We start from the raw sequence: 57,671 nt of genomic DNA on the forward strand, positions 1-57,671 counted from the left end.
AAGTAGCACTTGAATTTATTAGAGTGATGAATGAAAAAAGGGATATTCTGGGAATTTACTATACTGAATTACTTTATTTTGACTGTTTACCTAGATATGGCAACCAACTCCAGTATAGATATGCAGTGAATCCAGCTTTAATGTATGGAAAACTCTCAACGATCGAGGAGTTAATATCAATAGACAACAAAAGTGCAGGTGGTTATCAATCTATGTATACCTTTCTTTTTCTTCATCCTCCATACAGTTATGGTGGTAAAAAAACCACTTTATACAACTTAATGATTGGTTGTTTCCTAACAAAAAAACGCTAACGGTGTATGAATGGAACAGCGAATGGTCAAATTACTTTTCTTTTGGAAGAGAATTATATGGTGGATTTTTATGGACGATTTATGACAAAGCGCAAAATAAATTTACTGTGATCGGAATTTCAATAGCTGATTGAATGAAATAATCGAATAAAATAATATGCCAATGAGAGTCATTTATAAACTTTCATTGGCATATGTACATAAATGAAGAGATAAACATTTTTTGGATTTTTGACTATTATATTCTTTTTTACTAATTCAAACTCATGCTTATTTATTTAAATGCAGGTTGCCCTTATTACTAAGGTTCCAAAAGTATACTGATAACTGTAAAACGGTGCCTTTTTTCATCATAAATACTCCATAAATAGGCACCGAAACAATCACGTGCACGATTATAATGATTGGAAAAGGATGTATCCCACTCGTACACTTTTAATTGGGCCCTTTCAGGAAAGAATTGTTGATTGAGAGCTAAAAATTGCTCTTTAGTCACTTTGATTGTTTGAGTTTCAGGGAAAAAAGTTTTTTCATAGATTCCTCTATTTTTAAATAGAATATCGGGATTGACTTCTTCTGCCTTCATCATTTTTTTATTGACATAAATTGGGGCTGTTTCCCAACTTAAGTAATCGGGATCTCGCTTGATATAGATGAGTGGGTTGGCTTTTATTGAGTAGAAATATTCGTTGAATTGTTCTCTGCTTATAGGATACCCAGTTTTTGCTCTGAGGTCTGATGCCCAGTAATTACATTGTACAATTCGATTTAAAAATTCTAGATATCCTAATACGGCTTGCTGGTGACTGTTAATTCCTAGGTAATTATTTTCATAAAAAAAACCATAATTAACATGATTTGGAATACTTTTTTTATCAATTCTCCAACAGGTCAGCGTTTCTTTTTCTAGTAGTTCCATCTATTTTCCTCCTTTATGTCACTCAATTTCTTAAACCTCCAGTGTTTGAGAAATCGGAAGGTTAAATTAGAAAAAGATGAATCTTTAAATCCACCTTTTTCTGATTATTTTCTAACGAACTTCTATCAACTAGGTGTCCACCCTTCAATCGTTCTTTCTAAATCAGGAAATGCAGTAACAATAAAATATTTTCTATTTTTTCGAACTGCTTGTTTGGTCTTTCGGATCATGACCTTTGCATAAGGGATGTGTTCATGCCGATCAAATTGATTAGGTATTGTGGTTTTTGATAAACCAATACCGAGAGATTGCCCTAAAGACAATATACCATAGGATCGATAAGAAATCGTATTGCTGTTTTCTGGGAAATTGCAATAACCTAAGTCGAATCCTTTATCTCCGGCTAATAAATTTTCATGTTTTGCTGTCCAAACGGCATAGTTGATTATTAATAAAGCTTGGAGAGCATTATGAAAACTTGAAGTATATTCTAAAGTGGGAGTTGCTTCCATCCTTGTAAATAGGGTGTCCCAATTTTGAATAACATGATCTGTAATCGTATGACCTTTGCCGCCATGAGCAAAGTACTCATCATAGATTAAGTCGATGGGAGTATACCAGGCATCTTCGTTATCATCATATTTACGTAGTTCAGCTACCAAAGTATTGTAACTGGCAATGGTCCAGTCCCCTAATGCTGAAGCAATTAAAGTTTCATTTGTGCCTTCATTGATTATACTTCCTGTTTCTGGATCAAATGTCCCTCGCCTACCGTCAATCGTAAGAGCATTATCATAAGGTATTGACTCTTCACTATAAGAAAACTCAATCGCTCCAACTAAATGCGCTGGAACGGCTTGTTGCGTTTGAGCATAGATGAAGTTTCCAGCACGATCCAATACGACTGCCGCACCGTATAGTGTCGCGATCATTCCAGAAGGGTCAAAGTCTAATCCATTGTTGTTTGGAGCTAAGGCGTCGCTTAAACTTTGGCTGATTTGGCTGGTTCGTTCATCATATGCGACAGCCATTTCTTGGGCAGTTTCAATAGCTAAGGCTTTAGAAGGTTCATTGACGACCCCAAATTCAAATGGTGTGGTTGCTTGGACGTAGTCGAGCAATTGTTCTTTTGTTGTGATCTCTGTTAAGAGCGTAGAGATGCTCGTATCAAGCTTGACTTGATAGTTAAAAGGTTCTGGGAAATCATAGCCGTAGTAAGAAGAACCGGTGATGTTCAAGATGGCATCATCTGCACCACGAACGGATTCGCCATACTGGATGCTTTCTAAAACGAAAAACTCATTCTGGGAGAGAGAATCGGCTAGTGACGTGTTACGTCCCACCACCGCTGCTTGTTCCCGTAGTGTCCAAGGGATGGTGTAGTTGATGTAGCGACGATAAAGTTCAACACGGTCACTGACGCTGAAAGTAAAGATTCCGTGGTCGCTCTCGCCAGTCAAGTACTCACGCATCAACGCATTGCTTGTTACATCTTGTGCGTAGCGGTTTTGTAAGGCTGCGGAGAAATTGTAGGTATTTGTTGTCGAATCGATTCCAGACATTGCAAAAGCGTTCAGTTCATTTTGAGTGGAGGCACTGCTACCGATCGATTCAAATAAGCCACTGTTTGTTTTCGCTAAATCAGCTGTTGCGACGCCTAAAGAGGCACCGAGCTGATAAAAACCGACCCCTAGACCAATTCCTAGCAGAGCGGGAGCAAGAACAGCAGAGGCGGCGGTCGACAGTAAGCCAGCGCTAAGTGTACTACCTGATAAACCAGATGCATAAGCAGACATGCTGATTCCATTAAAAACGTTTAAGGCAACTGCTGCATTTTGTGGTTCTGCGGACGAAGGAATCGCTGAGGTGGTATCGATCGGAACGATGGTTTCGTCAGGTTGGGTGATTTCGCTAGCAATCGCTTCTTGGGCGTGGACATCAAGTGGCAAAGTGGCAAAAGGTGCGAGCAACAGACCAACAAGTAATAGGCGATAAAATTTTTTCATTTTTTACTCCTTTTTATCAAATGGCTTAAGTGACTACCAACAGTTCAACTACCAAAAACCTCCTTATTTGTGTCGTAGGTTGCTTAATTATATTTTCCAAAATATAACAACAAACTTCAAGTTTATTTAAAATTATAATTATAAAAAAACTCATTTTTTTATATAGTTATTTTCTTTGTAAATACTAATTATATGTTAAGCCTTGCTGTTCTTTTATCAATGTTTATACCCTTATTTAAAAATAACAGTATGATAATAATAAAAAGATAAATGTTCTTCTTTAGGTGATTATAGTTATTTTTTTGTAACGCTTTTTTCCATTCAACAAAAACATCTTCAATTTTTTCGCTATTCTTTTTGAAAGCCATTTGGTAAACTGTTAAAGAATTCTTATTTTATCAAGAAGAGGAGGGAAAACATGAAAACAGTGATACTTGCTGAAAAGCCTTCTCAAGCAAAAGCGTATGCGGAAACGTTCAAAAAAAGGAAAAAGCAGGAAGGTTATTTTGAAGTCAGCGATCCACTATTCACAGGTGAAGTAACGATCACTTACGGGTTTGGTCATTTAGTGGAAATGGTTCCTCCTGGAGAGTATGAAGAACGCTGGGCTAAGTGGTCATTGCCCAACTTGCCGATATTTCCAGATCAGTTTAAATATACGGTCCCTCCAGAGAAGCGGGCCCAATTTGCGATCGTTAAACGACAATTACAAGCAGCTGATACGATCATTATCGCAACAGATAGTGACCGTGAAGGTGAAGCGATTGCTTGGTCGATCATTCAGCAAGCTAACGCATTTACGAAGCAAAAACAGTACTTTCGCTTATGGATCAATTCATTAGAAAAAGAAGCGATATATCAAGGGTTCAAACAACTGAAACCTGCGGAACAATTTTATCCAAAATACAAAGAAGCACAAGCACGTCAACATGCGGATTGGCTGATCGGGATGAATGGCAGTCCACTGTATAGTTTGCTGCTGCAACAAAAAGGAATCTCTGGGAGCTTCTCCTTAGGGCGTGTGCAAACACCAACGCTTTATATGATCTACCAGTTACAAGAAGAAATCAGGAAGTTTAAAAAAGAGCCTTATTTCGAAGGAGAAGCGCAGATCAAAAGTCAACATGGGCAGTTTGTCGGTAAAATCGAGCCGAAACAAACCTTTAAGACTGCGAACGAATTAGTTGCTGCGATTGAGGGAAAAGGTGCGCATTTAGGGAAACAACAAGGAACGATCTTACAAGTAACAAAAAAAGAAAAACAACAAAGTAGTCCACGTTTGTTTTCTTTGTCTAATTTGCAATCGAAAATGAATCAACTGATGAAAGTCAGTGCGAAAGCCACACTTGATGCAGTTCAAGGTTTGTACGAAAGTAAGTTTTTGAGTTATCCTCGAACAGATTCTTTTTACATTACAGAAAGCGAACACCAGTATCTTGTCCAAAATCTTGATCGCTATAAAGCGTTTTTAGGGATCACAGAGGTAGCGACACCAGAAACATTTCCTAAAAAACGATATGTGGATGCAAAAAAAGTCCAAGAGCATCATGCGATCATTCCAACCAAAACGATACCGACGAAGGAACGTTTTGCGAAGCTTTCCCGACTGGAGCAAGCGATCTATTTGCAGGTGATGCGTACGACTTTAGCAATGTTTGCAGAAAATTATCGCTATGAAGAAACCGTGATCCTTACAGGAGTGGAACGATTGCGTTTAAAAAGTGTCGGGAAACGTCCAATTGCAGAAGGCTGGCAACAAATTTTGACCGTAAAAAGCAAGAAAAAATCAGATGGTCAGCTTTTGCCTAAAGTTAGTGAACAAGAGGTAGTGACTGTTGATCTGAGAAGCCTTGAGAAAGAGACTCAACCGCCTAAGCCCTACAATGAGGGAACGCTGATCACTGCGATGAAAACCGCAGGAAAGACCTTAGACGATGAAGAAGCGCAAGAGATTCTGAAAGAAGTGGAAGGGATCGGAACGGAAGCTACCCGCGCGAGCATTATTGAAAACTTGAAACAAAGGCACTATATCGAAGTCAATAAAAATGATATTCAAGTGACTGCTAAAGGCATCACTTTGTGTAAAGCAGTAGCAGGAGAATCTTTACTGACAAGCGCTGAGATGACGGCACGGTGGGAAAGCTATTTGAAAAAAATCGGTGAACGGCAAGGAACGCCGGAAGTCTTTTTAGAAAATATCAAAAAATTTATTCTGCATTTATTAGAAGTCGTCCCAGAACAAGTAAAAACAGTCGACTTGTCTGAAGAGCAAAGCGGATTGATGCAAATCGAAGCAATGGAGAAGAAGAATGACCAAGTCGGGCGTTGTCCGAAATGTAAAAAAGGCATTGTGATGTTGTATCCAAAAATCGCGACATGTACGAACAAGGAATGTGATTTTAAATTATGGCCTACGATTGCTAAGAAGAAATTGACTAAAACGAATATCAGAGAGTTGCTATCAAAGGGAAAGACTAGTAAAGTGGTCAAAGGTTTCACGGGGAAAAAAGGAAAGTTTGATGCTGTCCTAATTTTGAAAGAAGATTTAACGATCGGCTTTTCATTTCCTTGGATGGAAAAACAAGAGTAGGTATATATATTCCGAAAAGTTAAAATACCTAAACCAAAAAATACTAAAGGAATCATTGTTAGAGGAGTACTTGTACGTGAAAAAAATCAATTCGCTTTTGAATTATGTGATGGGGTTGTTAACGGTGGTTGCGCTATATCAAGCGGTCATCGCATATCCAGAATATGGAACCAAATTATTAGCTATTACAAAACATCCGACTGGCTACTCACCGACGGTCATTTTGACAACTTTGACCGCAGCAGCCAAGAGTGGCACATACTTGTTGCATACAACGAGTAGTCTACTGAAAAGAAAGAAACAACGGAAACAGTTGCTTTTCGTATTAGCTGCGGCGGGTGTTGTTTATTTCTTACCGGTGATTACGCAGTTTATTCAACAGTTCATATAAATAGATAAAAAAAGACGACGATAAGAGAAAAATTTCCTTATTCGCCGTCTTTTTTCAATTCTTTGATATACCAAGCGTCCATCGTCGAGTGTTCAGAACCTGCTAGTGGATCAGCTATCAAGTGAAAGCCGAACTTTTCATACAGTTTACAAGCAGGCTTTAATGAACGCATCGTTTCTAAATAGCATTGACGGTAATGTTGAGTGGCATAAGACAATGCTGTTTCCATCAATTGGTTGGCAATTCCTAAACCTTTTGCTTCTGGGGCTAAGTACAATTTTTGTAGTTCACATATCTGGTTTTGCGCGTCAAAAGGGGCAATACCGATTCCACCAACTACTTTATTTTCTAGTTCCACCACCCAATAAGCAGCACAAGGGAGAGTATGGTAATAGTCTGTTAAATGGTCTAATTGTGGGTCGAAATAGGCAGTTCCTTCAATCGCTAAATCAAGTGATTCTAGGGAAGTTTGAATAATTTCTTTGATGATTGGATCATCTTGTGGTTTGATTTCTCGGATCAGCATCGGATAAGGCTCCTTTTCTATCGTGTTTATTTATCGTAATACAAATGAACGGAAGGGTCAATTTACTTTGTACTCAGAGGGACATTCTTTTATCAACTTCTCCCTTGACCCATTGCTTGAACTGTGAAATAATAACTTCATAAAAAATTTATGACTTAAGAGCGTTCGCCGGAACGATCTTGTAGGAGTCAGACAAACGAACCGTAGGCTTTAATGGTTCGTTTGCCTGGCTCCTTTTTGTTTTGGGAGGGAATAGGCAGAATGAAAATAGAAAACTTACAGACAGATAGACAAAAAGGATTAATAGAAAACTTACAGACAGATAGACAAAAAGGATTAACGGAACAAGAAGCAAACGATCGATTAGAATACTACGGTGTAAACTCGATTGACACTCAGTCAACTAAATCTTTTATTGTTTATTTCAAAGAAGCAATGAAAGATATCACGATTTTGATTTTACTTGTTGCCACAGGACTATCTACGGTTATTGCTTATCAAACACATCCGGACGATTTTACAGAACCAATTGTCATCTTTTCAATTGTCCTATTAAATCTTTATTTATCGATACGGCAACAAAAAAGTGCGGAAAAATCAATGGATCAACTGAAAAAAATGAGTACGCCATCTAGCTGTGTCTTGAGAGAAAGTTCCGTTAAAGAAATCAACAGCTCTGAGATCGTTCCTGGTGATATTGTACAACTTAAATTGGGTGATCGTGTCCCTGCTGACGCGAAAGTAATTACAAGTACTAATTTCTTTGTTGACGAATCATTTTTGACTGGAGAAAGTGAACCGAGTGAAAAAGACGCTTCTTATCAACCTACTGATAATGAAGGATTGAGTGATCGTAAAGATCTAGTATTTTCTGGTGCATTAGTCGTGACAGGTAAAGCGACAGTCTTAGTTGAAAAAACTGGCAATGCTACAGAAATCGGAAAAATCTCTCATTTGATCACGAATGAAGGAACGCATGTCGCACCACTGCAAATCAAAATGCAAAGACTGGGTAAAGTGCTAGGGCTAGTCGCAATCACTGCTGGTTTCTTGGCAATTGTAATTGGTTTAGTAAAAGGTTTGAGCCTAGAATCAAGTATCATGACTGCAATTTCAATGGCAGTTGCAGCAATACCAGAAGTATTACCTGTTGTCGTAACCATTTCTCTAGCTGTAGGTATGGGGAATATGGCAGTTAAGAAAACCATTGTTCGGACACCATCAACGGTTGAAACAGTAGGTGGCGTTTCTGTGATTTGCTCAGATAAAACCGGTACGATCACTGAAAACAAAATGTCTGTGAAAAAAATCGCTCCATTAATAGAAATACCTACTCTTTTAGACTTCACTAAAGACAAGGAAAAAAATCTACTTTTGCTGTTTTATCTTGCGAGTGCGTTTTCTGAGAACGAAGGAGGGAGCAACCCCACGGAGTTAGCGATTCAAAAAGCTGTAAATAATCGCTTTTCAGAGAAGGAATTACAGGAACATCTTTCAGATTTGGAAAAAATCAAAGAATTGCCCTTTGATTCAAAAAGAAAACGTATGACTGTGGTCTATCGTATTGGAAAAGAATATCTATCAGTCACAAAAGGAGCATTCGATCGACTACACTTGGTGAATCTAAGCGAAGATTATCAAGCAGAACATGATCAACTTGCTGATCAAGCGTACCGTGTATTAGGGGTAGCTTACAAGGTATTCCAACAATCAATCGAAGAACTATCAGAGGAAGAATTAGAGGAGGAGCTGACATTTGCCGGCTTTATCGGCATCATCGATCCAGCGAGAAAAGAAGCAGCAAAAGCGGTGGAAGTAGCCAAAAAAGCAGGAATTAAAACCGTTATGATCACTGGCGATCATTTATTAACAGCTTCACGTATTGCTAAAGAAGTAGGGATAATGGGAGAAGGAGACCGGGCAATGACAGGGGCAGAACTGAAAAGAATGAGTGATAAACAGTTAGCCGAAACGATCGATAGGTATCGAGTGTTTGCTCGAACGTCAACTGAGGACAAGATACGAATCGTTAAAGCTTTTCAACAAAATGACGAAATCGTCGCCATGACGGGGGACGGAGTGAACGACGCTCCGGCATTAAAAGCAGCGGACGTCGGCATTGCTATGGGGAGTGGAACGGAAGTGGCGAAGGAAGCTTCTGACATGGTTTTAGTAGATGATCATTTTGCAACGATCGTCCAAGCGGTAGAAGAGGGGCGAAGAGTGTATCAAAATATCCGTAAATCTCTATATGCCATGTTAGGTTGTAATATTTCAGCTTTAACGATCGTATTGATTTCTTTGATCTTAGGTTGGGGGGCGCCAGTCACAGCGATCCAATTATTGATCATCAAAGTAGTCGCAGATGGCATCCCTGGTTTTAGTTTAAGTGTCGAACCTGCAGAGGGAAAAAATATGGAAAAACAACCGATCCATAAATACGACAGTATTTTTTCACAAGGATTGACCTTTAAGATCCTTGAAATCTCTGTTGTGTTTACCGTCGTCACATTATTGGCTATAGTTATTGGTCGTACACAATCAGTAGCGATTGCTGAAACAATGACATTTATTGTCCTAGGGTTATCCACGATCAGCCATATGTATAATTGTCGCAGTGAAGTATCTATTTTACGATTAAAATTTTTTGGCAATCCATTGTTAGTCTTAACTACAGCAATTGGTGCATTGATTATTGTCTTATTAGTGACAATCCCTCTGACACAACATACCTTTGGATTTGTTACGATTGGACTTTCCAACTGGCTATGGGTTCTTGGTTTATCTTTTATTCCAGTAGCCTATATCGAAGTGAAAAAATGGACACATCTGTTTTAAAGAATTAACTGAATGATTTTCTCTTAGTTAAGTTTAATTTTGTTCGTCTGTAGTTTATTTTTCCCGAAGCTACGGACGAACTTTTCTTAAAATGACTTAAAAAAGCGCAAATGATAAAAATAAATACAGATAACAAAAAAACTAGAGAATTATGGGAATTTATGACTAGTATAAGAGGTTAGAACGAGGAATTATAAAGGTAATCATTTTTCATTTATTCTAGTTTACATAATATATATTATACAAAGTAGATTCAAATGAAGTATGAACCGTTATCAACCTGAATTAATCCGAATTTTACCACAAAACCGATTTTTGACCCTTCTGCAAAATTTTAAAATTATTTTGCACTTGATTTATTTTCTCTGACTAGTTATTCATTACTCATTTACTAGAAACCAATGATTTTAAATCTATGTTCCTGCAATCTACAAAAAATTAGATTGACGTTCTGTCATCAGATTTAAGTTGGACTCAAGAATTTTTTATGACTTCGTCAATTTATGTATTTATCATCAACTAATCTATATCAGCCATTCTAATAATATGTTTTGCTAATTCCATATGTTTATTCATGAATCGTATCTTAACGATCAATTTAACGATCTTTTTCTATTATTATTACTTTAAATAACTTAGCTATTTAAGTTCCTTATTTTCCTAGAAAATCACTTTTTTGGTTCTCTTAGGCCAAGTTTAATGTGATATGTTATCTATAGAATAATAACTGAGGTGATAAAAAATGAAAATTGTCAAACTAGAGAAAGAAAAAATCAAACAGTACATATTAAATGAAGCCAATGAACAAGATATGATTGAAATGATCGAGCTGATGCGTGCAAAGAAAGCGATTTTAGACTTAGAAAAAATCGCAATGGAGAAGAAGAAAATCGTTGATAAATTCAACAAATTGTAAGAGTCTAAGCTCTATAGACTCTTTTTTCTCTATCTACGACTGCCCTCTTCTCCATTCAAATGTTCCTATAATTCACTAAAAACGGATCACAGAAATATGATAAAAAATAATCCCGATAAATACGCCAAATAGAATATGTAAAACAACCGCAAGAAATAACGGAACGACCTTGGCTCCTTTTTTATCCCAGCTGTACGTTGCTTTCTTATTCTTCCATAGTAAAGATACAAGCAACAAACTGAGAATCATAAACCATAATAATAGTGCAATACCAACCAAAGGCATTATTTTTTCATTAACAATAGCTATACCCATAAATTCTCCTTTCTTTTCTATATACTCTTCTATCATCAAAAAAAACGGGAATAATCGGAAATGATAGTTTGCTATTTCCCGATTTTCCCGTTTTTTGTTTATTTCATTGCTGATGTTAGCGTACAGTATCAAGTACGGCTTTTAATTCACTGACTGATTGATGGAACATTGATTTTTCTTGAGGTGTGATCGATAGGTCAATGATTTCTCTTACCCCATTTTCATCAACGATCGATGGCACACCAGTAAAGATATCTTCTTCACCATACTCGCCATTTAAGTAAGCTGAAACTGGTAGTACAGCTTGTTCATTATTTAGAATGGCTTTGACGATTCGAGTCGTACTCATACCGATACCGTAATAAGTTGCTTTTTTACGGTCAATGATTTCATAAGCTGCATTTTTTACTTTGTCAGCAAGTACTGTTAAATCATTTTCTTCTAAACGATGATCTTTCTCAACATATTCCATGATTGGTTTACCACCGACTGTAGTATGTGACCAAGCAGCTACTTCTGAATCCCCATGCTCACCTAAGATATAACCATGTACGCTACGTGGATCAACTGCAAGTTTCAAAGCAATTTCTTTTCTGAAACGAGTTGTATCTAAAGTTGTTCCAGTTCCTACCACTCTTGAAGCTGGTAAGCCGGATTCTTGCCATGTTAAGTAAGTTAAAATATCGACTGGGTTTGAAGCAACAACGAAGATACCATCAAAACCTGAAGCCATGACTTCTTTAACGATTTGACGAGTGATCGCTGCATTTGTTTTCACTAGATCTAAGCGAGTTTGACCAGGTTTTTGGTTCACGCCAGCAGTTAAGATCACTAGATTTGCATCTTTACATTCTTCATACGTGCCAGACCATACGGAAACGTTCTTTTCGCCCCATGCCATTCCATCTAGTAAGTCTAAAGCTTCTCCTTCGGCTTTTTCTTGGTTGACATCGATTAAGACAAGTTCATTGGCAACACCTTGATTGATCATCGCATAAGCAATACTTGTACCGACAAATCCTGTACCTACGATTACAACTTTACGACTTGTTTTTTTCATGTCTAACACACCTTTCATCCGTTCTTTGTTATTTTCATGAAAATTATAAATCGGTTGCTATCATTTTTCAATAATATAGAAATTATATATACTATAATAATTTTTTATAGAAAATCAATAACGTCCATGATCGGATTGTGTTCTTCTCACTCTTGGTATTTCTTTACGAGAAGTGGACAAGCCATTAATTGATGGATTCTTTGTTTTTGCGGAAGTGCTCATTTGCGGTGAAAGGTTTGTAACTTTTGATTGTAAAGGCATAGGTTCAGGTTTTGTTGTTTGATAAGCTTGGTGTTCCTTAGGTAAGGAACTGGTACTGAATTGTCGTGAGATATGACTAAGATTAGGAACCCCTTCCAAACGAATAGGAGAAATTTTTAGTTGTAGATCTTCGACATAAATTCTTGAAGAAGGTTTTTTATAGAGTGGATCACCAAGTTTAGGGAACCAGTTTTTTCTTCTTTCACTGCGCTTGAGTTTGTTAGCTAACCGTTCCATTTCATTTTCACCAGTATACTTGGGATAGTTTGTAGCATGATAAGTCGAATAGATGGCTTCGTTGATTCGTTGGAATAGCATTTCCCGATATGTATTTGTATTGAATAATCGATGCAACTGATACAAAATAAAATCCCTCAATCTTCTTGCTCCTCATTCTGGTGCCATGGCTCAAAGACATCTCTTTGTCTACTTGCTCGGGCATTTTCTTTTTCTATATTGCTCTTCACTCTTTCTTCTTGGACTTTATAAGAAGCCGCAACTTCTTTTTTGAAGTGTCTGCGGTCTTTACGAGTCACCCTTTTTATATATTTGAATATTTGCCAAATAATCACGACAAGTAAGTAAACCGTGAAAAAGCCTGAAAAGCCAAACTGAATAATAAATGACATAAGAAAGGCAGCAAGCTTACCTGCTTGACTAGCTGATGGAAAATTTTCCTGTTGTTGCGCAATAAATGTTAAAACCCAGTACATTCCCATTTTTTCCCCCTACTCCTCTTTGCTCCAGTACTTACTTAGTCTTTTTATACCGACTTTTGGCAAGTGCTTGTTTAGATGGTTTCCCCATTTTTGGTTGTGCGACCATTTTTACAGAAATAAAAACACATAAAACAATAACAAAACTTGTGATACCAATGATCATAGATGTGTTATTGACAAAATATTTTGTGATTAATTGAATCATGTCTGTTTGACCAATCACTATTTTTCACCTCCTTTAGACATACAATAAGCAATCATAGTTTATAATGAAAGGATGATTTTAAAAAAACTTTTTTTTGCTTATTTTGAAAAAATAGAAAAGAACTTGCATCTGTAAGCCTTCAACATGGCTCACGCGGATACAAGTTCTTTTTTTACTTATTCTTTGTGTTTCGTTTTAAAAGCGTCAAATTTTTCTTTCGCTTCTTCTACCACTTCTTCTAGTTCATCCTTCAAATGATGTTTTTTTGTTGGATGCTCGGACTCTTCTTCCACTGCGTTTGAACCAGACATCGCGACTTCTTTTTCTTCACCGGAGTTGGTTCCAGCTAACGCCTCTTCTTTATCTGTTGTTTCACCTGAATTAGTTCCAGCTAACGCAACTTCATCATCTGTTTTAGGCGCCATGGAACCTCTTAAACGTTTTTCTTTTTCTCCATCATAATTTGTCATGTTTCTCGTCCTCCTTGTTGCTCTGTCTCTATCCTACAACAAGAATAAAATAACTGTCAAAACATAAAGGCGGGAACATTCGTATTAATTTTCTTTCCTTAGAATTTTCACTTCGTAAGGTGCAAACGTTTGGATACCAGTAAGCGTTTGATTTGTTTCGATATCCAAGTGAGGATCAAGCAACTCAAGCTGTTGCCTCTCCTCAGAAAAATTCATTAGAAAGTAATAGCAGTGTGTCCCATCGGTTCGCGATTGAATCGAAATTTTTGGATTTGAACTCTTAACGATTCCTTGCTGCAACTGTAATTTTTCGATGATTGGCTGGTAAAACACTTCTAGAAAATCGAGATCGGTACGAGCTGCTAAGTAATAGGCAGTTCCCTCGCCTAATTGATTTTCAACTAGAGCTGGCGTTTCAGCATAAAAATCTTGTTTGTAAGTAGCTCTCACCTTTCCTGTCGTTTCGTTGACGATGCCACAATAGTCTTTTGTTTGATATGTTTGTTCCTTATAAAGGATTTGATTGTGTTCTCCTGGATAAAGCGTGTCAAGCTCTTTTGGCAAGACACCAAAAAGTGTTTGCAAAACTTGTGGCCATTCTCCAAGATGTAACCGATCATGTTCATTGACCATTCCGGTAAAATAGCTACCAATCAAGGTGCCACCTTTTGTCACATATTCTGAGAGTTTAACCATCGTTTCTTCACGCATCAAATAGAGCATTGGTGCAACGACTAAGGCATAATTAGAGAAGTCTTGATTTGGCGTCAAAATATCAACAGCTATATCTCTTTCCCAAAAGAATCGGTAATGTTCTTGTAGTGTTTGGATATAACGACGAGTTGGACGACCAAAACCACCGCCTCTTTTTAATGCCCAATTGCTTTCCCAGTCAAATAAAATAGCGACTTTTGCCTCTGTTTGTGTACCTTTGATCGAAGACAAAGTGTCTAATCGTTTTCCGTAAGCCGCTACTTCTTGGAAGACTCGATTGTTTTCTGAATTGTCATGTTCGACCACCGCCCCGTGGAATTTTTCGGAATTGCCTAGTGATTGCCGCCATTGAAAATAGAGTGTGCTATCTGACCCATGTGCCAGTTGTTGCATCCCACTTAGCAGGTGCATTCCTGGCTTCTTCGCCTTGTTGAATGCGTGCCAATTCACGTAACTAGGCGTCGATTCCATCACGAGAAATGGTTGTTTCTTCAATGAACGATATTGATCGTGGACGTAAGCTGATTTCATGGCGGTCACATGTAAAGGTTCGTACGGGTTATGCCAGTCGGGGTAGCTATCCCAACTGACGATATCAACAACTTCTGCAAATCGAGAATAATCAAGTCCTTCCAGGGGAATAAAGTCATGCTGGTCCTGGCCTTCTGCCATAAAATTAGTCGTTACTGGAATAGCTGGTGTGATTTCTCTAATCGGTTCGATTTCATGTAAAAAGAAATCGATCGTCCGATCTGTCACAAATCGTTTCCAGTCTAGATCCATGCCATGCACTTTATGTTCTCCAAGAGGTGAAGGCGGCACAACTTGGGACCAACTGGAATAATCATTACTCCAAAATGTCATCCACCAAGCGTCATTCACTGCTTCTAAGGTTTGATATTTCGTTTTGACCCACTCACGCCATTTGGCTGCACAAAGTGGACAGTAGCATTCTCCGGAGTATTCATTACTGATATGCCACAGCAATAATGCCGGATGGTCACCATATCGTTCAGCTAAACGGCGATTGATTTGCTGGACTTTTTCCCGATAAACAGTTGATGTGTAACAATGGTTATGGCGAAAACCATGATGATGCTTTTGTCCTTTTGCATTCGTTCGATTCACTTCTGGATATTTTTCACTCAACCATTGAGGGCGTCCACCACTTGGTGTGGCTAAAATCACACGTCCTTGACGTTTGTGCATCTCTTCAAATACTTTATCTAACCACTCAAAGTGATAAACCCCTTCTTCTGGTTCTAATGTACTCCATGAAAAGATCCCTACAGTTACGGTATTGACATGTGCTTTATCCATCAACTCAAAATCTTTTTTCAAGATTTCAGGGTGATTCAACCATTGTTCCGGATTATAATCCCCACCATGGAGTAAATGTGTGTCATTATAAGTCTTCACTTCATTTCCTCCTTTCTACAAGATGATAGATGAATGATTGACAGTCTCCTGCAAGTTGGTAAGTGGTATGATTCACTCCATTGAACAAACGTGGTTTTTTCAGACCGACATTCATCAGGAAATTACCGTTAATCGTTTCTTTTTGATTGATTTGATAATAACTATCCTTATTCAGGCATTCTGGAAGTGGTAAATATGCCTTTGCGGCTGGATTGGCACGTGCCGATTTTTGATAATAACCAATGATTGCCTCTGACTGATCGTGACTAAAAACACCCCAGCAAATTTCATTATCAGCAGGATGGTTTGGCAAAATCTGGAGAAATTCCCCATGAGTCAGCAAATGACGATGGGCTTTGTAAAAAGTGATCCGGTCACTGATCTGTTGTATTTCATCTTCTGTCAAAGCCAATAGGTCTAATTCGTAGCCTAAAGGGCCAAACATCGCCACATCTTGGCGGAATGCTAAGGAAGTGTCACGTAACACTTGGTGGTTCGGAGAAGCAGAGACATGATTACTAAAGCTAGAAAGGGGATATCCTGCTAATGTTCCGCTAAGAATACTTAATCGTTCCAACCCATCACTAGTATCACTAGGCCAGATTTGCGGACTATAAAATAATATACCTAAATCATATCTCCCTCCACCACCAGCACAACCTTCGATCAAAAGATCAGGATAGCTGGTCAATAATTTGCCATAAAGCGTGTAGACGCCTTGGACATAGCGATGGAAGAACTCCTGTTGATGAATCCCCTGTTTTTCTAAATAGGCGGAATAGGCTTCAGTAATATTTCGGTTCATATCCCACTTGATATAAGTTAAATTTGTTTCTTCAATGATCTTTGCCATTTGCTCATAGATCTCTTCAACAACGGCCGGATTCGCAAAATCAAGGACATATTGCCCACGTCCCACCGAGATACGTGAATAGGGATGTCTCACTACCCAATCAGGATGTTTTTCCAATAACTGACTATCAGGAGAGATCATTTCAGGTTCGAACCACATGCCGAATTGAAGGCCCATATTTCTGAGCTTTGTTGCAAAGGCAGCCAGTCCGTGTGGGAATTTTTGCTTATCAGGCGTCCAGTCACCTAACGAGGACCGATCGTTGTTTCGTTTGCCAAACCAGCCATCGTCTAAGACAAAACATTCCATTCCTAATTTTTTTCCAATGGTCGCAAGCGACAAGAGTTTTTCTTCGGTAAAATCAAAATACGTTGCTTCCCAGTTATTGAACACGATTGGTCTTGGCGTGTTTTGCCATTGACGATCAATCAAATAGTTTTCGATAAAATGCGTAAATTGTTTGGCAAGACCATTCGTACCTGCAGCGCTATACATCAAGACTGCTTCTGGTGTCGTAAAGCTTTCCTTAGGCGTTAATGTCCAAGTAAATTGTGTCGGATGGATACCGATCATCACTCGCGTTTTATCCCATTCATCCACTTCTGCTTGAGCGAGAAAATTGCCGGAATAAACGAGATTCATCCCATAGACCTCTCCTTGATCAAGCGTTGAATTTTGATGTTCCAGCCGGATAAAGGGATTATGCTGATGGCTACTTGCACCTTTTAGTGACCCAATCGCTACGACTCCTTGTTCAAGCGGCCGCTTCTTTTCATGTCGTTCTTTTAACCAAGCACCTGAAAAATGAGTGAAATCATACGCTTTGGTAGAAAGATTCAAGACGCCTGAAAGCATGCGATGGATCTGTAAATCTGCCTCAGATTGATTGATCAGCGTCTGACTTTGAACGATGGCGGTGGAATCGCAAAATAATGTGTAATGAAGTATCAGCTCTAACTGACGTTCCTGATCCACTAATCGCAAAGAGAGTGTTTCCGTTTCTTCCTCTTTCCCATAGGCAGCCGGACACTTTAAGTTTCGTTTCTTGCCTTTTTTAGTCGTTGCTTCGACAAAGCGAAAATCGGTGTAGTAAGGCGTCTGGTTACTTGAAAGTTCGATCGCTCCTTCTTTGAAATCAGAAGAACCATACACAGGATATGCTTGTGGATGATCGGTCAAGGTAAAGTTAGGGTCATCTTCAAAAAACTTGACTGTTCCAGCAGATTTATTTTGATCTGTGACCAAGTAGTCGATTTCTTCGACAGATAAACCATGTAAAGATTTTCCGTAATAAATTTGCTCGATCTGTCCATTTTTCATGACATGGAGAATAAAGCTAACTTGCGAATTATTCATGTGAAATATGCGATTGTTTAATTGTTCAATCATGGAAGGCAACACCTCTTAATTTTTAGTTAGTAAAACAAACAAGGAATGAAGAGAGCGACGTTTTGTTCCTCCATTCCTTGTTTGTGGAGAAATCAGAGCTTTTGTATCAAATAATTGACTCTTTTAGCTAACTGCCGATTGTAAAAGAATTTATAAAATGGCAAGACAAAAAGCAAACTCAGCTGCGTTTTGGCATCAATCAGTTCATTTCTTTCAGAATAATGCAACGTGAACTCCTGCTCATCTTGACGTTTCAGTTGGTAGGTTTGAATGATTTTTCCACCGGAGTAATCAGTAGTCATTTCAAGTAGTTCATCTTTGACTAAACGTTGGATTGTCATCGTGCTTTCGACAGTCGCTTGCCCGAGTTTTGTTCGAAGCGCAGTCGTGACGGCTGCTCCTTCTGTCAGCTCGGTAATCGAAGAGTCCTTGCTGTGGAAATAGTTTAATTGTTCTTCAAGTAGTACTTGGTAAAAATGTGCGGGGTGTGTCGGTATTTTCTTTCGGTAGTTCAAGGTATCGATCCGCATACGGTTCACTCCCTACTGTTCTTCTATGGTGATTTTTCCATCCATCAGTTGGTTTTCTTTTTCTTGTTTCACTTGTTGGCGTTCTTCCTTCAAATATTCACGGTCCATCGCAACTAAGAAAGGCACCCAAATCAGTGTCATTACAACTACTGTTACGATTTGTAAAAGTGCGCCGGTGATCGAACCAGTTCCTAACCAACCTGACAGTAAAATCGGCGTCGTCCAGACCACCGTTGCCCCGATTGGACGAGGAACTAAGCCAAAGTAAATCGCAAAGTATGAAATCGTAGTAGAAGCTAGTGGCGCTAAAATCCAAGGAATGAATGCCACTGGGTTCAACACGACGGGCAGGCCAAAAGTCATTGGTTCTGATACATTAAAAATCGCTGGCGCAATGATCGTTTTCATCGTCTTCTTCATACGAATTGAGCGAGCGATAAAGAATGCCATTGTGATCGAAATACCAAGTTGCATTCCTTGATTGACGAACACGCCCATAAAGGTCGTGTTGATGATATGTGGCAACTGTTCTGCGCCATTTTTATAGGCTTCAAAGTTTTCAATTGCTAAAGCACCCATGATTGGATCAATCACTGCATTGACGACTAACGTGCCGTGGATACCGAACCACCAGAAAAGTTGCGTAAAGAAAACAGCGTTCAATACAGCGGGTAAAGTTCCACCAAGTCCCATCAAAGGTTGTTGCAACATCTGATAAACGAAATCGACCGCATTGCCCCATGTGGTAAAAGTAAATAAATAGCGGATGATGTTGAATAAAAACAAAGGAGCGGCTCCAGGAATGATGGCCACGAAAGATTCAGCAATCATCGGCGGTACAGATTCTGGCATCTTGATCGTAAACCCTGAGCGACTGATCCGACTATAGATTTCTGTAGCGACGATCGCTGTCAAAATACCCACGAACATCCCTTCAGCACCTAGTTTCGATAAAGGAATAAACGTTCCCATTGTTTCATCGCTCCCAAACGGTAACAGCATGATGAAACAAGAAAGTGAAATGGCACCAGCAAAGATTTGTGGTTGTTTGTAGTGCCCTGCCAATTGATAACCGATCCCAAATACAATAAAAAGTGCTGAAATACTCATTGTCGCATTGCCTACCGGACCAAAAAACTCATTTAAAAAGGTATTGAATGTTTCCGGTAGAAAAGTAGCGAAGCCAAACGTTGTTGGCAAATTTTGGATAATGATCATGATGGAAGCAAACATTGTTGCAGGAAAAGCCATCATAAAACCATCTCGGAGACTGAGTAGATATTTATTATTTGCGATCAGCGTTGCAGCGGGCACCATTTTTTCAGCTAATTTATCGACAAATTTCATGTGTGATAACTCCTTTTATTTAATATGTGCAAACGTTTACTTGGTGAGTATAATTGTTTACTTAATGTTTACACAAGTGAGAAAACAAAAAAAGTTCGAGAAAGAGAGATTCTCGAACTTTTTCAAGGGATAAATAGGTAAAATGAGTTAATCTAAAAGCGAGATGTCCTGTCCGATGGAATCGCGTAACACAAGTTCACTGCGACAGATCACACGAATCGGCATCGTTCGTTCTTTTAACATGCGTTCCTTCGCTAAGCGTACAGCTAAACGCCCCATTTCTTCTGGGTTTGCCTTGATACTTGCTAAGCTTGGGGTCATGAATTGAGCCATTTCGATATCATCAAAACTCACGACAGCAATATCATCAGGGATTTTTTTATTTGCTTCACTGATTGCTTTATAAACACCTACTGCCATCGGATCACTGGCGACGATAACTGCTGTGGGCGGTGAGGATTGCGCCAATAACTCTTTGCCTAACCGAAGGCCATCTTCAGGTTTCCATTTTCCCTGATAGGTGTTGGCATAGTGTTGCAGGCCATTTAATTTCATCCATTTCAGGTAAGATTCCGCCCGGATCTCCTCTTTGTTTTTATGAACTTCACCGTTTTCAGCTACTTGACTGCTGTAGCCACCGATAAATGCGATGTTTCGATGGCCTTTCTTGTAGAGGACCTCTAAAACTTCCACGGTTTTTTGTTGGAAATCGGTTTGGATGCAGTCAAATTCTTCAGAGTTAGAGTAATTATCGACCAAGATCAAGTTGGGATTGATCGTAGCGATTTTTTTCGTTGCTTCAATCGTCATTTCACTGATCATGATCACTGCACCATATTTTGCTAACTCTTTCCACTCTTTATGGGCATCTCTCATATGAAAAGCACGTATTGTACGAAAGCGCCACTTTGCCGCTTCTTTTTCGATGCCACCACGGATTTTGCGAAAATAGGGATCATCTAATTCTGCCTCTTCTTGATGTCGAACGATCAAGGCGATCGTCATTTCATCTCCTAGACTTCGACTGCCACGTTTATTTTTGTCGACTGAATAGTTTAATTGATTGGCAATTTCAATCACACGTATCCTTGTTTGTTCGTTGATGCTAAATGTGGGGTCTTCATTCAGGATACGGGAAACACTCGCTGCTGAAACCCCAGCGATTTTGGCAATATCACGTATAGATGCCATTTACTCACCTCTTGTTTACTGTTTACTAAATAGTAACAGATGATTAAACAAAAGGCGAATGAAAAATTTAGCATTCATTCTCTGAGGATTTGTTGTTGTTCTGTGTGAATCAGTGGGTAGAATTAATGAAAAAACCGTAAATCATCCTTTTGATTTACGGCTCGATTCTTTCATTACTTGGAAAAAGTGTCTCCCCTTCTGAATGAAACAACATGTTTAATCTTCGAAGGCACTTTTTACTTCTTCGATCTGTTGGATACCTGTTTCTAATATTTTCATTTGTAATAACGTTTCTTCATCTTTTACGATTTTTTCTGCGCCATTGATCAACGTTTCGTAGATTCCTTCGTACACGCGGCGATAATCTCCGACTTCAGAAACAACTTTCTCTTCATGATAAGTTCCTTCTTCATCAATGTAGGTCAATACACCATAGTGTTCCGGTTGATCAATCCCAAAGTCAGCATTTTCAGGCATATAGAACATTTTCAAGTGTTCTTCTTGTCGGTCTTTTGTTTGTTTGACAAACATCCCTTTTTTGCCATAGACAACAAAACTAGGACGTTCTTTGATACGGAAGTAACTTGATTTGATCGAAACTTTCATTCGACCGTAGTAAAAGTCTAAGTCAAAGTAATCATTCATTCGGCCGGTACCTAGTAATTGACGGACATCGTAATGGATATCATCTGGTTCACCAAAATAAGAAAGGACCTGATCCACTGTATGACAAGCATGGCCATATAAGTAGCTATTGGCAACTGAAAATTCCTTTGTACCCTCTGGGATTTCTGGGCGGAAGTAGTCATAGTGCATTTCCACTTCTAAAATATCACCAAGTTTGCCACTTTCGATCACTTTTTGAACGGTCAAAAAGTCCGAATCAAAGCGGCGATTTTGATAACATTGGATAAATAGTCCTTTTTCCGCTGCTAAGTCGAATAATTCTTTTGCTTCTTTTGAAGTTTCTGCAAAAGGTTTTTCGACTAATACGTTCTTGCCATTTTCCAAAGCAAGTTTTGCGTATTCTGCATGAAATTGGCTAGGTGTCGTGATGACCACTAATTGGATCTCAGGATCATTCCACAGATCAGACAACTGATTGGTATAGTCGATTTCATCAAAAGTCTCCCAAATAGGTGCTGATGGAGAGTAGATTTTTTTGACGTTGATCTTATCTGGTAGTCTTCTTGAGAACGGTAAATGATAGCGATTGGTACTTTTGCCATTGCCTAAATATGCGATTGTTAACATGTCGTTTCCTCCTACTTTCGAATGATTTCTTTTCTTGAGTATAGCGCACAATAGATAAAAGAAAGCCGATTCTAGTTTTTTTGGTAGAAATGTTCAAAGATATTGAAAGAATGACGATATTTTTGAAAAAGATGTTCAATCTTAGACTAATCTAAAAAGAAGTGGTTATTTTTCTAGTTATTCAGTAAGATAGATTTGGAGGTGTGTGATGGATGCTTATCGAAGAAAAATTAACCCAACAAGAAACATTTACTACAAATGAAAAACGGATCGCCGATTATCTACGTATGAACTTGGAAGCAGCAGTTTATATGACGATTGAAGAGTTGGCAAAGGAGACCTATACCTCCCATTCCGCAATTATCCGCTTCTGTAAAAAGATCGGCTATAGCGGATTTAAAGAATTTCGCTTTGAATTAGGGCGAGAAGTCCACCAACTGGTTGCTCAGTTCAATCAAGTCATCGATCCTAATTTTCCTTTTACCGTTGATGATGATGCGAAGATGATTGCCAAAAAAATGGCGGATCTATCCATTCAAGCCATCAAAAAAGCGCAATTCCAAATGGAAGATCAATCGTTAGAAACCATCGCGACTGTTTTAAACAAAGCAGAGCGCATTTTCTTATTTGCAAAAGGTGATTCGCAAACAACCGCTCGGAAATTCCAAAACAAATTAGTCAAACTAAATAAGTTCTTGATCTTAGCCGAAGAATATAGCGATTCGTCCTGGAATGCAGCTAATTTGACGGAAAATGACTGCGCAATTTTTATTAGCTATAGTGGACGCATCCATCATTACGAACGTATTCTTACCTATCTGGCACATATTGGTGCACCTAGTTTATTGATCACAGGAAATGAACAGACTGAAATGGCAAAGAAAGCAGCCATGCGGTTGGTCGTGTCCCAAGAAGAGTATGATTTTGCGAAAGTTGCTACATTCTCTTCTCAAATTGCCTTCGACTATGTCTTGAATACCTTGTACTCCTTGATGTATACGCAAAACTACCAAGAAAATTTATTGAATTTGAAAGAAAAACAAGAACTGATCCAAAAAGGCTTGTTAAAGGAATACAAGAAGTAAGCGTTGTAGGAACAAAGAAATAGCCCAAAGACTGAATCCTTCGTTTAGTCTTTGGGCTATTAGTATGGGCGTATAGCGCTTCATTTATCAAAATAACTTAAAATTGATGATTGATTGCTTGGATGAATGTAAATTGACGATCGCTATACTCGAATTCTAAAATACAACAATTTGAAAATTTTATCTTGGCTACTTGCTCATAAGGTAACCATTTTTGAATGAATAAATACATGGCACCACCATGGCTAACTGCTAACACGCTTTGGTGCTCTTTTTCCATGATGTCGATCAAGGTCGTGTTCATTCTTTGTTGGAGTTCTTTTGAAGACTCCCCGCCATAAGGAACAAATGAATCACCATAAGAAGTTTCGCCAACTGGTCGTTTAGGATTCAACGCTTCACTTTCTCCTTCAAATCGGCCAAAGTTCCATTCTTTTAATCCTTTACTTCGCTGATATTCTTTTTGTCCGATAATGATTTCTAGCGTATCGGAAGCTCGTTCTTGTGTGGATGAATAATACGCATCAAAGGTGATTTGATTGGTTTCAAAATAGTCTCTTGCCACCTCTGCTTGTCTGATCCCAGCTTCTGTCAAGGGAGAGTCACAAGCCCCTTGGATTTTCCCTAATTGATTGAACAAGGTTTGACCATGGCGCATGAGATAAAGTTTTTTCATTTAAAGACCTCCTGTCGATTTGAATATGTATCTTCATCATTTAGTATAGTCTCTGGAGTAAACTCCAAGTCAATAGAAAACCTATTTTTTTCGATGTGGTTGGGATAAAAGTTGTCTTGACTTAAAATGATCAATGCTCCAGATGTTTACCATCAAGCTTTAATAATGGTTATTCAGCGACTGTATAAAAAAGAAGCGCCTACTCCCAACATCGGAAAATTCTGGGGAAGTAGTCGCTTCTTTTTTATTTGTAGATTTTATCTAGCTATCAGTCTTGCTTTTTATTCCTATCTCTAGCCATTTGACTTTATAGCGGAAATCCTCCACCAGTTCTTCCGCTGTCCATTGGTTGATCATATAATCTGTCAAAGAATTCATGACAAGAGCCATCACGAAATATAAAAAGCTAATGGCTTCTTCCGTTGTAGCCATGACAATCTGGTTGATTTTCAACAAATCAAGCCATTGTTCAACCATTGATGTGTCACCTTGCTCATTTGAACGCTTCGCTGAACCAAGATCGTTTGCTCGTGTGAGTAATTTGATGGATCGCCAGTAAGAACTCTCTTTACTTAGCTCTCCACACCAAGCGAGATATTCTTCGATTCCTAAGAAAAAATGGTCTCGATTTCGATTGATTGAAGCAATGATATCTCCATGGACTTGGTTGGAGTAGTTTCGGACAGTGAACGTATACGCATCTTCTAAATCCTGAAAATATTTATAGAATGCCCCACGAGACATGCCCATTGCTTCAACGATTTCTGAAACTTTGACTTGGCTGATGTGCTGATCATAAAATTTATCTAATAAAATCTCTAAGATCCATTGCTGTTTTTCTTTGGAAATATTGAAAAATGTTTCTTTTGGCATAAGCACTCTCCTTACTGCTTAAGCTTTAGCTTGTTCTGTTAGATAACCATCTTCCATACGATAGACACGGTCGCTCCACTGGATCATCCGAGAATCATGCGTGACCATGACGGTCGCTTTTTGCTTCTCATGGGCTTCCTTGACTAACAATTTGACAACTTCATAGGCATGATCGGTATCTAAGCTTGCTGTGGGTTCATCTGCTAAAATCAAGCTTGGATCATTGAATAAAGCCCTCGCAATCGCTACTCGTTGTCTTTCTCCACCGGATAAATCTTTTGGATAACTGTCTTTTAATTCATAGATATCCAATGACTTCAGCAATTCGTCGATTCGCTCATCCCCTGCTTTTTTCTTAGCGACACGATCCACTAAGTAAAACTGTTCTTTGACTTTTAGGAAAGGGATCAAATTTGAACTTTGTAAAATGAAGCCAATTTCTTTAAAGCGTAAGTCTGCTCGTTTTTTTTCATTTAATTCAGAAAACGAATGACCGTTAATGTGGATTTCACCTGAACTAGGTGTTTGAAGTCCACCAGAAATGGTTAAAAATGTACTTTTCCCTGAACCTGAAGGGCCGATGATGCTGACAAATTCTCCTTGTTTCACTGAAAAATTGATTTCTTTTAGTGCAGTCACTTCTGTTCGGCCGTTGCCGAATTTTTTGCCGATATTTTTCATTGTCAAGATTTCTTTCATTTTTCTATTACCCTCCTATCGCAATAACTGGATCAACTTTAGCGACTGTCCGAATGGAGAATAGCCCACCGATCATTGCTACGAGTATCAATACCCCACTATATAAAAGCCACTGAGGCCACATGATCGCGAAAGGCATGGCAGCCGGTAAGATCAAACTAGTCAAGAACGCAAGCCCTACTGCGAATGCTACCCCAACCACTCCTACGATGAATGCTTGTGCTAGTAAGGAACGGGCGATAAATGAATTTCTGATCCCTTGTGCTTTCATCACACCGAAATTCGCTGTTTTTTGTAAGGTGATCACATACATAAAGATGCCTACAACTGCTGCAACAACGACAAACAAGAAATAAATCATCGCATTCAATGTCATGTTTTGTGCAGAATAACCTGGTAGACTTTGAATAAAGTCTTCAATCGATAATTTTTGTAATATTTTTGATGCCCCATCTGATTGAATAGTGGCAGCTTGTTTCGTGACGATGGCATTGATCGGCTTCTTCTCATCAGAAGCAAAAGGCTGATCGCCAAATTTCAACTGTGTCCATGTATCAAGATCTGTATAAACGACCGGACCAACCGTGTAATAAGTTTCAGGGAAGATCCCAACGATCGTTAGTTCTTCATCATAGCTACCGATTTTGATTTTTTCACCAATCGAAAAACCTAGATCTGCCATATTTTTGGAAATAATGATTTCATTTTTTTGTTCGAACATCTCACCGTCTAATAAATCAGGCAATAAAAACGCATCTCTTGTCGTACCGAATACAGTGATATTTTCCTTTTCTTCTGCTTTGACTGCTCCGCTGAATAAGCCAATAGGCGCTTTGTCTTTTGCGTCTACTTGATCCAGATCTTCTCTCGTCAATTGAGAGGCAGCAAAGACTTTATTGGCATCTTCTGACAATACGATTTCTTGTGCTTGCCAGTCAACAATTGCTTTTTTGAACTCTTCGGAGAGTCCACTTGCTAAACCAGTTAACATAAACACGACATAAGCGATCAAGAACATGATCCCAATAATCAGCCCATAACGTAGTTTGGCATAGCGCATTTCCTTTATCGCTAAAAACATTTTTTTGATTCCTCCGTTTCGATTTCTTTATGAGTGACAAAGTGTCACTGGAGAAAAGTATAGCGCTTGTGTATACAATAAGTCAATTGCTGCGTTTGATGAATTCATTCATAATAATCGTATTTTTAAGAAAAAAGAACACTAGATAGCCATTTTCTAAGTACCACAAGCGTTTGCTAACTTTTACGAAAGTAGGAATGAACAGAATAATAATCCCCACAATAGCGTTTGTTCGCCCGCTATTGTGGGGATCACTATCCTTCGTTATCTTCTATGATGGAACTAAAAACCTCCTGGCCCCATTTGACCAAAGGAAACTCCTTCCCCAGATTGAGAAATCGTCATTGAAGTATCTGTGAAGCTGAACGTGCCTAAATCTTCTGCGTCACTGATTGATAGTTGTTCACTAAAACCATTAGTCAGTTCAGCCTGAGTCGTGCCACCGGTAGCAATCGTATAGGTTTCCCCTACTGTAAGCTGTGGTGATGAGATAACGATTGTTTGATAATTTTTAGCAGGTTGATACGCAATCACTGCTTCACTTTCGGTTGTTTGAAGGCTCATAAGTGTACCTGCTTGTTGGACAGTGTCATAGCTGATTGCTACTGTTGCTTGAGTAGAACTATCACTAACTGTTTGCGCCATCCCATTTGAGCCAGCCGCGACAAATGTCCCACCTGTTAAAGTGAACGTGCCGCCGTAATCCAATGCACCATTGCCACCATTTACGGGACCGTCGATTAGCATTGTACCACCGGACATTTGAATGTTTCCATTGCTGTCTAAACCGTCTCCTTCTGAATTAACGTAGATTGTCCCACCGTTGATCGTGACTTCTTTGCTCTCGTCTGCCTCATCCGGTGGGCCACCAAAGCTGTCAGCGCCAAACTGTCCAGTAGTTGTTTCTGTGTCACTGCCACCACCGGCATTGATCCCATCATCAGTGGCAGTGACTGTTATTTCTCCGTCATTGAAGGTGATAACTGCGGATTCAATTCCTTCATAGGATTGCTGGATGTCAATTGTGCCACCGTTAAAGGTCAACTCATTGTCTGTATGGATACCATCATCCCCAGAGTTTAATGTAAGTGTGCCACCTGTTATTTCAGCACTGTTATTGGTATGGATACTGTCATCGGCACTATTGATGCTATACGTTCCGCTACTGATCAGTACGTTATTCCCAGCTTTTATCCCTTTGTAACTTTCATTTGTATCTAAGTTCGTGCTATCGGCTCCGTCTGCCGTCTGGATCGTGATATCTGCTCCTTGGCTACGGATGGATGTTTCTGCTTGGATGCCGTCTCTTCCACTGGTTATATTGAAAGTCCCACCGTCTATTGCCACCGCACCTTTTGTTTCATCCTCTGTCCCATTTGCTTGGATACCATCCCCTTCTTCAGTAGTGATCTGATAGCTTCCTCCTTTGATGGATACCGCATCCTTTCCTTTCAATCCGTTGTTCTTCGCATTGATCAGATAGGTTCCGGATATCAAAACTAAGTCATCTTTGCTGCGAATACCGTTGCTATAATTGCCATCGACAGTCAACGCGCCAGTACCATTGATCGTCAAATCTTCTTTACTGTACAATGTGGCATCTGGCTCAGTTTCGTTTTCAGCTAGTGTATATGTCTCTCCATCAGCTAAGTGATTATCGGTGTTGTCTGCCAAAGTCACTATCGCCTTTTCTGTTTGTTGGATATCCACTGCGGGTCCGTTAGAATTGGTGATCGATACACCGTTGAAGATTAGATGGACTTTTTCTTCTTTCGGCACGTTCACGATCAATTGCCCCTCAGTCAATGTTCCGCTGATGACATATGTCCCTCCTTGTGTGATCGTTACTTGTGAAGCCGCTACTTCGACACCTTCTCCTGTCACTTCTGTCTCCTCCCCTAATTGGATGTCGACAGCGGAACTTTCCTCATAGCTAGTTGTTAGATCTTCTGTCTCATAATTACCGAACGTCGTTTCTGATTCCGTAGATGTCGTATCTGTCGAGAGATTTGTCACTGTACTTGTATCTGTTTCCTCTGTGCTAGTCTTACCCGAAGAAGCGGAGTTTGCTGAGGAACAGGCTGTTAATAAGAGGCTGGTAGCGATCAATGAATAGAATTTTTTCATGCGAGTTCCTCCTTTATAATTCTTCACGATTCGTGGCTACTTTACCAAGCACGACTGGTAAATTACCATTGCGAACACGTATTTGATCAATGATTTCTTTTTCCTGCTGTTGATTTTTCAAGAGAAGAATATAGCGTAACTCGTACAAGCTTCCCATTGTTGTTGTTCGAACAGAGCTGAGATGATGCGTATACGTATACTCTTCAAAAATATCGGTAAATAATTCAGGGTAGTCCAAATCTTCTGGAATCGTTACCTTCAATTCTCGCTCGGCTACATTATTCTGATTGCCAAAAGGTGAAAGATAAAGCAGTAGTAAAAAGAGCGCGACGATAACTGAGAATATCACCACGTATGCAACATAGCCCATCCCTGTAGCAATCCCGATACCCATCGACCAAAAAATACTAGTGATCTCTCTTGAACCGCCCGCAACCGAACGAAAGCGAATCAAACTAAAAGCGCCGACGACCGCCAAGCCTGTTCCAAGATTGCCGTTGACCAACATGATGACTGATTGAACCAGTATCGGTAAGACTGCAACAGTCACAACAAAGCTTTTCGTATAGACGTTACGTTGCATATGGATAGTTGCAACTAATAACCCTAAAACTAATGAAGTGGCAATACAAATCAATAATTCTTTAGGTTGAATGGTTGTCCCTGATTCGATCAAGCTAGATAGCATAGTTATTTCCCTCCTTTGTACGAACGAATAAATGTCGCTGATACGTTTCTGCGTATTTTGAAAAACTCCCTTTTCTTAGCTGATAATCGTTCAATAGCTCCACAAACCACAAGGGATACGCCCCTAGCGCTTTCACTTCCATCAATACGCCAATCTCAGGAGCAACCAAAGTTTCTTCCCCTGTGATTGATAGATCCAAATTGGTACTGCGAAAACGGATATTCTGGTCAAACGTCACACGGAAATCTGGATCTGACGTGCCAAATAGTGACATTCGTTCATAGATGATCATTGTCTTAGGCGACAAATCTGGATTTCTTTTGAACAACCAGTTCACTTCCTGTGGGATTTGTTCGTCTTCATTTTTAGGGAAATGTTTTTGATCAAGCCATTGCAGATACTCAGCATAAGTGAGTGGCATTCTTCTTTTATAGACGATGCCGTTGACCTTCTTTTTGATTTCTAGAAAGACCATCGATGTCTCCTTTGGAATACCATAGCTTCTTACTCTGAATTTTTCTTTGTATTTTGGTTTCGTCATAGAATTGGTAATGAAACGATCGTCTGGTGTATCAAAGTACAACGATAAAATGGTATGCAGCCCGTATTCGTCGATCTGCATCTGTTTTTTCAAGTCTTTTAAAAAAGAATGGAACTGTGTCGTTGGGATCAGATATTTTGTTTCTTTGCGTTGGAATACATTTTTTAATTTCATTTTCTTCCTCCTGTCTTATCAAGTGATGTCACCTAGCATACAAAGGTTAGCTTAAATGGAACTTAATCCGAAATTTAAGTTTTGTTTATGCTAATCATGGTAAAATCAAACTATATGGTGAAAACAATAGAGGTGGAATGTATGATTAAGTTATTAGTGGTCGAAGATGATCACGTATTGTCGGATAATATCAAAGAGATCATTTCTGAAATTGGTGAAGTAACTCAAGTCTATGATGGCAGCGAAGGCTTATATGAATTGGAATCTGGTGTTTATGATCTAGCGGTTCTTGATTTGATGATCCCAGAAATGAATGGGTATGAAGTATTAGCGCATCTTCGAAAAAAGAACATCTTGACCCCTGTCCTGATCTTGACAGCTAAAGATGGCTTAGAAGATAAAATTGAAGGATTCGAGCGTGGTGCGGATGACTATTTGACCAAACCATTTTATCGTGAAGAATTACTGATGCGGATCAAAGCATTGTTGAAACGTTCATTAGGTCTTTTCAGTGATCACACGTTGGAATACCAAGGAATCGTCTGTGACCTGCAACAAAATACCGTCGAATACAAGAAACAACTACTTCAGATCCAAGGGAAAGAATTTGAGTTGCTTGTTTATTTCTTGCAAAATAAAGGGATCATTTTGACGAAAGAACAGATTTTCGACCGTATCTGGGGATTTGATTCTGATACTACGATCACTGTCGTAGAAGTCTATATGAGTAATCTTAGAAAGCATCTTCGCGAGACCGGTTTGGATAAAGAAATCAAAACGTTACGTAATGTCGGTTATATTCTACAAGGAGAGTGATGCGATGACAGACAGTATTTTCAACAAACAACGTACGAAACTTTTCGCAGCCAATGTGACAGCTTTTGCTTTGATATTTCTCTTGCTTGGGGGGATCATTCTACAATTATTGAATCAATCTGCCTATCGAGAAACGGATCTAATGTTGAAGAATATCTCGATAAACTCACATATGGTGCAACTAGAGATCGAACGCTACCAACAAGGAGATCCTTTTTTCAACTCTCAGATCCCCCCACGACAAGCGGATTCGTTACCTGAAGGAGATCGTTTCAATACTCAGGTTATTTTATGGTCTGCATCGGGGGAAGTATTGAATAAAGAAACCATTGGTGGGCGTTTTAACCAAATCGAAGAAATCAAATTGGATACTACCCATTTAGATACGATCCAAAATATTGATCTGGCACAAGCTGATCAAGGAACGTCCCTTTATTTTCGTTCAATTACCAAAAAAGCAACAAACCAAGGAGAAGTTGCCTATGTCCAAGTTTTGCAAAATACCAATCAAATCAACTCCTCTCTCGGGACATTCCAAACGATTTTGATCCTTTGTATGATCGTCTTTTGGTTAGGCTCCATTGGCGTCAGCTACTATTTGTCTAAATTAAACATGCGTCCAATCTTAGCATCATGGCGTCGACAAAGAGAATTTGTGGAAAATGCTTCCCATGAATTGCGAACACCATTAACAATCATCCAAAATAGTTTGGAACACCTATTCACTAAACCAAATCATACGATCATCGAAGAATCTGAAAGTATTGCGCAAGCATTGTCTGAAACGAGACGTCTGACTGGTTTAACTTCTGACTTGTTGACCTTAGCTAGAAGCGATTCGAGTCAAGATACGCTTGCAAAACAAGCCTTACAAACAAAAGGTTTTATCGCTGAGCTGACTAAACCGTTCCAAGAGATGGCAACGATCGATCAAAAAGAATTTCTAATAGATAACCATGCTGATATGAGCGTTTTAGTCGATCCGAAAAAACTCCATCAAGTATTAGTTATTTTGCTTGATAACGCACTCAAATACACGAGTAAACACGACCAAATCATTGTGACCTCAATTAGTACGAATAAAGAATGGCTGATCCATGTCAAAAATACTGGTCCTTCGATCAGTGATGAAGACAAAAAACGCATTTTTGATCGGTTTTACCGTGAAGACCAAGCAAGATCGAAAGAAACTGGCGGGTATGGGCTAGGATTAGCGATTGCGAAACAATTGATCGAGCAACATAAGGGGCAATTGACTGTGTCTGATCACCTTCCTATGGGTGTTGATTTTAAGATTCAGTTGCCTATCAAATAAATTTTTGTGATATATGACTAAGACACTTTGAAAAATAGCTGCTGCTACATCGAAGTGTCTTTTTTGTTGATTTAGTTTTTAGTATTCAGTGAATGATTGTAGTAAAATGAGGCTAGGATAACCAGTAACAGTTGTCCTTCATTGCTCACCCTAAAAGGCTAATACATTTTGGGAAGCAGACGTAATCTTTGCAGTAAAAACACTAGTTACTGTTACCTTGACCTTGGATAAGAAATGGAGGTTTTTTGCATGGATGTCAAAACAAGAAAACAGATACAAGAAAAGTTGAAACAACGGATGCTCCAGTTACCACCGATCTTCAATGATTTTTTGCAGGCAAACGCAAAAAAATTATCATTAGCTAGTCGCTACGAATATGCAAAAGATTTCCATTTATTTACAGATTACTTACGAAAAACCCATAAGCAGGAAATCAATGATCAGTTGATTATCCAATTGGAAAAACAAGTCTATCTTAATTTTTTGAGTGAAGTTTACCTTCACACGCGAGCTTTCTATACAGCTGCTGCCCAAGAAACGCAACAGCAATTCAAAAATGGTTACTACGGGATCTCCCGTAAGCAATATGCTTTGAATCATTTTCTACGCTTTTTGTATGAAAAAGGCCTTGTTGAAAAAGAGATTTCCTTGTTAGGGGATAGTTTACCAGAAACTACCTCTTCCGCTCCTCGTTATATCGACGCTTCTTTATTAAGTAATTTCGATTCACTTTTCATTCCGGAAAAAGGATTTAATTCCCCACGTGAAGCACTTTTTGAACAAAAAAATCGTGCAAGAAATCTGGCAATCGTAGCTGTTCTTCTCTATTGTGGGTTGAAAATCCATGAAGTCGTTGAATTAAAGTGGAAAAACATTGATTTTAAGAAACAGATTTTAGTCGTTGATCGCAAAGCGAATCGTTTGGAGCGAGTACCTATTCCAAATGAAGCACTCCCGGTACTAGCGAATTATGCCAACCAACATAAAAATGGCGCATCTGGTGAATCCTATGTTTTCCGCTCTTCACACGATGAACAAATCTCACCGCGCACGATTCGCCAAATCCTTGATCGAATCACGGTGTACAAAAATGTATCACCGGAATTGTGTCGGAAAACCTTCCGCTACTATACTGAATTATACTTAGGCGACAAAGATGCAGTGAATTATCTCTGTGGCAATCGCTACGTACGTCCTCACTCATTTGAAGAAATCTACGAGAAGATGCGTGACTTCTCCTATCGCTAAATCGTTCAACGATCTATGGAATGAAAACATCGCATAGAAAGTTAGCTTGTTTCTTCACTTTCTATGCGAACTATTTCTTGTCGATGATTTTATTAACAGGTAGTTAACCTCACTTCAAGTTTTTTTAAAACGATCAATTTGATGTTTTATTTTTTTGAAATGAGGAAAGTATGTCGTAACTGTTCATCCTACTGAGATCTTAATCAGTTGCACTTGACTGATTAAGAAGCGGTTCAATCATAGTGACTAACTTATCTTTGTGATACATTCAAATCACTTCGTTTCATTTTTTTATCGTTGTTCTCTCCTTGTCCAAAGGGATTAAAAGGACTTTGCTTTCGGACTGTTCTTTGTTTTTTCTTCATCTTTTGTTTCCTGATCAATCCAAACGGATCCAAGACATTCCGTTTATTTTCCGTGTTTCCAGTCAAGCCGAATACATTAACGATTTCACTATTCTCTTTTCCTTCGTTTATGATGGTTTCGATTCCTCTTTTTTCTCTATGACCAGTGTCTCTTTCCGGAGTGGCAGTGACTGTTTTATTATTTAGGAGCGTATGGACATTGTCCAATGGAATTTCTATCTCATTCGCCTTATAGTCCCATATTTTTGATAAGGCAATCGCCATCATAAGATATCCATTCCCTAGATCCATGCTTTTTGTTTCTCTTTTTTGTACTTTAGCCCGCGCAAAAGGTAGTCCTTTAACAAGACTGATGATAAGGTTCATTACAGTTTCTGCATCAGTCAATTTAATATTTGCACTTAAAAAAGGATCTGTACCTATGGACACCAAGACACTTTCTGGTGATAGTTCTGGTAAACCAAAACACATCGCTGCCTGCTTGACGAATTCTTGAAATGATGGGGATAGTAAAAGCTTATTTTGATTTTTATTAAATGAATCTCGTATCTCTTCCAGACTGTTCATGAATACTCCTCGAGGGGGTAAGGTGTAACATATCCAATCTTCTGTTCCGGCCATAGTGTGTGTGATTTCATTAATAAAGGTTTCCTTTATACCCGGACGGACTTGTCGATTCAAATCTATTTTCGAATCCATATGAAAAGTATCAGCAAAAATAAGGATGCGACAATTCGGATCATTGCTTAAAACAAATGCATCTGCAAGTGGGCGCGTTGTATATTGAGAAAAATAACTATTGGTGCTTTTTTGAAAAACCAAATCAGTAGAAACTATCCAAATATTTTCAAATTCAAAAGCAGCAGATTGTTCAACGAACTGAAGACCTTTTTTAGCGATATATAATAACCTTTTAACTGCTGCTCGCATGACCTCTTCCTTATTTTCAACGTTCTGTAGTTCAAATAACGGGATAAAAAGTTTGGCTGCATCTGTAGTCTCTATTTTGTCATGACTTAGCCAGAAATCCGCTAATTTTATATAATTTTCGAAGATAGATGCCGTTTCCTGAACTTCCTCTATGAATTTTTTTGCAAACGGTCTGAGAGAAGGCGGAAGCTTACTCTGTTCAAGACCAGAAAAAACTTTGTAGGGAAGCTCGGGCGTTTTAGGTAAATATAGTTGGATGACCTCTGCTAGATCACTTAACAAATTTTTTTCTGCATCTATTCTGACTCGGTTTCTAGGTAGTGGAATAAACCCTTCTAAAGGAGGAAGTTTTACGCTATGATCCACAAATCTGAGTGCATCAATATTAATGTAAGGGATAGCATCTCGAATCATATTCCACTCTTTTTCTCTTCCAGGATTTTTCGGAAAAACAGAGTAGTCTGGTTCTTTGTTTGTACCTGTAGTTTGTGAACTCGATGCGCCAGCTGACGTCCCTGCTTGCGAACTACTTGGTAACTCTTGCGAAGGGATGTCTTTTGCTCCAGATCTTCGGATCGTTTTTTCCAGCTCAAACAGTCGTTTTTCTTCGGAGGTTTCCAAGCGGAAATAATTATTTTCTAAATCAAAGCGTAAAATCCTCAGCAGATCACTCCCGTTTTTCTTCAATAAACCGTAGCGATTTATTTCTGGATTGAGTAATACGGTTGTAACATACTGATCATTGATTTTGAGATAGGATTTTCCTTGAGCATTCCACATCAAACCATTTTCATCTGGTGGTGAAAGCGTACTTGGATCTTTTATCGTTTCTGTTTGTCCCAACTGTTTTGTGATTGTTTCGATTACTTCTTTTGTAACCATCGGTGATGTTAGTGGCTCGAATCCCCACTCGATTCCATTATATTTTACCGGAAATATTTTGTCTCCGTTACATACGTCATAACGGATTCCTTGACCTTCGATAATTGTCGCTCTGACTGGGACTATATGACCGTTTAACTTGATATAATACTCTGTTGGTAGATCTGTTTTTTTGATTGCTAAGATTGGACCATCTCCGTACCCTCTTGGGTTTAAATTCTTTTCCTCAGAAAAAGATTTATATACAGCAACTGTACTTGTTAAGTGTTTGATTAATTCCTTTTGTTCTGAAGTGAAGGAAATAGGCCCTTCAAAGCGTTTTAACTGATCGCCGTGCAACGTATAATATTGGCCAAAGACATCACCAGTTTCAATATCGGTCACCTGTAAAAACAAATTACCTTTTGTACGCTTGACAAAGATATGTGGTCCATCTTTTGCTAGCTTAGCAAGTAATATCTCTTCTTCTATAAATTTCGCTTTAGATGCACTATCAAATCGTTCTAATTTGCTTAATAGTATTTTCATTTCTGTCGTAACCAGTGAACTGTATTTAAAACTGATCAACCGTTTGATGATCAAATGTCCTCCTCCGACTAACAACTCAAATCCTGGATCGACAGATCGCGCAACGCTTTTCATCAATGCTTTTATGTCAGATATACTAGGAAGAAAATAAGTAGTATTTTTGATTACTAATTTTATTCCCCCTTTCGCTAGCGCTCTAGATGCACCTAGCGCAAATTTCCAATTGAGTGCTGTGACTTGACCAAAAATAGGAATCATCATAACCGCATCAATCGTGCAGGATGTCACCGCTTCATTAACATCTTGATCAATGATACTCACAACACAATCATAAAATGGGATAAAATGTTTGACTATATTCCAGACTTTTTCAGTAACTGTTTTATCATTGCCAAATTCATACATGATATTATAGAGAAAATCACTGTGTTGACGTGCAAGTTGATCAATAAAGGGTTTTGTATCATATCCTTGACATAGCTTTTTATCTTTTTTGATGTCAATGGTAAAGGTAAATAATTTCTTGCCTATTTTAATCCGATCGCCTTCCTTTGTATAGCCTTGTTTCAAAAGATGTTTGTTATTAAACAAACCATACTCAAGGAATAGTAAGGGGTCTCTATCGACGCGATGGATAATATACCCACCTTCATCTGCCAGTTTTTTTAACGCGTATATTCGTTCTTCCTTTCCGTTATTTGCCACAAATAGATCCGTCTGTTCAAGTTCAAGTATGGTGTCTAACCATGGATCATGTTTGAAAAAGATCATAGGCATTGAACCAGGGGCAGAAGGAGCATAGTAATGTACCTTGTTGTATAATTTGGCAGATGCTAAAAAAACAGTAGTATTCGGAGAAAAGATAAAATGCTGATCTTCCGTATTTAGTGAGTATAATGAAAGTTCAATTATTTTTTGATCCAAGTCAAAATAACTATCAGAAATAGCTCTTGTCAAGCTTTTATAGGCGACCTCAATATTGACGGGCGTAAATAGGTGAGGACATGGATTTCCACCACCTAGATAGATTTCGCTCATTCCAATAGAAAAGGTAGCACCAAGTCGCTCACACTCTTGAACGACATCATTTGTTATCGCTTGTTTTCTGCGCCAATGGATGGTTGCTTGTTGATAGGGTATAAATCTTTTTTCTATTTCTTTTTGAATATCAAGACGTATTTTATCTCGTTTGTTCCAATAACCAATAAAGGTTTGCAGCGCATATTCTTTATAGCTTCCTTCTTTCCCTGCTTTGCGTAGTCCTTCTGGATCGAGCTGCGCCGTCGTGATCAATGCGGGGATCAACAGATGATTTAGTTCATCAATTGTTGTGATTCCTTGGGTACTGATCGTTTCACAGAACAGAGCGCCCAACTTGCGAATTTCAGTTTGATCAAATTTCGTACGATAGCCTACGTTTTCAAGTAATTTCGATCCGATCAGCTGTATCACCGATCCAAAATCCGATATCAGTAAATTGTCGGAAATTTCACTCGTCTCAAGGAAATAATTTGGTAGGGTCTTTTGAACAAATAGAATCCAGATTTTTTTTAAAATGCTTAGGGAGTCCTCTGATATTTTCGCATCTGTTTTTGACAAATTGAGCACACCTGCTTTTGCTAATTCATCCACCTCAAATAAGTTTCGTAGTTGCCCAATAGTAAATATCGATGGATCTTGTGCGTCGAGAATATTTTTTGTGACATAAGCTTCGACTGAGTTTTCTAATATCGTTTCAAATATCCATTTGGTCACCGTTAATTCTGCATTTTTTTCACTGATTTTTTCGTCTGCTTCCCCACCATATCGATTCATTTCTTTCAGAATGATTTTTGCTATAGGTTGCGTTTTATCATTCATGAGGACGAACCCTGCGCTATCTTGAGAAAACCATTTGCCGAAAGCGACCAACAATTCTTCTTTACTTGGGTTTCTAGGCAGCAGTTGTTTCTGTTGAAAGAATATTTCGATTTGATTTCTAATATTTTTATCTCGCCAGCGACCATCTTCAGAGATGACGAATGATGGATCGCTTGGAGGAGGTTCCGGTATTCCTTCTATCGGTGGAGCAGCTGTTTCTAGTGTATCCATCGCCCATTTAAGAAATGCTTGATGCGCCTCTTCATCTGAGAGTTCTCGAACTTTAAAGATTCCGACAAAAAGAACTAATAAGTTTCTGACTTTGTTCATATCCACTTTTTCTGTGGATGATCCCTCTTGGAGCGTCCAGTGGGTGGCCACTTTTACTAAGTTATTTTTATCATCGGGACTGCAAGGATGGCCATAGCCAGTTAAAAAATCAGCTACTTTTTGTAATGTTTGTTCAGCCTGTATTGCAGAACTTCCGAATTTATCAATCTCTACATCACTGATTTGTCTCCCACTTTTATTGATGCCATTCTCAGAAATAAATGCTTTGACTTTTTCCTTCATTTCTTGCTTTTTGCTATCCTCATCATTTCCATAGGCAAAATTCAATTGTTTCATATCAAAAGTGAACCCATACTGCGTATTATTATTTGTCCATTGGAGTATCACTGCATAAGCTTTTTCAAGAGTCAAATCTTCCTCATTAATATTGTATGCAGTAAGAATGATGTTGGCTACTTTATATACCCTTCCAACCATAAAATGATATCTTTGCTCAGAGAGTATCCAGTCTTCCACTGCTTTGGTTAAAAAGCGGGATTCTACACGCCTCAATGTGACATTTTTTGTAAGCATGTATTTCCTAACTACCTCATTAACAGACAATGTTTTCCCTCTATTAACAGAGAATGTTCTCTCCATTTTATTAAAAATATTGAGATAATACACATATGGAATGAGTGGTTTTTCATTAGAAATATTGGGCGTCACGCCCTTACTATATAGCCTAAAGATGTGGTCGCTTTCCTGCTTCTGTTGGAATTTACTTAAAACGTATGGTGATTCATCTGGAGATATTTTATAATAGGTTGTTTTTTCATTTATCGTTCGGTAGGTCGCTCCTTCTACTAAAGTATTCAGTTTCCATTGCATATAAATTGCCTGCAATTTTCTTGTTGATAACCGTTCACCTAATCTTATCAGTGGTACATCGTATTCTTTCAAGATCATGTATGCAAAAAAATGCATTTTTTCTGAATCAACACTATTTTCAGTTTGCCAGTTTTTACCTATCCATTTTTCGACTTGCTCAATTAGAATCTCGGGGGTGTCTAGCTTTTCCACGATTCTTTGCTGGATAAGGTAATTTCTTACTTTCTGATTTACATTAGCGGTCCTATTTCGATTTCGATAAATAGAACCAACAAAATAAAAATTTGGCAGATCATGTATTTCGGCTTCTAAAGGTTGCTTGTTATTGATGACTTCTTGCACCACTTTTTTGATTTTTATCAAATCATTTTCCTGATCTGAAGGAATCACTTTCTCCGTCTGATTTGTCGTTGCTGTTTCAGTATACTCAGGAGATTCAAAAAAAGGGATTGTTTTTATGTCTTGAAATTTGGCATCTTGGTAGACATTATTCGCTCGCCATTGTAGGAAAATTGCATTTACTTCTGCATCAGATAATCTTGTCACTGGGCGACTAAGTGTATGAAGTATGACATGGGCAATCTTTCTCCTTCTAATCAGTGATAGAGTCGGACTTTCTTCACTTTCTAATTTAGCCAATTCAATAAAGATATAGCGTATGAGTGATCCTCTCAGTTTGCTAAAACGATTTTCTTCAAGGGATAAAAACTCTTTTACGGATTCATTAATTGTTTCTGTATGATATCGATCTCTAAAAATCTCATATTGAAACCAGAAGGGTGTTAACACGGCATCCATTTTCAAGTTCGTGTACAAGTGCTTTATATCAAGATAGGATATGAGCCGTAATTTTAACTCATGTTCAACGTCCATATTTAGCTCTTCATATGACAATAATGGCGCTTGTAAGCTTTTATCACTTTCATACAAATCGGTACCTGGGATATGTTCGCCTGACCGTTTCTGAATCAAATGATCGGGTTCTTTTTTGAATGTGTAGCCACTAAACGCGTTGTTATAGCGCCACTGTAAAAAAATAGCGATACTTCGTTCCTCTGATAAATTATGTGCAGGTAGTCCATGTTCTTTTAGAATCGTTTTAGCAATTTGTAATCTCCGATCGATAATCGCCGCATTTGAGCCTCCGTTATTGGCAAAATTTTGCAAAACAAGTGAAAAATCATTTGACGCTAGTCTTGATGATCCTTTTAATTCTTCATACTGATCGACAAGTTCCTCGATGATTTGATCATTGACTTTCGCCGTCTCTGCTCTTCGATCAAATAATTCTCGATCAAACCATATCGGGGGCAAAGTCACACCTGATTCCTCAGGTAGAGTCTGATTTTTCAAATAAGCCATGACTATTTTATTTACGACAGCGTGTTCTTCTTGCGAAAGGTCTTTAGAGGAGTTCAAAGATACTTGCGAGCTGATGTCATAAGGCAATAGTTTTTTTTGTGTTGGAGAAGATGATTTTAAGTGTTGTATGTCTGTTAGGCTCAGTTCATTGAACTGGATGTCGCTAAACACATCGTTGTAAATCCACTGAAAGAAAATGGCTATGGCTCGCTCGTCTGAAATGGTGTCATCATTTATGTCGTAGCATTGAAGTATAACTTTAGCGACCTGGCGTCTTTTTTCCAGGATGGCAACACTTGATATGTCTTTATCCACCCACTTTAGTAGAGCGAGGAAAAAGTCTTTGGTAGACAAATCATCGATCAAACAGAAACCAAGGTATTCACACACACGCTCTTTGATCCGATTGGTTGCGACTTCACTTTTCATGCGCTGTTGAAAGACATCTAAGTCGAGCCAAAATGCGTCAATCGATTCGGTTTTTGGTATAGGCAAAGGTTGCCCTTTTGTATACATATCCACTCTTTGGTTAATAAAGGATCGAGTCGTCTGTGTGATTTCTTTCACTGAATTCAGTGGTATTTTACTCGCATCGTATGGGGGCACATCCGCTGAGGCGGAAGGCGTATCGATTCGTTGTGTCACTTGTTCCAATGTGTCTGGAAGTTGAAATTTATAGTTCATGAAGGCATGATTGTTACGTGCTTGTAGAAATATTTTTATTGCTTGGACATCTGTAATTGGCTCATCTTTTACGCCATAAGACTCTAAAATGACCTGCGCAATTTGTCGTCTTCTTTCTAATACTAGCTCCTGATCACTTGGATTCTTTGAAGTCCCCCAATTATAAAGACCTTGAAACAGTTCTTTTGTGGAGACGCTATTAGAGAAGCAAACGTCATCAGACAAATCGCAAAGTGATTTTCTAATCGTTTCCATTGCCATGCCTACTTTATGTCTCTTTTGAAATAACACTAAATGAAACCAAAAGGGTGTTAATGTTTTCGTAGTGACTGATGGTGAAGGTTCAATATTCACATAGGATTTCAGTACCTTACTGACTGTTTTTTGGATTTCAAGAGAAGGTTCGTCTTCCAGATAATTCATTGAAACACTCATACTGGAGGCATAAGGTAAGATAGGAACATTCAGATTATTTTGAGGTGTCGGTAGCGCTTCCGCTCCGGGGAATATCTGAAAGTTGCTCTTTTCAAAGAATTGATCGATCCGTTCATTGAATTTTTTTGCTAAGTCTATCAGCGGGGCTGCGAGATATTCTTCCTCTTCTTCCAATATCGGTGTTTCAGTTGCTTGGCTACTCTTGGGTGTCTGAATTTGGTTGCTTTTAGATGTCTGAGGAAGGTAAGGCACCTCACGGATCTTTCTCTCCTCTTTTGATATCTGCTCAGTTGCGAGATGTTCCGCTGAGAATGTCCGTGCCAAGACTGTGAAAAATTTTGATAAGATACTCTCAGTCGGCACGTCATTTGAACTTGCTGTGTGACTACTATTCTGATATTCGTAAAAAAAAGCAGTAAAGGTATCTGTCAAATTGTCCCAAAAAGATGTTGGCAGAGTCGAATGAGTTTGATTATTTTCACTGTGATTACTTGGTGATCCTGCTAGATTCTTATAATATGAATCTATAACCAGACGAGCGATATTTTTGGCTTTTTTTTGAATTTCCCCTAAAGCGACTCTATTTTTTGCCTCTTTATTTTTAAAGGAAAAATGGTGGATTTCTTGTACATCATCTTTTGGTTCTTGTCTTAGTTTTAAGGATTTTGACACCGCCTCTTGGCAGATCGTATTAAAATGATAAAGTGTGTGATTTTCCTTTTCCCACATTCCTCCCTCAAGTACTGATTGAGTTGTAACTGTCGTATTGCATTGATCGATTTTTTCCAAATTATGAATAGTTTTGTGTATCTGCAGTGTCCAATGATGGGTAAATTCAGCTAAAGAAATCGGTTCTTGTAAGGTTGCGTTTTTTATTGAATTAGAAAAGTATTCCGTCGCATGGATCGGTTGTGCTGGTTCAACGAGGGCCGGATTTACACTTGAACGAAAAGAAAGAGAATGGATCGTCGGCTGGTATGTCTTGGTCTGATTCGTTGCGGTCTGATTTACTGGGGGGTGATCCAGCATAATATGATTCTCGTCAGTTTTTACTGGACCAATATCCACATAGGTGTCAGCGTCAAAGGCAGGTCTATTTGTTCGGAGGGCTCTTAGAGGGGTCCCTCTCACAGCCAGAGAATCAGTGATGACTAATAGCTGAAGAAAGAGCATTGGGGACCACCTGATCCGTTCATTTATCTTGGTATTCGCTTGGTTAGAGATAAAATTCGCGGCTTCTTGTCTATCTTTTGGATTCGATCCTTTGTTCAGCTTATTATAATGCATTCCGACAGGTTTACGATATTCTTCGATTGGCATGTTTCCACTCCTTTTTAATTCTATTTATCATTGATATTGGTATACCTTCTATTTAAATCAATCATATATAGAAAATAACTCGTACCAAGTCCTATTTTTTATATAAGAATAAATAATGTTGAATGAACATCTTATTCAACGATCATTTTATATCCGATCCATTAGAAGCACATCATTTAGTCATACAGTTTTTCGTTTTTTTTTACTTGAAAAGTATAGTGGTACAGAACCCATCCTGTGTATCGGCTACCTGTTCCAAATGACGGGATTTCCGATACTAACAAATTATTCTATCCAACATAAAAAGGCGGACTTGGAGACTCCTTTTTTCTCTCTTCTCACGATGAACAAATCTCCCCCAACACGATTCGCCAGATTCTTGAGTGAATCACGTATACAACAATATTTCACCGAAATTGCATCGGACAACCTTCCACTACTAAACTAAATTATACTTAGGAGATAAAGATGTAGTGAATTGTCTCTGCAGCAATCGTTACATTCATTCCCACTCATTTGATGCTGTTGGTGCAAAGATGTGTGATTTCTCCGACACTGAAATAAACAAATAATCAAATTAATCGCCTAGCAAGTTGCTTGTGTTATCTGGTTCTACCAACTTGCTAGGTTGATTTTTTTATCGACATAAATGGATCTTAGGTCTTCTTTCTTATTATTTTCAGCCTGTGAGGTAGGTACGTTAGCGACCATGGGGGGTGTCCCAGATTCTTGCCTACTTACTACTCGGAGCTGTGTATTTCCGTTATAACCTATTTAAAATGGCATTTTTTGGTTTAGATAATCAAGAAGATCTACCTGTTCTTGCTTCCATCATTCTTTTACAACTAGGGTTACTGACCATCTTCTGAGAAAATCATGGTTATTGCCGGATTAACACATTTATTGGAACTTCATCGTTGAGATAGATTCAAATCGCTGCGCTTCATTGATTTATTCTTGCCAGACTTGGACGGATCATAAGGATATTGTTCCTTTTGATTCTTTTTGTACAATCTGAATGGGTTGTAGAAATTTTTTTCCATTTTTTGTTTTGTGATCGCTCCCTGTGTATTGGTAATAGTGCTAGCTGTTTTCCCATAAGTGATTATGGTGTTGATCCCTCTTTTTTCTCTAGGATGTTCTTCACTCACTGGAGCAGAAGTTGTAGTCTTATTATTTTCAATCGTCTGGGTTTGTTCCAGCTGGATTTCTTTCTTATGTGCGGTATAATTCAGGATACTTGATAAGGCAATAGCAAGCATAAGATAACCAGACCCTAGTTGACTATTCGCTATGTCTCTTTTGTTTAGTTTTGCTTTTTCGAACGGTAATCCCTCAGCAAGACTTATAAGTAGGATTGTCACTGTTTCTGCATCAGTCATTTTGATATTTGCTTGTAGAAAAGGATCTGTTTTTAGTGCCTCTCTGACGCTTTCGGGTGATAGACCTGGTAAGTTGAGCTGTTTGGAAATTTGATCAACGAAGTCGTTAAATGGCTTTGATACTATTAGATTAGCCGCATCCTCCTTATATTCATCTAATACTTGTTTGAGACTAAGCATATCCTCACCTATGTCTGGTAAATCAAAGGCTAGCCAATCATCTGTGAGAGATACAAGGTGTGTTATTTCATGGATAAGGGTTTGCTTTACCATAGATTCTGTATCCTTGCCTTCCGCTAGAGCTGGATTTACATGAAAAGAATCTGCTAGAATAATAATTCGAGCCTCTGGATCGTAGCGCAAAACAAAGGCATTTGCTTGTGGCGGGGTGCTATACCGAGAGAGGTATTTTTTTGTTTTTTTTTGGTAAACTAAATTAGTCGATACTGTCAAAATATTATTAAAGCCAAAAGCAGACGATTGTTGAATAAATTGGTTTCCTTTTTCACACACTGATTTGAGTCTGTTGAGCGTTGCTCTCATGATTGCTTCCCTGTTTGCAACACCCTGTAATTCAAAGAATGGAATTAAGAGTTTGGCAGCCTCTGTATCCGCGATATTATCATGACTTAACCACTCGTCCGCTTTTTCTATAAACGTTTGAAAAACTGCTGAAGATTTTTCTACTTCTTCATTAAATTTATTGATAAATGGTTGGAGAAAATTTGGAAATGTAGTTGGATCAAGCCCTGTAAATACGCGATAAAGAAGCGCAGGTTTTTTTGGTAAAAGTAAGTTGATTCCGCCAGTGAGTTCATTTACTAGGCGCTCTTCTTGGTTTGTTAAGACTCGGTTGGGTAGTTCTGGGATAAAAGCAGTCAAAGGTTCAAGTTTGATGCTAAGATCGATCGTTCTAGCGATACTGTCTGCATATGGGACAGTATCTCGTAGTGCATTCCATTCTTTTTCCATTCCAGCTTTTGGTGGAAGAGTGTTATATTCAATATACTGAGGCGTTTTTTTGGGTGGTCCTTCAGCTTGTGAACTTGAAGAAGCGTCTTTTGACGTGCTAGGAATGACTTTTTCTTCGTATTTCTTCCTCTTTCCAGCCGTTAGTATCGCGTTTTTTAGGTCAATCATTTTTTTTTCTTCTGGTGTTTCAAAGCGAAATTGATTCATCTCAGGTTCAAAACGTAAAACTGTCATTGGGGCATTCGCATTTTTCTTTACTATAGAATAGCGACTTTCTTCTGCATCAAGTAATTGAATTGGGACATACTGATCCTTGATCTTGATGTAGGCGTTCTTTTGAGCATTCCACATCAATCCGTTTTCATCGGGTGGTGAAAGCGTGGTTGGGTCTTTCAATGTTTCAGACTGATCCAGCTGTTTTTCCAGCGACTCGATGAGTTCTTTTGTCACCGTTTGGGATGAGGGTGGCTCAAACCCCCATTCGATCCCATTATACATTACAGGAAATACTTTATTTCCTTCACACACGTCATAGCGAGTACCTTGACCATCAATCGTCGTCACTCGGACTGGAACGGTCTGTGCATTGATCTTGATATAATACTCAATTGGTTGATCTACTTTTGTGATCGTTAAAATGGTACCCTCACCATACCCTTTTGGATTTAAATTTTTTTCCTCTCCAAACGATTTATAAACAACTACTGAGCTTGTTAACCGTTTAACCAATTCAATTTGTTCAGGGGTTGAAGGAATAGGCCCTTCAAATACTTTCAATTGATCACCATTCAATGTATAGTAGCGACCAAAGACATCACCTGTTTCTATATTTGTCACCTGCAGATACAAGTGACCTTTTTTACGTTTAACAAAGATGTACGGACCATCTTTTGTCAATTTAGCTAAAACCATGTCTTTTTCCATTGATTTAGCCATCTTTGCCCCTTGATATTTTTCTAGTTTTTTTAGTAACAATTTCATTTCTTCTGTAATTAAATGTGTATATTGCAAATTGATCAATCGCTTGATAGCTATTTTTCCGCCGCCCATCAATAACTCAAATCCCGGATCTACGTAACGAGCACTGCTTTTCAATAAGAACTTTACATCAGTTATGGTAGGAAGAAAATGAGGAGCATTTTTTATGACTGATTTCATACCACCCGTTGCCATTGCTTTTGCTGTCCCTAAAGCAAATTTTGAAGTCACAGAGGTCACTTGGCCAAGGAAAGGGATCAAGAAAATAGCATCAATGGCACAAGACATGGCTGCTTCACCTACATTTTGATCAATAATGCCGACGACACAATCATAAAACGGAATAAAGTGTTTAACGATATTCCATACTTTCTCCTTGATGGTTTTATCGTTTCCAAAATCATACAAAAGCTTGTATAGTATATCTTTGTGTAGATGAGCAAAATAATCGATTAACGGTTGATTATCGATTCCTTGACTGAGCTTCTTCTCTTTATTGATCTCAACAGTAAAGGTAAAAAGTTTATCTCCAATGCGAATCTTATCCCCTTCTGCTTGATAACCCTGGCCCCAAACTTTTTTGTTGTTGAATAAACCAAAGTTAAGGTAGAGTAATGGTTTTTTATCCACACGATAGATAATGTAGCCACCTTCATCTGGTAGCTTTTTCAACGCATATAATCGTTCTTCTGTCCCATTTATCGCCACAAATAAATCGGTTTGATCGAGAGAAAGAGTGGTGTCTAACCATGTTTCACGTCGAGCAAAAAAGACGGGAGGCATCACTCCAGGACCAGAGGGAGCGTAATAGTGCACTTTATTTTTTAATTGAGCAGTTGCGCCGTAAATTTGAGTAGTAGGAGAAAATATAAAATCGTATTCTACTAGATTCATCGTATTAAATGAAAATTCAATGATCTTTTGATCAAAGCTGAAATAAGTTTCTGACACCTGTTTTGTCAAGCTTGTATAAGCAACTTCAATATTTACAGGAGTGTATAGACTTGGGCATGGGCTACCTCCGCCTAGGTAGGTTTCCCCTATGCCAAAGGTTGACTGTGCACCAAGCCGTACGCATTCCTGGACGACCTCTTCTGTGATCACTTGTTTTCGTCGCCAGTTGATCATCGCTGCTTGAAAAGTCAAAAATCGCTTTTGGACTTCTTCTTGAAGTTGTAAACTCAGTTCATGCCGCTTTTGCCAATACCCTAGAAAGACTTTTAACGCATAGCCTTTATAATCTCCGGTCTTACCTGCTTCTCGTAATCCTTCTGGATCGAATTGCGCTGTAGCAATCAACGCTGCTATTAAGACATGATTCAATTCGTCCAGAGTTGAAATGCCTTGTACACTAATCGTCTCGCAGAACGCGGCACCTAATTTACGAATCTCAGTTTGATTGAACTGGCTGATGTAGCCTTCATTATCAAGTAATTTCGATCCGACCAGCTGAACCAATGAGCCAAATTCAGAAATCAGTAACTCGTCTGCTAACTGACTCGTCTCAAGAAAATAATTCGGTAATGTTTTTTGAACCAAAAGAATCCACATTTTTTTTAAAAGTATCAAAGATTCTTCTGTTGCATTAGCCGTGCGTAGTTGACCAAATGAGATAGTGCCTGTTTTAAGCATCTCGTCGATCTCAAACAATTTCCTTAGCTGACCGATGGTAAAGACGGATGGATTTGACGAAGCAAGGATATTCTTAGCGACATAGGCTTCGATTGAACAGCCTAATATATTTTCAAAAATCCATTTTGTTACCGTTAATTCTGCATTTTTGTGACTGATTACTTCGCTTGTTTCACCACCATATCGGTTCATGGCTCTTAGAATGACTTTTGCAATCTCTTGGGTTTTGTCAGGCATTAGTGTGATTCCCGCCCCATCTTGTGAAAACCATTTGGCAAAAGCAATCAATATATCCTCTTTTGCTGCTTTATCAGGAAGTAACTTTTTGTCTTGAAAGAAACTTTCGATTTGCTTTCTGATGCTTAGATCACGCCATTCACGGTCTTCTCTAGTACCAAAGGATTGATCGATAGGAGCAGGCGCGGGAGTGATTACTGGTACAGAAGTTATCGTTGGTGGAGCAGCCATTTCTAAGGTTTCCACGGCCCATTTGACGAATGCTTGTTGCAGCTCATTGTTTGAAAGTCTTTGTGCTTGTCTTGCGCCTAGAATCATTACGACTAATTTTTTGATTTTACCGAAATCAAGTATTTCTTCTGCCGTTCCCTCTTTAAGTGTCCAATAAGATGCCACTCTTACTAAGTTATCTGTATCGTCAGTATCACAAGGATATCCCTCAGAAGTTAAAAAATCAGCTATTTTTTTAAATGTTGCTTCCACTTGTATCGCAGATCTTCCGAATGTATCAATTTCTGCTTGCCCGATTGTTTCCGTACTTTGTTCGATGTTGTTTTCAGAAATAAATGCTTTCGCTTTTTCAAGTATTTCTTGATTTTTGCTAGCTTCTTCTGTTCCATAGGCAAAACATATTTTCTGCATATCAAAAGTGAAATCAAACTGCGCATTATTGTTAACCCACTGAAGGATTACCGCATACGCCTTGTTAAGGGTTAAATCCTCTTCATTAACGTTGTATTCTTGCAGAATGATTTTTGCCGCTTTTTTTACACGTTCAACCATGTGATAATAGTTTGGTTCGGAAAGTATCCAGTCTTCCAATGCTTTTGTCAAACCTTCGGTTTCTTGAGGTATGGTCGGGACTTTTTGTGTAAGAAGATAGTTTCTAACCCCTGGATTGACGGAATACGTTTCTTCCTGTTTATCGAAAATATTTTTATAATAGACATATGGAATGATTGGTTTTTCAGTAGAAAGTTCGGAATTATACCCCCTACTAAAGGCTCTATAGATTTGATCACTGTCCTGTTTATGTTGAAAGTTACTGATAACATATGGAGATTCTGGAGGAGATAATTTGTAATAAATCGTTTGTTCATCCGTGTCTTTATATGTGCCACCTTCAAGTAATGTATTCATTTTCCATTGCATATAAATTGCCTGCATTTTTCTTGTTGAAAGGACCTCTCCAAATCTCATAAACTCCACACGATATTCTTCCAAGATCATGTACGTGAGAAATTGCATCTTTCCCGCATCGACACTATTTTCAACTTCCCATTCTTCCCCTACCCATTTGTCCACTTCGTTAATCAATTTCTCAGACGTATCGAGTTCGCCAACAATATTTTGCTGGCGTAGGTATTTCCTAATTTTTTCTTTGACTACATGCGTTCTATAGATATTTTGATAAATTGAAAAAACAAAATAGCAATTCGGGATATTCTGTCTATCTGCCTCCGAGGGTTGCCTATTATTGCTAATTTCTTGCACGATTCTCTTGATTTGTATCAAATCCTTCTCTTGAGATGAAAAAGAAGGATTCACCGTTTGATCCGTAGTTGCTATCTCATCAACTTGTGGGGATTCAAGTAAAGGAATCGTTTTTATATTTTTAAAGTTGGCAGCAATAAACACGTTGTTCGTTCGCCATTGTAAGAAAATCGCATTTACTTCTGCATCCGTCAATTTTGTCGCTGGACGTCTGAGTGTATCAAGTATGACATGTGCGATTTTTCTCCTTCGAATCAATGACTGATCAGGACTTTCTTCACTTTCCAGTGAGGCCAGCTCAATGAAGGTATAGCGTATGACTGAGTCGTTTAATTGACGGAAATCCCCCTCTTCATGAGCCAGATAATCTTTCACAGCCCCATTGATTGTTTCAGTTTGGCTTCGCTCTTCAAAAATGATCGAATGATACCAGAATGGCATTAGTATGACATGTGGTATCAATGTATTGTACAAGTATCTCGTGTCAAGATAGGAGATAGTCCATAATTTTAATTTGTGTTCTACATCTATGTGCAGTTCCTCATATGAAAATAATGGCGCTTGTAAACTTTGAGCAGTTTCATACAATGAAGTTCCTGGGTAGGGATTATCTGTTCTTCCCCCTGTACGTTTTTGGATGAAGTGTTTCTCGCTTTCTTCTTTGAAATTGTAGCCCCTAAAAGCATTGTTATAGCGCCATTGCATAAAAATAGCGATTGCGCGTTCTTCCGATAAGTTATGGGCAGGTAACCCATGCTTATCAAGAATCGTTTTGGCAATTTGAAGTCTCCGCGCAATGATCACCGCATCTGATCGTCCTCTACTAGCAAAATTCTGCAAAACTAGCGAAAAATCATTTGGTGCTAGTTCCGATAATTGGTTTAATTCAACATACTGGCTACTAAGTTCTCTAATAATGAGGCCGTTGACTTTTTCAGTTTCTTCCCTTTTATCAAATAACTCTGAATCAAACCATATCGGAGGTAAAGGCACAGAGGAATTGTCTGGTAAAGGCTGATTCTTCAAATGAGCCATGACTATTTTATTGACGACTGATTGTTCTTCTTCTGAAAGCTCTCTCGTTGATTTTAACGATACTTGCGCGCTGATGTCATAAGGTAAAAGTTTCTTATGCTCTAAATGAACTGATTGGATAGGATGTAGGTCTATTAGATGCTGTTCGGTAAATGGAACATGTTTTAGGGCGTCGTTATGAAGCCATTGGATGAAAATCGCAATCGCACGTTCGTCGGAAATTACCTCATCCTTCAAACCGTAACTTTGAAGGATGAGGTGAGCGATTTGAAGTCTCTTCTCCAGTATGCTAGTACTTGACATCCCTTTACTTCCCCATTTTTGTAAGGTAAGGAAAAAATCTTTGGTCGACAGATCATCAATCAAACATAATCCGAGATATTCACAAACATTCTCTTTCATTTTATTTGTAGCGATTTCAGTTTTGGTACGCTGCTGATAGACATCTAAGTCAAACCACATGGCGTTTATTGGTTCTTTTGGTGGAATAGGTAAAGGCTGATCTTTCATATAGGCATCCATTGTTTGGTCAAAGAAGGCTCGAGTTAGTGCTGATATTGCTACGGCTGAGTTCAGTGGCGTTTGACTAGCATCATAAGGGCGGACATCAGGTAAGGAGGATGAACTAATTGTTTGTTGATTGGCTGTATCCAATGATTTAGGTTCATGAAATGTATAGTACTTAAAGGCATGATTATTTCGCGCTTGTAGAAAGATTTTGACTGCTTCGATATCAGTAATCCCATCTACTTTTACGTCATAAGCTTCTAAAATGAGTTTGGCTATCTTTTGTCTTCTTTCCAGGACTTGTTCGTAATCACTTGGGTCCTTTGAAGTTCCCCATTCCTGAAGCCCACGAAACAATTCTTTTGTGGAAATACTATTCGAGAAACAAACGGCATCGGACAACTCGCAAAGCGATTTTCTGAGGGTATTCATTACTGCATCCACTTTATATCGCTTCTGAAAGAGCACTAGATGAAACCAAAAGGGTGTCAATTGTTTAACAGTTATTGAAAGTGAAGGTTCAATATTCACGTAACGCTTTAGTACCTCATTGACTGTTGCTTTTAGTTCCACAGAAGGTTCTTCTTCCATATAATTCATTAAAACACTCGTACTAGAGGCATAAGGTAAAAAGTGATCAGTCGGATTTTTTTTAGGTATTGGTAACGCTTCTGCTCCAGGAAATATCTGAAAGTTGCTCTTTTCAAAGAATTGATCGATTCGTTCGTTGAATTTTTTTGCTAATTCTAATAATGGCGCTGCGAGATATTCTTCTTCTTCTTCCAAAATCGGTGCCTCAGTTGCTTGGTCGTTCTTGGGTGCCTGATCTTGGTGGCGCATAGATGACTGAGGTTGTTCACTCATGAGTACTTGAGGAAAATACGCTGCCCCAGCGCCCCTTCTACTTTCTTTTTGAGCATGTTCAGTTGCCAGATTTTCCGCTGAGAATGTCCGTGCTAATACTGCAAAAAACGTTGATAATACGCTCTCAACTGGTGGTTCACCTGAACCAGTCGTGTGACTACTATTCTGGTATTCATGAAAAAAAGAAGTAAAGGTATCCGTTAAGTTGTCCCAAAAAGAGGTTGGCAGGAACGGTCTTGTATGATTGTTTTCGCTGTGACTACTTGAAGGTTCCGCGCCATGGTCATAGTAAGATGATAGGACCATCCGAGCAATATTTTTTGACTCACGTTGGATTCTACCTAAGTCTACTTTATTCTTTGAATCTTTATTTTTAAAAGAAAAATGGTGGATTTCTTGCTGATCGTCTTTTGCTTGCTCTCTTAATTTTAGTGATTTTGATTTCGCCTCTTCACAGATCGTATTAAAATGATAGAGCGTATGGTTTTTCTTCTCCCATAACCCATACTCGAGTACGGACATGGGCGTGACAGTGGTATTACACTTATCGATTTCTTCCAGATTATGAATGGTTTTATGTACATGCAGTGTCCAATGGTGTGTAAATGCAGCTAAAGAAACTGGTTCTTGTAAGGTCGTTTTTCTTACTGGATCAGAAAGGTATTTATAAGCATTGATCGGTTGTGCTGGTTGAACGAGGGTCGTATTGACACTCGAACGAAAAAAGAGTGAATGGATCGTGGTTTGATTCACATTTGTTTCTAATGGACCAATCTCAACTGTGGTATCGGCTTCAAAAGCAGGCCTACTTGTACGAAGTGCTCTTGGGGGGACCCCTCTCATAGCAAAAGAATCAGCAATGACTAATAGTTGAAGGAAAAGTAATGGAGACCATCTAATTTGTTCTGTTAGCTGAGTATTTGCAGTACTAGCGATGAAATTTGCTATTTCTTGCCTTGCATCTGGATTGGACTTTTTATTGCGCTTATTCTCAAATGTACCGACTACTTTACGATGTTCCTCGATTGGCATTTTTTTCGCTCCTTTTCAATACAGCTGATTAATTAAAATGGTATATCTATTATTTTAGATTATCTTGTAGGAAAAATAACTGATTTTAAGTACTATTTTTTTGAAAAAAATAAAAAAATGTCGAAAAAACCCTTTGTTATAAGCTTTTTTATTTATATGTAATAGAAAATTGTTATGTATTAACAAAGCTTCCATTTAATTATCTGAGTGATAAAATATGAAAGGTATAGAAGTCTATGGTATATTTTTGTTCATAAAAATTCATTAGTAGGAGTTTCCCCTCTTAGCAGTTTAAAAAATTGAAAAAGCGATGGGGCAAGTATTTTCTCAAAAGATCCCCTCTTTAAGTCATATCAAGTGGATGTGTAGTTTTTTCCCGGTCTTTCTCTCGATTCGATAGATAACTTTACATCCAGGTTTTTCTGTTATTTAGTTTGAGGATATGCTATCATAAATTAGACTTTGTACATTTATTAACAAATTTATTTATGGAGCGTGAAAGATGGAAACAATCGACTATACCCCACTTAATCTTTATACGAATTTTCAAGAAGCTGCTGAACGCACACCTGATGTCCCAATGATTTTTGATCAGGCATTAGTGGCTTATCCGGAGCTTGGTTTTAAAAGCACTTACAAGCAATGTCATGAATTAGTAGTAACGCGTGCCTATCAACTCGCTAGTTTAGGTGTGACACTTGGTGATAAAATCATGATCTACAAAAGCTCTGCTTTTGATACCTACTTGATGGCCGTTGCTGCGTCTTATCTAGGTGCAGTTCCTGTCATGCCTTCCTATCATTTGCCAACAAGTACCTTAGAAGTATTTGTTGATCGTTTGGAAGATCCTTTTATCTTATTCGACGAAGTGACAAGTGAACGTGTTGCAGGAATCACTAATGGTACAAAGAGCAAACAATTAGCTGTAGCTGATTTGCTCAAACAACCCGCAACTCCTGTGGAACAAAAGAAATTAGATAATGATGAAATCTCTTATATGACTCACACTTCTGGCACGACCGGCATCCCTAAATTGATTTGCCACTCTGCACATTCAATGGGTTGGCGGACAAAGTGGCAAAAAACGGTATTTACTAAGATCGCCGAGAAGAAATTAGTCGCTTTTCATATTTCGCCGGTTCATTCACGATTCAACATCGGCATCTCTTCTCTTATGGCGATGGGCTTTCCGATGATGCCAATCGCAGATCCTCAAGGTGAACATGTAGTGAAACTGTTAGTAGAAAATCCACCAATTGCTTTAGAGACACATCCAAATAACTTTGTTCAGTGGAGTTTCACTGCAAGAGAGCATCCAGAAGCTTTTTCAGGTATTCGCTACTATCACTCTACATTTGATGCCATCAACAATCAAACAATGGAAGTATTCCTTCAAACGTCAGCAACAAAAGAAGCAATCTTTTTGCAAGTCTACGGACAAAGTGAATGTGGACCGATGATTTTGAAAGCTCATACGTTGGAGAGCTTAAAAACAAGTGATGCACGTGATATGGGGGTCGGTCTAGGTGACTTGACCAAAGCAAGAATCGCTGATGAAGAAGGTAATGAATTACCTGCGAACACAGATGGTCATATCCACTTGTTATCAAAAGGTCGCGCATTGACTTATTATAAAGAAGATGCTCGTTTCCAAGAAAATGTGTATGGTGTTTGGTGGGATAGTGGCGACTATGGTTGTATCGACGAAAATGGCCATCTGCATTTGAAAGATCGTCAAGTTGACTTGATCGATACGATCAACAGTACTTTAGCGATCGAAGATTATTTGTTGGATTCATTGGAATTTTTAGCTGAAGTCGTCATCGTTCGCGATAAAGACAATTCACCACAACCAATCATTGCTTTAGCGCCGAATCAAGAGATGGATTGGGATCGTTGGTGGAACCAAGTCCATGAATTGCCACGTTTGAATACACCGATCATTCGTGCTTACGAAGATATTCCAAGAACAGCAACCATGAAAGTCCAACGGTTACAAATTGAAAAGGAATTTAAAGAAGCCAATAAATAATTACTGATCCAGTGGTTCAGGCAAGTACTTTTCCTCTAGTGAGGAAAGTGCTTGTTTTTTTTGTATATAGTTTTCTTTTCCCTCTCCGACTTAAAGTGGCTGACCTGATAATCTGCCAATTGGCTGTTTTTCTTTTTAATGGAACAAGGTATACTCTTTTTGTGGAGGGATGAAAGTGAAGAAAATAGTAACGATTGGCGGCTCTGATCCGTTTGCTGGTGGCGGCATACAGTCCGATCTAAAAACATTTGAAAACCATCATATTTTTGGGATGAGTGCTTTGACCTGTATCGGAATGCTTGACTCAGATGGTTCGTTTATATTAGAGACGATCCCGCCTGAATGGTTAGCCAAGCAGTTAGATTCGATTCAACGTATGACAGATTTAGATGGGATAAAAATTGGCTTATTGCATTCATTGGAAGCCATTGACGTTGTGAAGGATTTCCTTACATATTTTGAGGATATTCCCATTGTGATCGATCCTGTGTTTGCCTTTAAGGAAACATCAAATACCTTGAATCAAGCCTATATGCAAAAAATGATACAGGAGTTATTTCCTTTTGCGGATATATTGACCCCAAATTTGAAAGAAGCCTCCCTGCTCTATGGTCAACCAGTTCAGACATTTCTCCAAATGATCGATTGTGCAAAATATATTCATTCACTTGGTGCTAAGAACGTAGTGATCAAAGGTGGCACTGGGATTATTGGTAATGAAGCACTGGATGTTTTATTCAATGGAAAGGAAACAATTTCCTTTAGGCGAGAAAAGTTAGAAGAACAGACTGTCAACGGTGCAGGATGTACGTTTGCTTCCGCGATTGCTGCAAATCTGGCCTTAGATTATCCTTTGGCAGATGCTGTTGCCCGGAGTAAGGCTTTTGTTTATGACTGTATCTTGAATGGTGTCATGATGAATGACCAAACAGGAAGTGTTTGGTCAAAAGGAAAAGGAGTGGAAATAACGAATGAATACTAAAAAAATTGCGATTTATGCCATGCTGACGGCTTTAACTGTGGGGATCTCTTTGGTCATCTTGATCCCAATACCTGGAACCAACGGATTTGTCACCTTATGTGAAGTCGGCATTTATACCGCAGCTGCCCTTTTTGGTCCGATGGGTGGATTGATCGTTGGTGCAGGAAGTGGCTTGTTTATTGATTTATTATCCGGCTATCCCCAATGGGCGATCTTTTCTTTATTGATCCACGGCTTACAAGGACTGGTTGCTGGCTCTTTTGCAGGTAAAGGTTCTGTACGTTGGGGCATTGGGCTATCACTTGGTACGATCATCATGGTGGCAGGCTACTTCTTTGCTAGTTGGTTGCTTTATGACTGGCCAGTCGGTGTCGCATCTTTACCAAGTAATTTGGTCCAAAATATCGTCGGTATCGTGGTGGCGATTCCACTTATAAAGGCATTGATGCGTTTACCTCTGCAACAATCAACGGTAAAAAACAAATAAAAGGAATGAATTGAAAATGGAAGTATCAAAAGACAGTTTCAAACAACAATTATCTGAAATAGTTTCTGACGTCCTCGATGAATCCAATCTTAAAGCTGGCGATCTATTCGTTCTAGGATGCAGTACCAGTGAAATTGTTGGTGGACATATTGGTAAAAACTCAAATGCAGAAATCGGACAATGGGTCATCGAAACATTGAAAGAACAATTAGACCCTCTTGACATTTCGTTAGCAGTCCAAGGTTGTGAACACCTTAATCGAGCGTTAGTCGTCGAACGTCCAGTAGCGGAAAAGAAACAATTTGAGATCGTCTCTGTCATTCCGGCACTCCATGCAGGAGGTGCCTGCTCAGTTGCAGCCTTTGAACAATTCAGCGATCCCGTCGAAGTGGAACATGTCGTTGCTCAAGCAGGAATCGACATCGGTGATACTGCGATCGGGATGCACATCAAGCATGTTCAAGTGCCTGTACGTCCTCGTTCTAACACATTAGGTCATGCGCATGTCACTGCTTTACGGTCTCGTCCTAAATACATTGGCGGACCTCGCGCGCAATACGAATAAGAAAAAACTACGAACGAATAAGAGGGTGTTCCCTTTCTTATGTTCGTAGTTTTTTCATGTCAGCTAAATTTTTCGATAAAGACGCGCTTCATAGGGGGCGAATGTACCACTTGATTGAAATTCTTGACCGGATTGATTTTCCAATAATACTTCCCAAGTTGTTTCAATTTCCGTTGGTAATGTATAAGTCGCTGCTTCATCAGTCAAGTTGACGATGATCAGATAACGTTCTTCATCTAGGACTCGTTCGTAGACAAAGAGCTGTTCATTTTCAGGTAGATATTCGTTGAAACTACCATAAACCAACCCTTTGTTTTCTCGACGTAGGGCAATCATTTTTTTGTAAAAAGATAAAATCGATTCGGGGTCATTGGTTTGATCAGCAACGTTGATCA

General features: G+C 38.7%; 38 protein-coding genes (2 of these 38 cut by a window edge). 13 read left to right on the plus strand and 25 right to left on the minus strand.

Annotated features, from left to right (window positions below; genetic code table 11):
• Nucleotides 1-314, plus strand: partial view of a hypothetical protein gene (locus tag IGK77_RS07320; RefSeq protein ID WP_438713124.1) — the 3' portion only. It extends 133 nt beyond the left edge of the window; the window shows 314 of its 447 coding nt (coding positions 134-447); its start codon lies off the left edge, out of view; the stop codon is at nt 312-314.
• Between the two features lie 301 nt (nt 315-615).
• On the opposite strand, the gene IGK77_RS07325 is transcribed toward IGK77_RS07320, so the two are convergent.
• Nucleotides 616-1,233 carry a hypothetical protein gene (locus tag IGK77_RS07325; RefSeq protein ID WP_074798977.1) on the minus strand — a complete coding sequence of 206 codons (618 nt, stop codon included), beginning with the start codon at nt 1,231-1,233 and terminating at the stop codon, nt 616-618.
• A 125-nt stretch (nt 1,234-1,358) separates the two neighbouring features.
• The gene (locus IGK77_RS07330) at nt 1,359-3,239 is read right to left on the minus strand and encodes an RNase A-like domain-containing protein (protein ID WP_177187644.1); all 1,881 of its coding nucleotides are present in this window, start codon (nt 3,237-3,239) and stop codon (nt 1,359-1,361) included.
• 418 nt (nt 3,240-3,657) lie between these two features.
• Here IGK77_RS07330 and IGK77_RS07335 point away from each other — a divergent pair, with 418 nt between their 5' ends.
• Together IGK77_RS07335 and IGK77_RS07340 are read left to right on the plus strand one after the other, a co-directional pair.
• The gene (locus IGK77_RS07335; RefSeq protein ID WP_438713125.1) at nt 3,658-5,829 is read left to right on the plus strand and encodes a DNA topoisomerase 3; all 2,172 of its coding nucleotides are present in this window, start codon (nt 3,658-3,660) and stop codon (nt 5,827-5,829) included.
• Between the two features lie 76 nt (nt 5,830-5,905).
• A complete protein-coding gene (locus IGK77_RS07340) occupies nt 5,906-6,220 on the plus strand; it encodes a hypothetical protein (RefSeq protein ID WP_108146511.1) in 315 nt (104 codons plus the stop codon).
• 37 nt (nt 6,221-6,257) lie between these two features.
• Here IGK77_RS07340 and IGK77_RS07345 read toward each other — a convergent pair whose 3' ends face one another.
• Nucleotides 6,258-6,746, minus strand: a complete 489-nt coding sequence (locus tag IGK77_RS07345) for a GNAT family N-acetyltransferase (protein WP_074798981.1) — start codon at nt 6,744-6,746, stop codon at nt 6,258-6,260.
• A 261-nt stretch (nt 6,747-7,007) separates the two neighbouring features.
• On the opposite strand from IGK77_RS07345, the gene IGK77_RS07350 reads away from it, so the two are divergent.
• Both IGK77_RS07350 and IGK77_RS07355 read left to right on the plus strand, forming a co-directional pair.
• Nucleotides 7,008-9,584: a cation-translocating P-type ATPase gene (locus tag IGK77_RS07350; protein ID WP_438713126.1), complete on the plus strand. Its 2,577-nt coding sequence runs from the start codon at nt 7,008-7,010 to the stop codon at nt 9,582-9,584.
• Between the two features lie 742 nt (nt 9,585-10,326).
• Nucleotides 10,327-10,500 carry a hypothetical protein gene (locus IGK77_RS07355; RefSeq protein WP_010735481.1) on the plus strand — a complete coding sequence of 58 codons (174 nt, stop codon included), beginning with the start codon at nt 10,327-10,329 and terminating at the stop codon, nt 10,498-10,500.
• 75 nt (nt 10,501-10,575) lie between these two features.
• On the opposite strand, the gene IGK77_RS07360 is transcribed toward IGK77_RS07355, so the two are convergent.
• From IGK77_RS07360 to IGK77_RS07415, 12 genes are all read right to left on the minus strand, one after another.
• Complete coding sequence (locus tag IGK77_RS07360; RefSeq protein WP_272018593.1) at nt 10,576-10,815, minus strand: hypothetical protein; 240 nt, start codon at nt 10,813-10,815, stop codon at nt 10,576-10,578.
• A gap of 115 nt (nt 10,816-10,930) precedes the next feature.
• Entirely contained in the window at nt 10,931-11,875 is a 945-nt protein-coding gene (locus IGK77_RS07365; protein WP_074798984.1) for an L-lactate dehydrogenase, read from the minus strand.
• Between the two features lie 114 nt (nt 11,876-11,989).
• A complete protein-coding gene (locus IGK77_RS07370) occupies nt 11,990-12,514 on the minus strand; it encodes a hypothetical protein (RefSeq protein WP_074798985.1) in 525 nt (174 codons plus the stop codon).
• Nucleotides 12,511-12,855 (minus strand): hypothetical protein, encoded by a 345-nt coding sequence (locus tag IGK77_RS07375; protein ID WP_074798986.1) that lies wholly within the window; start codon nt 12,853-12,855, stop codon nt 12,511-12,513. The genes IGK77_RS07370 and IGK77_RS07375 overlap by 4 nt, the downstream gene beginning before the upstream one ends.
• A 31-nt stretch (nt 12,856-12,886) precedes the next feature.
• On the minus strand, nt 12,887-13,078 hold the full coding sequence (locus IGK77_RS07380; RefSeq protein ID WP_074798987.1) for a hypothetical protein: 192 nt from the start codon (nt 13,076-13,078) through the stop codon (nt 12,887-12,889).
• 158 nt (nt 13,079-13,236) lie between these two features.
• On the minus strand, nt 13,237-13,530 hold the full coding sequence (locus IGK77_RS07385; protein WP_071867036.1) for an rRNA processing protein: 294 nt from the start codon (nt 13,528-13,530) through the stop codon (nt 13,237-13,239).
• Nucleotides 13,531-13,614: 84 nt separating this feature from the next.
• Nucleotides 13,615-15,663, minus strand: a complete 2,049-nt coding sequence (locus IGK77_RS07390) for a beta-galactosidase (RefSeq protein ID WP_074798988.1) — start codon at nt 15,661-15,663, stop codon at nt 13,615-13,617.
• 1 nt (nt 15,664) lies between these two features.
• Nucleotides 15,665-17,905, minus strand: coding sequence for an alpha-galactosidase (locus IGK77_RS07395; RefSeq protein WP_074798989.1), 2,241 nt, complete (start codon nt 17,903-17,905; stop codon nt 15,665-15,667).
• 92 nt (nt 17,906-17,997) lie between these two features.
• On the minus strand, nt 17,998-18,435 hold the full coding sequence (locus tag IGK77_RS07400) for a DUF3284 domain-containing protein (protein ID WP_074798990.1): 438 nt from the start codon (nt 18,433-18,435) through the stop codon (nt 17,998-18,000).
• Between the two features lie 12 nt (nt 18,436-18,447).
• A complete protein-coding gene (locus IGK77_RS07405; RefSeq protein WP_074798991.1) occupies nt 18,448-19,782 on the minus strand; it encodes a PTS sugar transporter subunit IIC in 1,335 nt (444 codons plus the stop codon).
• A gap of 147 nt (nt 19,783-19,929) precedes the next feature.
• Nucleotides 19,930-20,973 (minus strand): LacI family DNA-binding transcriptional regulator, encoded by a 1,044-nt coding sequence (locus tag IGK77_RS07410; RefSeq protein ID WP_074798992.1) that lies wholly within the window; start codon nt 20,971-20,973, stop codon nt 19,930-19,932.
• Between the two features lie 216 nt (nt 20,974-21,189).
• Nucleotides 21,190-22,227, minus strand: coding sequence for a Gfo/Idh/MocA family oxidoreductase (locus tag IGK77_RS07415; RefSeq protein ID WP_074798993.1), 1,038 nt, complete (start codon nt 22,225-22,227; stop codon nt 21,190-21,192).
• 212 nt (nt 22,228-22,439) lie between these two features.
• Here IGK77_RS07415 and IGK77_RS07420 point away from each other — a divergent pair, with 212 nt between their 5' ends.
• Complete coding sequence (locus IGK77_RS07420; RefSeq protein WP_074798994.1) at nt 22,440-23,312, plus strand: MurR/RpiR family transcriptional regulator; 873 nt, start codon at nt 22,440-22,442, stop codon at nt 23,310-23,312.
• A gap of 97 nt (nt 23,313-23,409) precedes the next feature.
• Here IGK77_RS07420 and IGK77_RS07425 read toward each other — a convergent pair whose 3' ends face one another.
• The 7 genes from IGK77_RS07425 to IGK77_RS07455 all read right to left on the minus strand — a co-directional run bounded on the left by IGK77_RS07425 (nt 23,410) and on the right by IGK77_RS07455 (nt 30,171).
• Nucleotides 23,410-23,988 carry a histidine phosphatase family protein gene (locus IGK77_RS07425; RefSeq protein ID WP_071867044.1) on the minus strand — a complete coding sequence of 193 codons (579 nt, stop codon included), beginning with the start codon at nt 23,986-23,988 and terminating at the stop codon, nt 23,410-23,412.
• 261 nt (nt 23,989-24,249) lie between these two features.
• On the minus strand, nt 24,250-24,861 hold the full coding sequence (locus tag IGK77_RS07430; RefSeq protein WP_074798995.1) for a TetR family transcriptional regulator: 612 nt from the start codon (nt 24,859-24,861) through the stop codon (nt 24,250-24,252).
• Between the two features lie 18 nt (nt 24,862-24,879).
• Complete coding sequence (locus tag IGK77_RS07435; RefSeq protein WP_074798996.1) at nt 24,880-25,560, minus strand: ABC transporter ATP-binding protein; 681 nt, start codon at nt 25,558-25,560, stop codon at nt 24,880-24,882.
• A gap of 7 nt (nt 25,561-25,567) precedes the next feature.
• Nucleotides 25,568-26,641 carry an ABC transporter permease gene (locus IGK77_RS07440; protein ID WP_438713128.1) on the minus strand — a complete coding sequence of 358 codons (1,074 nt, stop codon included), beginning with the start codon at nt 26,639-26,641 and terminating at the stop codon, nt 25,568-25,570.
• A 282-nt stretch (nt 26,642-26,923) separates the two neighbouring features.
• A complete protein-coding gene (locus IGK77_RS07445) occupies nt 26,924-28,768 on the minus strand; it encodes a carbohydrate-binding domain-containing protein (RefSeq protein ID WP_074798998.1) in 1,845 nt (614 codons plus the stop codon).
• A gap of 13 nt (nt 28,769-28,781) precedes the next feature.
• The gene (locus tag IGK77_RS07450) at nt 28,782-29,456 is read right to left on the minus strand and encodes a DUF4956 domain-containing protein (RefSeq protein ID WP_019723346.1); all 675 of its coding nucleotides are present in this window, start codon (nt 29,454-29,456) and stop codon (nt 28,782-28,784) included.
• Entirely contained in the window at nt 29,446-30,171 is a 726-nt protein-coding gene (locus IGK77_RS07455) for a polyphosphate polymerase domain-containing protein (RefSeq protein WP_071867050.1), read from the minus strand. Before IGK77_RS07455 ends, IGK77_RS07450 begins: the two co-directional genes overlap by 11 nt.
• 141 nt (nt 30,172-30,312) lie before the next feature.
• On the opposite strand from IGK77_RS07455, the gene IGK77_RS07460 reads away from it, so the two are divergent.
• The 3 genes from IGK77_RS07460 (at nt 30,313) to IGK77_RS07470 (ending at nt 33,550) form a co-directional block, all read left to right on the plus strand.
• A complete protein-coding gene (locus tag IGK77_RS07460; RefSeq protein WP_074798999.1) occupies nt 30,313-30,987 on the plus strand; it encodes a response regulator transcription factor in 675 nt (224 codons plus the stop codon).
• 4 nt (nt 30,988-30,991) lie between these two features.
• Complete coding sequence (locus IGK77_RS07465) at nt 30,992-32,302, plus strand: sensor histidine kinase (protein WP_074799000.1); 1,311 nt, start codon at nt 30,992-30,994, stop codon at nt 32,300-32,302.
• Nucleotides 32,303-32,551: 249 nt separating this feature from the next.
• On the plus strand, nt 32,552-33,550 hold the full coding sequence (locus IGK77_RS07470; protein WP_074799001.1) for a tyrosine-type recombinase/integrase: 999 nt from the start codon (nt 32,552-32,554) through the stop codon (nt 33,548-33,550).
• A 251-nt stretch (nt 33,551-33,801) separates the two neighbouring features.
• On the opposite strand, the gene IGK77_RS07475 is transcribed toward IGK77_RS07470, so the two are convergent.
• Both IGK77_RS07475 and IGK77_RS07480 read right to left on the minus strand, forming a co-directional pair.
• Nucleotides 33,802-43,077: a QWxxN domain gene (locus IGK77_RS07475; protein WP_438713129.1), complete on the minus strand. Its 9,276-nt coding sequence runs from the start codon at nt 43,075-43,077 to the stop codon at nt 33,802-33,804.
• A gap of 911 nt (nt 43,078-43,988) precedes the next feature.
• Nucleotides 43,989-53,210 (minus strand): QWxxN domain, encoded by a 9,222-nt coding sequence (locus IGK77_RS07480; protein WP_074799003.1) that lies wholly within the window; start codon nt 53,208-53,210, stop codon nt 43,989-43,991.
• 502 nt (nt 53,211-53,712) lie between these two features.
• Here IGK77_RS07480 and IGK77_RS07485 point away from each other — a divergent pair.
• The 4 genes from IGK77_RS07485 to IGK77_RS07500 all read left to right on the plus strand — a co-directional run bounded on the left by IGK77_RS07485 (nt 53,713) and on the right by IGK77_RS07500 (nt 57,276).
• Entirely contained in the window at nt 53,713-55,242 is a 1,530-nt protein-coding gene (locus IGK77_RS07485) for an AMP-binding protein (RefSeq protein WP_074799004.1), read from the plus strand.
• A gap of 175 nt (nt 55,243-55,417) precedes the next feature.
• The gene (locus IGK77_RS07490; protein ID WP_074799005.1) at nt 55,418-56,224 is read left to right on the plus strand and encodes a bifunctional hydroxymethylpyrimidine kinase/phosphomethylpyrimidine kinase; all 807 of its coding nucleotides are present in this window, start codon (nt 55,418-55,420) and stop codon (nt 56,222-56,224) included.
• On the plus strand, nt 56,214-56,711 hold the full coding sequence (locus IGK77_RS07495) for an ECF transporter S component (protein ID WP_071867058.1): 498 nt from the start codon (nt 56,214-56,216) through the stop codon (nt 56,709-56,711). Before IGK77_RS07490 ends, IGK77_RS07495 begins: the two co-directional genes overlap by 11 nt.
• A 16-nt stretch (nt 56,712-56,727) precedes the next feature.
• Nucleotides 56,728-57,276, plus strand: a complete 549-nt coding sequence (locus tag IGK77_RS07500; protein ID WP_074799006.1) for a TIGR01440 family protein — start codon at nt 56,728-56,730, stop codon at nt 57,274-57,276.
• 63 nt (nt 57,277-57,339) lie between these two features.
• Here the strand turns inward: IGK77_RS07500 and IGK77_RS07505 are convergent, their stop codons facing one another.
• Nucleotides 57,340-57,671: the end of a glycoside hydrolase family 13 protein gene (locus tag IGK77_RS07505; protein ID WP_074799007.1), read on the minus strand. Its footprint extends 1,309 nt past the window's final position; 332 of the gene's 1,641 nt are visible here — the last part of the coding sequence; the start codon falls outside the window, past its right edge — the gene reads right to left on this strand; the stop codon is at nt 57,340-57,342.

The organism is Enterococcus sp. DIV0806c (assembly GCF_051710905.1).
Taxonomy (GTDB): Bacteria; Bacillota; Bacilli; order Lactobacillales; family Enterococcaceae; genus Enterococcus_B; species Enterococcus_B mundtii.

Excerpts from the sequence above, each read along its gene's own strand:
- IGK77_RS07325 (WP_074798977.1), bottom strand. The coding sequence starts at position 1,233 with ATGGAACTACTAGAAAAAGAAACGCTGACCTGTTGGAGAATTGATAAA.
- IGK77_RS07330 (WP_177187644.1), bottom strand. The coding sequence starts at position 3,239 with ATGAAAAAATTTTATCGCCTATTACTTGTTGGTCTGTTGCTCGCACCT.
- IGK77_RS07335 (WP_438713125.1), top strand. The coding sequence starts at position 3,658 with ATGAAAACAGTGATACTTGCTGAAAAGCCTTCTCAAGCAAAAGCGTAT.
- IGK77_RS07345 (WP_074798981.1), bottom strand. The coding sequence starts at position 6,746 with ATGCTGATCCGAGAAATCAAACCACAAGATGATCCAATCATCAAAGAA.
- IGK77_RS07350 (WP_438713126.1), top strand. The coding sequence starts at position 7,008 with ATGAAAATAGAAAACTTACAGACAGATAGACAAAAAGGATTAATAGAA.
- IGK77_RS07355 (WP_010735481.1), top strand. The coding sequence starts at position 10,327 with ATGAAAATTGTCAAACTAGAGAAAGAAAAAATCAAACAGTACATATTA.
- IGK77_RS07360 (WP_272018593.1), bottom strand. The coding sequence starts at position 10,815 with ATGGGTATAGCTATTGTTAATGAAAAAATAATGCCTTTGGTTGGTATT.
- IGK77_RS07365 (WP_074798984.1), bottom strand. The coding sequence starts at position 11,875 with ATGAAAAAAACAAGTCGTAAAGTTGTAATCGTAGGTACAGGATTTGTC.
- IGK77_RS07375 (WP_074798986.1), bottom strand. The coding sequence starts at position 12,855 with ATGGGAATGTACTGGGTTTTAACATTTATTGCGCAACAACAGGAAAAT.
- IGK77_RS07385 (WP_071867036.1), bottom strand. The coding sequence starts at position 13,530 with ATGACAAATTATGATGGAGAAAAAGAAAAACGTTTAAGAGGTTCCATG.
- IGK77_RS07395 (WP_074798989.1), bottom strand. The coding sequence starts at position 17,905 with ATGATTGAACAATTAAACAATCGCATATTTCACATGAATAATTCGCAA.
- IGK77_RS07400 (WP_074798990.1), bottom strand. The coding sequence starts at position 18,435 with ATGCGGATCGATACCTTGAACTACCGAAAGAAAATACCGACACACCCC.
- IGK77_RS07405 (WP_074798991.1), bottom strand. The coding sequence starts at position 19,782 with ATGAAATTTGTCGATAAATTAGCTGAAAAAATGGTGCCCGCTGCAACG.
- IGK77_RS07410 (WP_074798992.1), bottom strand. The coding sequence starts at position 20,973 with ATGGCATCTATACGTGATATTGCCAAAATCGCTGGGGTTTCAGCAGCG.
- IGK77_RS07415 (WP_074798993.1), bottom strand. The coding sequence starts at position 22,227 with ATGTTAACAATCGCATATTTAGGCAATGGCAAAAGTACCAATCGCTAT.
- IGK77_RS07420 (WP_074798994.1), top strand. The coding sequence starts at position 22,440 with ATGCTTATCGAAGAAAAATTAACCCAACAAGAAACATTTACTACAAAT.
- IGK77_RS07425 (WP_071867044.1), bottom strand. The coding sequence starts at position 23,988 with ATGAAAAAACTTTATCTCATGCGCCATGGTCAAACCTTGTTCAATCAA.
- IGK77_RS07430 (WP_074798995.1), bottom strand. The coding sequence starts at position 24,861 with ATGCCAAAAGAAACATTTTTCAATATTTCCAAAGAAAAACAGCAATGG.
- IGK77_RS07435 (WP_074798996.1), bottom strand. The coding sequence starts at position 25,560 with ATGAAAGAAATCTTGACAATGAAAAATATCGGCAAAAAATTCGGCAAC.
- IGK77_RS07440 (WP_438713128.1), bottom strand. The coding sequence starts at position 26,641 with ATGTTTTTAGCGATAAAGGAAATGCGCTATGCCAAACTACGTTATGGG.
- IGK77_RS07445 (WP_074798998.1), bottom strand. The coding sequence starts at position 28,768 with ATGAAAAAATTCTATTCATTGATCGCTACCAGCCTCTTATTAACAGCC.
- IGK77_RS07450 (WP_019723346.1), bottom strand. The coding sequence starts at position 29,456 with ATGCTATCTAGCTTGATCGAATCAGGGACAACCATTCAACCTAAAGAA.
- IGK77_RS07455 (WP_071867050.1), bottom strand. The coding sequence starts at position 30,171 with ATGAAATTAAAAAATGTATTCCAACGCAAAGAAACAAAATATCTGATC.
- IGK77_RS07460 (WP_074798999.1), top strand. The coding sequence starts at position 30,313 with ATGATTAAGTTATTAGTGGTCGAAGATGATCACGTATTGTCGGATAAT.
- IGK77_RS07465 (WP_074799000.1), top strand. The coding sequence starts at position 30,992 with ATGACAGACAGTATTTTCAACAAACAACGTACGAAACTTTTCGCAGCC.
- IGK77_RS07470 (WP_074799001.1), top strand. The coding sequence starts at position 32,552 with ATGGATGTCAAAACAAGAAAACAGATACAAGAAAAGTTGAAACAACGG.
- IGK77_RS07475 (WP_438713129.1), bottom strand. The coding sequence starts at position 43,077 with ATGCCAATCGAAGAATATCGTAAACCTGTCGGAATGCATTATAATAAG.
- IGK77_RS07480 (WP_074799003.1), bottom strand. The coding sequence starts at position 53,210 with ATGCCAATCGAGGAACATCGTAAAGTAGTCGGTACATTTGAGAATAAG.
- IGK77_RS07485 (WP_074799004.1), top strand. The coding sequence starts at position 53,713 with ATGGAAACAATCGACTATACCCCACTTAATCTTTATACGAATTTTCAA.
- IGK77_RS07495 (WP_071867058.1), top strand. The coding sequence starts at position 56,214 with ATGAATACTAAAAAAATTGCGATTTATGCCATGCTGACGGCTTTAACT.
- IGK77_RS07500 (WP_074799006.1), top strand. The coding sequence starts at position 56,728 with ATGGAAGTATCAAAAGACAGTTTCAAACAACAATTATCTGAAATAGTT.